Annotated in this window: 37 protein-coding genes and 1 pseudogene (1 of these 38 cut by a window edge); 17 read left to right on the forward strand and 21 right to left on the reverse strand. The window is 69.9% G+C overall.

Translation table 11 applies throughout. The features are described from left to right. Window positions 1-1,209: the 5' portion of a sensor histidine kinase gene (locus tag ACZ5U5_RS36315; RefSeq protein ID WP_469030515.1), read on the reverse strand. 177 nt of this gene lie to the left of the window's left edge; only the first 1,209 of its 1,386 coding nucleotides appear in the window; it begins with the start codon at window positions 1,207-1,209; its stop codon lies off the left edge, out of view. Continuing rightward, on the reverse strand, window positions 1,206-1,946 hold the full coding sequence (locus tag ACZ5U5_RS36320) for a response regulator transcription factor (RefSeq protein WP_469030518.1): 741 nt from the start codon (window positions 1,944-1,946) through the stop codon (window positions 1,206-1,208). Before ACZ5U5_RS36320 ends, ACZ5U5_RS36315 begins: the two co-directional genes overlap by 4 nt. Window positions 1,947-2,010: 64 nt before the next feature. Between ACZ5U5_RS36320 and ACZ5U5_RS36325 the strand changes: the two genes are divergently transcribed. Then, the gene (locus ACZ5U5_RS36325) at window positions 2,011-3,204 is read left to right on the forward strand and encodes a UDP-N-acetylglucosamine--N-acetylmuramyl-(pentapeptide) pyrophosphoryl-undecaprenol N-acetylglucosamine transferase (RefSeq protein WP_469030520.1); all 1,194 of its coding nucleotides are present in this window, start codon (window positions 2,011-2,013) and stop codon (window positions 3,202-3,204) included. Next, window positions 3,201-4,217 (forward strand): GDP-mannose 4,6-dehydratase, encoded by a 1,017-nt coding sequence (locus ACZ5U5_RS36330; protein WP_469030523.1) that lies wholly within the window; start codon window positions 3,201-3,203, stop codon window positions 4,215-4,217. The genes ACZ5U5_RS36325 and ACZ5U5_RS36330 overlap by 4 nt, the downstream gene beginning before the upstream one ends. 377 nt (window positions 4,218-4,594) lie before the next feature. On the opposite strand, the gene ACZ5U5_RS36335 is transcribed toward ACZ5U5_RS36330, so the two are convergent. Further along, on the reverse strand, window positions 4,595-5,245 hold the full coding sequence (locus ACZ5U5_RS36335; RefSeq protein ID WP_469030525.1) for a TetR/AcrR family transcriptional regulator: 651 nt from the start codon (window positions 5,243-5,245) through the stop codon (window positions 4,595-4,597). Window positions 5,246-5,607: 362 nt separating this feature from the next. On the opposite strand from ACZ5U5_RS36335, the gene ACZ5U5_RS36340 reads away from it, so the two are divergent. The 4 genes from ACZ5U5_RS36340 (at window position 5,608) to ACZ5U5_RS36355 (ending at window position 9,823) form a co-directional block, all read left to right on the forward strand. Next, window positions 5,608-6,594 carry a tetratricopeptide repeat protein gene (locus ACZ5U5_RS36340; RefSeq protein ID WP_469030528.1) on the forward strand — a complete coding sequence of 329 codons (987 nt, stop codon included), beginning with the start codon at window positions 5,608-5,610 and terminating at the stop codon, window positions 6,592-6,594. A 590-nt stretch (window positions 6,595-7,184) separates the two neighbouring features. Continuing rightward, the gene (locus tag ACZ5U5_RS36345) at window positions 7,185-7,802 is read left to right on the forward strand and encodes a DUF6230 family protein (protein WP_363209339.1); all 618 of its coding nucleotides are present in this window, start codon (window positions 7,185-7,187) and stop codon (window positions 7,800-7,802) included. Between the two features lie 139 nt (window positions 7,803-7,941). After that, complete coding sequence (locus ACZ5U5_RS36350) at window positions 7,942-8,496, forward strand: DUF6114 domain-containing protein (RefSeq protein ID WP_469030531.1); 555 nt, start codon at window positions 7,942-7,944, stop codon at window positions 8,494-8,496. Next, window positions 8,486-9,823, forward strand: coding sequence for a hypothetical protein (locus tag ACZ5U5_RS36355; protein WP_469030533.1), 1,338 nt, complete (start codon window positions 8,486-8,488; stop codon window positions 9,821-9,823). Before ACZ5U5_RS36350 ends, ACZ5U5_RS36355 begins: the two co-directional genes overlap by 11 nt. An 82-nt stretch (window positions 9,824-9,905) precedes the next feature. On the opposite strand, the gene pyk is transcribed toward ACZ5U5_RS36355, so the two are convergent. From pyk to pta, 3 genes are all read right to left on the reverse strand, one after another. Continuing rightward, window positions 9,906-11,336: a pyruvate kinase gene (gene pyk, locus ACZ5U5_RS36360; RefSeq protein ID WP_469030535.1), complete on the reverse strand. Its 1,431-nt coding sequence runs from the start codon at window positions 11,334-11,336 to the stop codon at window positions 9,906-9,908. 111 nt (window positions 11,337-11,447) lie between these two features. Next, window positions 11,448-12,668, reverse strand: a complete 1,221-nt coding sequence (locus ACZ5U5_RS36365; protein ID WP_469030538.1) for an acetate kinase — start codon at window positions 12,666-12,668, stop codon at window positions 11,448-11,450. 23 nt (window positions 12,669-12,691) lie between these two features. Then, on the reverse strand, window positions 12,692-14,779 hold the full coding sequence (gene pta / locus ACZ5U5_RS36370; RefSeq protein WP_469030540.1) for a phosphate acetyltransferase: 2,088 nt from the start codon (window positions 14,777-14,779) through the stop codon (window positions 12,692-12,694). Between the two features lie 309 nt (window positions 14,780-15,088). On the opposite strand from pta, the gene ACZ5U5_RS36375 reads away from it, so the two are divergent. Next, on the forward strand, window positions 15,089-16,114 hold the full coding sequence (locus ACZ5U5_RS36375; RefSeq protein WP_469030542.1) for an ATP-dependent 6-phosphofructokinase: 1,026 nt from the start codon (window positions 15,089-15,091) through the stop codon (window positions 16,112-16,114). Between the two features lie 21 nt (window positions 16,115-16,135). Here ACZ5U5_RS36375 and ACZ5U5_RS36380 read toward each other — a convergent pair whose 3' ends face one another. The 5 genes and pseudogenes from ACZ5U5_RS36380 to ACZ5U5_RS36400 all read right to left on the reverse strand — a co-directional run bounded on the left by ACZ5U5_RS36380 (window position 16,136) and on the right by ACZ5U5_RS36400 (window position 20,775). Then, window positions 16,136-16,852 (reverse strand): helix-turn-helix domain-containing protein, encoded by a 717-nt coding sequence (locus ACZ5U5_RS36380; protein WP_469030545.1) that lies wholly within the window; start codon window positions 16,850-16,852, stop codon window positions 16,136-16,138. A 65-nt stretch (window positions 16,853-16,917) separates the two neighbouring features. Then, window positions 16,918-17,607, reverse strand: coding sequence for a hypothetical protein (locus tag ACZ5U5_RS36385; protein WP_469030548.1), 690 nt, complete (start codon window positions 17,605-17,607; stop codon window positions 16,918-16,920). 1,129 nt (window positions 17,608-18,736) lie between these two features. Then, window positions 18,737-19,066: pseudogene (locus ACZ5U5_RS36390) on the reverse strand (putative T7SS-secreted protein); the annotation flags it as partial. Between the two features lie 30 nt (window positions 19,067-19,096). Next, window positions 19,097-20,125 carry a hypothetical protein gene (locus tag ACZ5U5_RS36395; RefSeq protein ID WP_469030550.1) on the reverse strand — a complete coding sequence of 343 codons (1,029 nt, stop codon included), beginning with the start codon at window positions 20,123-20,125 and terminating at the stop codon, window positions 19,097-19,099. Then, window positions 20,122-20,775, reverse strand: a complete 654-nt coding sequence (locus tag ACZ5U5_RS36400; protein WP_469030553.1) for a hypothetical protein — start codon at window positions 20,773-20,775, stop codon at window positions 20,122-20,124. The genes ACZ5U5_RS36395 and ACZ5U5_RS36400 overlap by 4 nt, the downstream gene beginning before the upstream one ends. Before the next feature lie 173 nt (window positions 20,776-20,948). Here ACZ5U5_RS36400 and ACZ5U5_RS36405 point away from each other — a divergent pair, with 173 nt between their 5' ends. Next, entirely contained in the window at window positions 20,949-21,437 is a 489-nt protein-coding gene (locus ACZ5U5_RS36405) for an HIT family protein (RefSeq protein WP_469030642.1), read from the forward strand. Between the two features lie 12 nt (window positions 21,438-21,449). Here ACZ5U5_RS36405 and ACZ5U5_RS36410 read toward each other — a convergent pair whose 3' ends face one another. The 6 genes from ACZ5U5_RS36410 to ACZ5U5_RS36435 all read right to left on the reverse strand — a co-directional run bounded on the left by ACZ5U5_RS36410 (window position 21,450) and on the right by ACZ5U5_RS36435 (window position 29,648). Continuing rightward, window positions 21,450-23,777 (reverse strand): protein kinase domain-containing protein, encoded by a 2,328-nt coding sequence (locus tag ACZ5U5_RS36410; RefSeq protein ID WP_469030555.1) that lies wholly within the window; start codon window positions 23,775-23,777, stop codon window positions 21,450-21,452. Between the two features lie 72 nt (window positions 23,778-23,849). After that, window positions 23,850-24,677 carry a carbohydrate ABC transporter permease gene (locus ACZ5U5_RS36415; protein ID WP_469030558.1) on the reverse strand — a complete coding sequence of 276 codons (828 nt, stop codon included), beginning with the start codon at window positions 24,675-24,677 and terminating at the stop codon, window positions 23,850-23,852. 27 nt (window positions 24,678-24,704) lie between these two features. Further along, window positions 24,705-25,565 (reverse strand): carbohydrate ABC transporter permease, encoded by an 861-nt coding sequence (locus ACZ5U5_RS36420; protein ID WP_469030645.1) that lies wholly within the window; start codon window positions 25,563-25,565, stop codon window positions 24,705-24,707. Window positions 25,566-25,698: 133 nt separating this feature from the next. Continuing rightward, window positions 25,699-27,060: an extracellular solute-binding protein gene (locus tag ACZ5U5_RS36425; protein WP_469030561.1), complete on the reverse strand. Its 1,362-nt coding sequence runs from the start codon at window positions 27,058-27,060 to the stop codon at window positions 25,699-25,701. 210 nt (window positions 27,061-27,270) lie between these two features. Continuing rightward, the gene (locus tag ACZ5U5_RS36430; protein WP_469030564.1) at window positions 27,271-27,957 is read right to left on the reverse strand and encodes a response regulator; all 687 of its coding nucleotides are present in this window, start codon (window positions 27,955-27,957) and stop codon (window positions 27,271-27,273) included. Further along, window positions 27,954-29,648, reverse strand: a complete 1,695-nt coding sequence (locus tag ACZ5U5_RS36435; RefSeq protein ID WP_469030566.1) for a sensor histidine kinase — start codon at window positions 29,646-29,648, stop codon at window positions 27,954-27,956. The genes ACZ5U5_RS36430 and ACZ5U5_RS36435 overlap by 4 nt, the downstream gene beginning before the upstream one ends. 196 nt (window positions 29,649-29,844) lie before the next feature. On the opposite strand from ACZ5U5_RS36435, the gene ACZ5U5_RS36440 reads away from it, so the two are divergent. Next, complete coding sequence (locus ACZ5U5_RS36440; protein WP_469030568.1) at window positions 29,845-31,257, forward strand: cation:dicarboxylate symporter family transporter; 1,413 nt, start codon at window positions 29,845-29,847, stop codon at window positions 31,255-31,257. On the opposite strand, the gene ACZ5U5_RS36445 is transcribed toward ACZ5U5_RS36440, so the two are convergent. Beyond that, window positions 31,254-31,409, reverse strand: coding sequence for a hypothetical protein (locus ACZ5U5_RS36445; RefSeq protein WP_469030571.1), 156 nt, complete (start codon window positions 31,407-31,409; stop codon window positions 31,254-31,256). The two genes, ACZ5U5_RS36440 and ACZ5U5_RS36445, sit on opposite strands and share 4 nt — an antisense overlap. A 528-nt stretch (window positions 31,410-31,937) precedes the next feature. On the opposite strand from ACZ5U5_RS36445, the gene ACZ5U5_RS36450 reads away from it, so the two are divergent. The 8 genes from ACZ5U5_RS36450 to ACZ5U5_RS36485 all read left to right on the forward strand — a co-directional run bounded on the left by ACZ5U5_RS36450 (window position 31,938) and on the right by ACZ5U5_RS36485 (window position 38,830). Further along, window positions 31,938-32,426, forward strand: a complete 489-nt coding sequence (locus ACZ5U5_RS36450; protein WP_469030573.1) for an HIT family protein — start codon at window positions 31,938-31,940, stop codon at window positions 32,424-32,426. Window positions 32,427-32,615: 189 nt separating this feature from the next. After that, complete coding sequence (locus ACZ5U5_RS36455; RefSeq protein WP_469030576.1) at window positions 32,616-33,500, forward strand: SGNH/GDSL hydrolase family protein; 885 nt, start codon at window positions 32,616-32,618, stop codon at window positions 33,498-33,500. A 46-nt stretch (window positions 33,501-33,546) separates the two neighbouring features. Continuing rightward, the gene (locus tag ACZ5U5_RS36460; RefSeq protein WP_469030578.1) at window positions 33,547-34,152 is read left to right on the forward strand and encodes a mycothiol-dependent nitroreductase Rv2466c family protein; all 606 of its coding nucleotides are present in this window, start codon (window positions 33,547-33,549) and stop codon (window positions 34,150-34,152) included. A gap of 163 nt (window positions 34,153-34,315) precedes the next feature. Beyond that, window positions 34,316-35,200 (forward strand): NAD(P)-dependent oxidoreductase, encoded by an 885-nt coding sequence (locus tag ACZ5U5_RS36465; RefSeq protein WP_469030581.1) that lies wholly within the window; start codon window positions 34,316-34,318, stop codon window positions 35,198-35,200. Between the two features lie 48 nt (window positions 35,201-35,248). Next, window positions 35,249-35,611, forward strand: coding sequence for a VOC family protein (locus ACZ5U5_RS36470; protein ID WP_469030583.1), 363 nt, complete (start codon window positions 35,249-35,251; stop codon window positions 35,609-35,611). Window positions 35,612-35,656: 45 nt separating this feature from the next. Beyond that, window positions 35,657-36,049: a MerR family transcriptional regulator gene (locus ACZ5U5_RS36475; RefSeq protein WP_469030586.1), complete on the forward strand. Its 393-nt coding sequence runs from the start codon at window positions 35,657-35,659 to the stop codon at window positions 36,047-36,049. Window positions 36,050-36,075: 26 nt separating this feature from the next. Further along, complete coding sequence (trxA, locus tag ACZ5U5_RS36480; RefSeq protein WP_469030648.1) at window positions 36,076-36,414, forward strand: thioredoxin; 339 nt, start codon at window positions 36,076-36,078, stop codon at window positions 36,412-36,414. Window positions 36,415-36,589: 175 nt separating this feature from the next. After that, window positions 36,590-38,830 (forward strand): HelD family protein, encoded by a 2,241-nt coding sequence (locus ACZ5U5_RS36485; RefSeq protein WP_469030588.1) that lies wholly within the window; start codon window positions 36,590-36,592, stop codon window positions 38,828-38,830. Window positions 38,831-38,846: 16 nt separating this feature from the next. Here ACZ5U5_RS36485 and glgB read toward each other — a convergent pair whose 3' ends face one another. The 3 genes from glgB to ACZ5U5_RS36500 all read right to left on the reverse strand — a co-directional run. Further along, window positions 38,847-41,195: a 1,4-alpha-glucan branching enzyme gene (gene glgB, locus ACZ5U5_RS36490; protein WP_469030591.1), complete on the reverse strand. Its 2,349-nt coding sequence runs from the start codon at window positions 41,193-41,195 to the stop codon at window positions 38,847-38,849. Between the two features lie 26 nt (window positions 41,196-41,221). Continuing rightward, the gene (locus tag ACZ5U5_RS36495) at window positions 41,222-42,634 is read right to left on the reverse strand and encodes a maltokinase N-terminal cap-like domain-containing protein (protein WP_469030593.1); all 1,413 of its coding nucleotides are present in this window, start codon (window positions 42,632-42,634) and stop codon (window positions 41,222-41,224) included. 120 nt (window positions 42,635-42,754) lie between these two features. Next, the coding region (locus ACZ5U5_RS36500) for an alpha-glucosidase C-terminal domain-containing protein (protein ID WP_469030596.1) at window positions 42,755-43,405 on the reverse strand (651 nt) is incomplete at its 5' end.

The raw sequence follows: 43,405 nt of genomic DNA on the forward strand, positions 1-43,405 counted from the left end.
CTCCGCGATGCCGGGCCCGTGGTCGCGGACCGTCAGGGCGGCGGGGGAGAGGGAGACCTCCACGGGTGTGCCCGGCGGGCTGAACTTGGCCGCGTTGTCCAGGAGGTTGGTGACGAGGCGGGCCAGGCGCGCCGGCACGCCGGGGATGCTCACGCCGTCGGCCTCCGGCGTCACGTGCAGCGTGAACGGCACCTGTGGCCAGTGGCCGCGCGCCGCGTCCACGACATGGCCGACCAGGGGAGCGAGCCGCACCTCCTCCAGGAGGGGCTGCGGCTCCTCGTCGCGTGCCAGCTCGATGAGGTCGTTGACCATGCCGGTCACTTCGCGGAGCTGCCGGGCGAGCGCGCCGGACGCCCGCTCGCGCTGCGCTTCGGTCAACCGGTCGGCGCGGGCGAGGAGTTCGGCGTTGGTGCGCAGCGCGGTCAGCGGCGTACGCAGCTCGTGCGAGGCGTCGGCGACCAGACGGCGGCGTGCGGTGACCGACTCCTCAAGTTCGGCCAGCATCGCGTTGAACGAGGCGGCGAGCCGGGTCACCTCGTCCTCGCGGCCCGGCGGTCCCGGCGGCAGCTCGATGCGGTGGCGGGCGTCACGCGTCGCCGCGATGCGCTCGGCGGTGGCGGTGAGGCGGGCGACCGGGGCGAGGCCGGTGCGCGAGACCCAGTAGCCGCCGAGCCCCGACAGGAGCACTCCGGCGCCGCCCACCGCGGAAAGGAGCCCGGCGGCCTGCCGCACGCCGCGCTCGGCGATGTCGGCGCGCAGGGCGACCTGGACGGCGCTCCCCGTGCCGTAGTTGGTCGTGTACATCCGGGTCGGTTTCCCGTACAGCGTCAGGCTCGTGTAGTACGGGGCCGCCCGGCCGCTCGCGACCTTTCTGGTGGCCTCGGTGACCGGGAGCAGATACGGCTTCGAGGGGTCCTTCGCGGGGTCGGCGGGGACGATCTGGGAGCAGGCGGGGGCGCCGGGGTAGCGGCACTCGCCCGCCACGACGCCCGGCTCGGCGTCGTACTCCCGCTGCTGGGCGATGAGGGTCGCCGACTGGGTGAGGTTCTGGTCGAGCTGCTGGTAGAGCTTGTAGCGGATGACGAGGAACGCGGCCACGCACACCCCGACCGCGACGAGGGCGACGGCCGCCGCCGCGGCGAGCGCGAGCCGGGTGCGCAGCGGGCGCCTGCGCCGCCACTGCGCGCCGAGCCTGCGCCGGGCGCTCACGGGCTGCCCAGCCGGTAGCCGACGCCGTGCACGGTGTGCACGAGCCGCGGTTCGCCGCCCGACTCCAGCTTACGGCGCAGGTAACCCACGTACACGGCAAGGGAGTTGGAGTCCGGGCCGAAGTCGCGCCCCCAGACCGACTCCTGGATGAGTTCGCGCGGAAGGATTTGCCCGGCGTTGCGCAGGAGCAGTTCGAGCAGGGCTGCCTCGGTGCGGCTGAACTCGACCGTGCGGTGGCCGCGGCGGCCGGTGCGGGTCGACGGGTCGAGAACGAGGTCGCCGTACGCCAGGTCGTCGCCTTCGGCGGCGGAGAGCTGCTCGGGGGCGGAGCGGCGCAGGAGGGCGCGGACGCGGGCGACGAGCTCGTCAAGGGCGAAGGGTTTCACCAGGTAGTCGTCGGCGCCCGCGTCGAGGCCGTCGACGCGCTCGCTCACCGAGCCGAGGGCGGTGAGGACGAGGACGGGGGTGCGGTCGCCGAGGGCGCGCATCTGACGGCAGACGGCGAGGCCGTCCATCACCGGCATCATCACGTCGAGGACCACGAGGTCCGGCTCCCAGCGGGCCACCGCCGAGAGCGCGCGCTGGCCGTCCGCCGCGCCGCGCACCAGGTGGCCCTCGACGGTGAGGCCGTCCTCGACCGCCGCGCGGACCTCGGGATCGTCGTCGACCACGAGGATCTTGGCGGGCGGCGGGCCGCCGCCGGTCACGGGTGGGCCCGGCCTGCTCGTGAAGCTCATGGACCCAAGGTGCCAAACGCGGCTCTTAAAACCCTCTTAGACCTGCTCGTGATGCTCCATTGCCATGCGAACACCCGATATGCGATCTCCCGAGGCAGGGGCCCATGCCTACGGGCGGGCCCCTCTCTCCGTCGTCATCGGCGCGGGCGGCACCGGTGGACACATCTATCCCGGGCTCGCCCTCGCCGACGCCCTGCGCCGGGCGGTGCCGGGCGCGGTCGTCTCCTTCGTCGGTACGGAACGGGGCCTGGAGACCCGGCTGATACCCGAGGCCGGGTACCGCCTGCACACCGTCGACATGATTCCGTTCGACCCCTCGCTCGGCGCCAAGCGCTTCCTCCTGCCCGCGGCCCTCGTGAAGTCCGGCGCCCAGTGCCGGGCGATCCTGCGGGAGCAGGGCGCGCAGGTGGCCGTCGGGATGGGTGGCTACCCGAGCGCTCCCGTCATCGTCGGCGCCAGGATGGCCGGCCTGCCGAGCCTCATCCACGAGTCCAACGCCGTGCCGGGCCGGGCCAACCGTTTCGCGGCCCGCCTCACCCCGAACATCGCCGTCGCCTTCGACCGCAGCCGGGAGCATCTGCCGGGCGGCGAGCGGGCGTACACCACCGGGATGCCCATCGCGGCGCCGCTCGCCACGCTCGACCGGGGCGCGCTGCGGGCCGAGGCACGGCGGGAGTACGGGGTTCCGGACGCGGCCCGGCTGCTGCTGTTCAACGGCGGCAGCCTGGGCGCCGCCCGTCTCACCGAGGCGGCCGTGGGGCTCGCGGCACGCTGGCGGCACCGCGCCGACGTACAGCTCCTGATCAAGACGGGGCCCGCCGCGCTCGACGAGACGCGGCGGCGCCTGACGGAGGCGGGCGTGGAGGCGACCGCGCGCGCCGTGCCCTACCTCGACCGGATGGACCTCGCGTATGCGGCCGCCGATCTGGTGGTCTGCCGCGCCGGTTCGGCGACCGTCGCCGAACTCGCCGCCACCGGGGTGCCCGCCGTCCTCGTCCCCTATCCGCACGCGCCCGGCGACCACCAGACCCACAACGCGCGTGTCCTGTCCGACGCGGGCGCGGGGCTGTTGCTCCCCGACGGCGAGACGACGGCCACGCGGCTCGCGGAGCTCGTCGGGCCGCTGCTCGCCGATCCCGCGCGGCTGGCCGCGATGAGCGGGGCGGCCGATCCGGGCCCGCACGCGCGGGCCGCCGACCTGCTCGCCGAGCAGGTCATCCGACTCACCCACCACACACCGCACTTGGAGTACGCATGAGCAGCAGTGACCAGAGTGACCACACCTTCAGCTGGGCGGGCCGCACGGTCCTCGTCACCGGGGCGGAGGGCTTCATCGGCTCGACGCTCGTCGACCTGCTCCTGGAACAGGGCGCGCGGGTCCGCGCCTTCGTGCACTACAAGCCGTACGCGGAGAAGGGCCACCTCGCGCACCTGCTCGGGGACCCGCGGGTCGAGATGCTCGCGGGCGACGTGCGGGACGCGGGGCGGGTGATGGACGCGGTCGAGGGCTGCGACACGGTCTTCCACCTGGCCGCGCTGATCGGCATCCCGTACTCGTACGACTCGCCGGGGGCGTACGTCCAGACGAACGTCGTCGGCACGGAGAACGTGGCGGAGGCGTGCAGGCGGCACGACGTGCGGCGGCTCGTCCACACCTCCACGAGCGAGGTGTACGGGACGGCGCTGACGGCGCCCATCAGCGAGGCCCACCCCCTCCAGCCCCAGTCCCCGTACTCCGCGTCGAAGATCGGCGCCGACATGATGGCGCTCTCGCACTGGCACGCCTTCGAGCTGCCGGTGACGGTCGTGCGCCCCTTCAACACCTACGGCCCGCGGCAGTCGGCCCGCGCGGTGATCCCCACGATCCTCGCCCAACTGCACTCGGGAGCCCGGGAGATCAAGCTCGGCTCGCTCACGCCCACCCGGGACTTCACGTACGTGACGGACACCGCGCGGGGCTTCATGGACCTGGCGCGGTGCGATGCGGCCCTGGGCCACGCGGTGAACCTCGGCGTGGGCCGGGAGATCTCGATCGGGGACCTGGCGCAGGCGCTGATCGAGGCGTCCGGGCGCGAGGCGGAGGTGGTCGTGGACCCGTCCCGCCTCCGCCCTTCGGGCAGCGAGGTCCAGCGGCTGCTTTCGGACAACTCGCGGGCGAGGGAGTGGGCGGGGTGGACTCCGTCGGTGTCCTTGACGGAGGGCTTGAAGCGGACGTCGGAGTGGGTGGCCGAGAACCTCCACCTCTTCGCGGTGGACCGCTACCAGGTCTGAGTCGTCGCCTGGGGCGGCCTTGACGATGCCCGAGCCGGCCGCTTCGCGGCGGATGGTTCCCGCCCACCCGCCCGATTGCCCCGGATCGTGCGCTGGGTGTCTCTGGCCGACCGTTTCGCTGTGAGTTTCAATTCGCCGCTTCGCGGCGGTTTTTCCCCACCCACCCACCCGATTGCCCGGCGGTTGTACTGCGGGGTGAACGGGTGGGTGGGAGGAGATATCCGCCGCGAAGCGGCGGGCTTGGGCGGCACCACAGGTGCCGTGATCGTCGCGGAGGTACTGCGGGGTGCACGGGTGGGTGGGAGGGGGCGTCCGCCGCGCAGCGGCGGTTCTGCTCTCACCGCAGCCGTAGCCGCAGCCGCAGGGCCGGGGCCCGGTCAGGGACTGGTTGAGGCCCCGGGGCCAGTTGCCGCCGCCGCCAACCCGCCCAGCAAGAGCAACGTAAAGCGGTGGGCCCAGTCCTCGTCCACCGGTTCCGCGCTCACCAGGGCGCGGTGCACCACCGCTCCGGCGATCACGTCGAAGATGAGGTCGGCGGTCCGGCCCGCCGCGGCGGGGTCGGGTTCCGCGGGGAGCTCACCGCGCTCCTGCGCCCGCTTGCGCCCCGCGAGGACAAGACGCTTCTGGCGGTCCACGATCGACGTACGGATGCGCTCCCGCAGCGGCTCGTCCGACGTCGACTCGGCCACCACCGCCATCAGCGCGGTCTTCGTCTCGGGACGGCCGAGCAGCGCCGCGAACTGGAGCACCACGCCCTCGATGTCCGCGGCCAGGCTGCCGCGGTCCGGCAGCTCCAACTCGTCGAACAGCTCCGCCACCGCGTCCACGACCAGCTCGCTCTTGCCCGCCCAGCGCCGGTACAGGGTCGTCTTGGCGACGCCCGCACGCGTGGCGACGTCTCCCAGGGTCAGCTTGGACCAGCCGAGCTCGACCAGGGCCTGGCGGGTCGACTCCAGGATCGCGGTGTCCGCCGCGGCGTTGCGGGGGCGGCCACCGGTGCGGGCTGGTGGGGGGATGCGGCTCTGCATCCCGCGACCATACCGGCCAGTACGGAGTCGGTCGGAGCGCGGGCGAGTGAGCCAGATCACCGAAGTTCTCGCAGGTCCGCCGTCCACACGACGCCGCACGGCAGTTACGCTACGAGGCGTAGCGAAAGAGAAGTGGGCGAGACGAACGGCAACTCCTCGGCGCCCACTTTCTTTCGCCGCGAATGAACGGCGACAACCACAGCGACAACCAGAGCGGCACGCACCGGCACAGGGTGGGGACCCTGCGCCACAACCATCGGTCCTCCTCGGGACCTTGGCGCCACGGCCGTCCGCGGCCCCGCAATCCGGCGGGGGGTCTCGGACGGGCGCGGTTCCCGCACGGCTTGGGGGAGGATGTACTCATGCAGCCACGGAACATGTCCATGAGCGGAGTCGTCGACCTCGCCGCCGTGAAGGCGGCCCAGGAGGCCAAGGCGAAGGCGGAGCAGGCGCGCGCCGAAGCCGCCAGGCAGGGTGGGGGCGCCGTATCGGGCGTCTCGCCGTCCAGCCTCGTCATCGACGTAGACGAGGCCGGTTTTGAGCGCGAGGTCCTGCAGCGCTCCACCGAAGTGCCCGTCGTCATCGACTTCTGGGCCGAGTGGTGCGAGCCGTGCAAGCAGCTGAGCCCGCTGCTCGAAGGCCTCGCGCGGGAGTACAACGGCCGTTTCGTCCTCGCCAAGATCGACGTCGACGCCAATCAGATGCTGATGCAGCAGTTCGGGGTCCAGGGGATCCCGGCCGTCTTCGCGGTGGTGGCCGGACAGGCCCTGCCGCTCTTCCAGGGCGCGGCCCCGGTGGAGCAGATCCGGCAGACCCTGGACCAGCTGATCCAGGTCGGCGAGGAGCGCTTCGGTCTGACCGGCCTCACCGTCGACCCGGACGCCCAGGGCGGGGAGCAGCAGGAAGCCCCCGTCGCCGAGGTGCCCGCGGGACCGCACGACGCCCTGCTCGAAGCCGCCGTACAGGCGCTGGATGCGGGCGACTTGGGCGGCGCGGTGCAGGCGTACCGCAACGTACTGAACGACGACCCGGGCAACACCGAGGCGAAGCTCGGCCTGGCGCAGGCCGAACTGCTGCAGCGTGTCGAGGGCCTTGACCCGCAGCAGGTCCGCAAGGACGCCGCCGACCGGCCCGCGGACGTGGCCGCGCAGATCGCCGCCGCCGACCTGGATCTGGTGGGCGGCCATGTGGAGGACGCCTTCGGCCGGCTCATCGACGCGGTGCGGCGCACGGCGGGCGACGACCGGGACGCCGCGCGCGTGCGGCTGCTCGAACTCCTCGAGGTGGTCGGCGCGGACGACCCGCGGGTGACCGCGGCGCGCACGCAGCTCGCGCGGGTCCTCTTCTGATCCGTTTCCCGGGCCGATCGCTGACCAGTCCCTAAACGCCGGGGCTTGTGATGCCCGAGTGAAAATTCGCCGTCAAGGCGTCACAGTGGCCGCGCTTTACCAAAACTTGGTAAACGCGGCCACTGTTACTTGGAGTAAGTCCAGGTCGGACTTCTGTCCTGGTGTGCCCTTCAACATCCCGTTCTGTTCCTGCCCATGGGTGCACCGTCCGTGGCCGACCGATACCGGGCGGTCGTGGTTCGGTTATCGCGCCGTTACTAGCCAGTAACGAACCCCCTTGTGCGGCGACCGAGAATGCACCACGATCGGCGACGCTCGGTCCATTGACCCGCAGCCCGAAAGCCAGTCGGGAGCGGGCTTTCTGGGTCCCCACCGAGCAGGCCGGAGACACCCCGTCGCCGGTCTAGGACAGGGGGGTCTCTGCCGTCCGGCAGAGCCTGTCCGGCAGGTTGTGCGTGTCGCGTGCGACCAGTGGTTGTCGCTCGGGGGTGATCTCCCGAGGACGTAGCGCTTCTCCCATCCCTGCCCGGCTGAGCCGTCGAACGGCAGCAGCCAGGGCCGGAGATGTACGTCCGAGAAGGAGGAAAGTCATGGAGTCCGTGGCTCGTGGCGGAACCAGATGGAAGCGGTTCGCCGTAGTCATGGTGCCGAGCGTCGCGGCGACTGCCGCGATAGGCGTGGCCCTCTCGCAGGGTGCACTCGCGGCATCGTTCAGTGTGTCCGGTCAGCAGTTCAAGGTGACTGCCGACCAGCTCGACGGTACGGGTTTCGTCCAGTACGGGGCGCTTGACAGCGGCAAGTCGGGTAACCACCCGGTCGCCGTCGTCGGCCTCGACTCGGCCAAGATCACCAACCTGTGTCAGTCCGTCGTCGTTCCGGTCCCCGTCTTCGGCGATGTGTCGATGACCCTCAAGGCCGGCGGCAAGGGCGGCCCCAGGGTCGAGGCGAAGAAGCTCTACATCGACGCCGATGACCTGAAGGCCGACGCCACGTTCACCAACGTGGACATCGGTGTCTCGATCGACCGGACCACCAAGGGCCCGGGTCCGTCGAAGGGCGACAAGTACGTCCCTGACTCGTTCGCGCAGCAGGCCGACAAGGTGCGGTTCACCGACGTCAAGCAGCGCGCGTGGGCGACCACGGCCGGCACCTTCAAGCTCTCCGGTCTTGCCATGTCGGTCAAGAAGGGCAAGCACGAGTGCTACTGAGGCGACTGACGCCTTAGCAGCGGCACTTGTCGCGAAGAAACGGCCGGGCGCGGGGGCGCACGGATCTTGACCTCGACCGTCCCCGTGCCCGAATCCGCAGGACACAGAACCAACGCCATTCCCCGAGGAGCTGTACGACATGAGCGCCGAAGCGCAAGTGGGACTGGGCGACAAGCTCGGCCGGATGCGCCGATCGTTCCGAGGGTGGCGCGGTCAGCGCCCGTTCTGGGGTGGTCTGCTGACGTTGCTCGGTGGCATCCCGATCATGTACTTCCCGTACGCGAACCTCACGATCGGCACCATGACGATCCGGATGGCGACGACCGCCGGTGCCGGCTCGCTGATCATCGGTGTCCTGCTTGTCGTGCTCGGCCTGACCATGTGGTTCCAGCCGCATTCCCGGATCTTCGCGGGTGTCGCGGCGATTCTGCTCGCCCTGGTCTCTCTGGTGGTCTCCAACTTCGGCGGCTTCGTCGTCGGCTTCCTGCTCGCGATGCTCGGCGGTGCCCTCGGCATCTCCTGGGCGGCGGACAAGCCGGTGAAGCAATCCGCGAGGAAGCGGGCCGAAGGCTCCGACAACGGGGCGCCGGAGCCCGCGGCCGCGGGGGCCGCGAACGGGGTGAGCGGCACTACGGACGATCTGTCAGGAACGAGCCCGGACAACGGGACGAACGGGAGGCACCGTGCCGGCTGACGAGGTGCACCATGAGGACTCCGCGGGTCAGCCCCGCGCGAGATCCGGGCCGCGCCACGCGGCACCCAGAAAGCCGCTCCTGACCCGCCTGCACGTCCCGGCGGGCAAGGCGATAGCCATCGCGGCCATGCCGACCGCCGTCCTCATGGGCATGGGTCTGACCCCCCAGCTCGCGCAGGCCAAGCCGCTGCCGAAGAACCCCTTCCAGGACGGCCCGTGTGTCACGGCGCCGGACGACGCCTCGAAGGACACCGAGAAGGAAGCCGACGAGGCTGCCGAGGAGAAGGCGGCGAAGGAGCAGGCGGAGAAGGACGCCGCCAAGAAGGACGAGGCCAAGAAGGACGAGGCCGCCGAGCCGACTCCCTCGCCCTCCGCCGGTGACAAGGCGGGCTCGGACTCCGACGGCTCAGGAAGCTCCGACAAGGCCGAGCCGACCCCGGCGCCGTCCGCCTCCGAGGACAAGGACGACAAGGCCGAGGAGCCCGCTCCGGAGCCCTCCGAGACCAAGAACCCGCTGGACCCGCTGGGTGTCGGCCCCGCGCTCAAGGATCTCTTCACGCCTGACGAGAAGGAGTCCGAGAGCCCCACGCCGACCCCCTCGGCCTCGGAGGAGAGCAAGTCGCCCGAGTCCCCCGAGGACAAGGCGAAGAACACGGTCGACGACGTCACCAAGCCCGTCGACGACACCCTCGACGGGGTCAAGGACGGCGTCGAGGACGGTGCCGACAAGGCCGGGGACGCGGTCGACAAGGCCAAGGAAGACGCCGAGAAGGCGGCCCAGGAGGCTGCCGACAAGGCGAAGGCCGAGGAGTCCGCGGACCCGATGGCACCGGACGAGAACGGCAAGAAGCCGTTCCCGTGCGTGGTCGAGAAGAAGGTCGACGGAAAGGCCGAGCAGACGCCCGCGCCGATCCCGAACCAGCCGTGGAACCTGGAGGCCAGCTCGCTCACCCTCAAGGGCGCGGACTACCAGGGCGTCGTGAACCTGACGATGCCCAACGGCAAGAGCAAGCAGGCACTGAAGTACGTCGTCCAGAACACGGACATCGGCGACCTGCACCAGATCGTCGAGGGCCCGGCCGGGAAGAAGTACCACGTCCAGGCCGAGAAGGGCTCCACGTCCACGATCCGTGGCGGCGAGACGACGATGTACACCGAGTCGATCTCCGGCAAGCTCTTCGGCCTGATCCCGATCACGTTCGACCCGGAGCACCCGCCGCCCCTGAACATCCCGCTGATCTACTTCACGGACGTGAAGGTGCAGCAGGCGGGCCAGTTCGGCGGCAACCTGCACGTCCCCGGCCTGAGCCAGACGATCACCGACTGATCTTCACCGGGAGCCGCAAAAGCGCTGAGGGCGCCCCCTGCATCAGGGGGCGCCCTCAGTGTCGTACGGCTCGGGTGGTGCGTCAGTCGCGGCCGACGCCGCCCAGGTGGTGCACCCGGACCATGTTGGTGGTGCCGGGGACACCGGGGGGCGAACCGGCCGTGATGATCACGGTGTCGCCGTCGTTGAAGCGGTTCAGCTTGATCAGCTCGGCGTCGACGAGGTCGACCATCGCGTCGGTGTTGTCGACGTGCGGCACGACGTACGAGTCGACGCCCCAGCTCAGGGAGAGCTGGTTGCGGGTGGCCTCGTCGGTGGTGAAGGCCAGGATCGGCTGGGCCGCGCGGTAGCGGGACAGACGGCGGGCCGTGTCACCGGACTGCGTGAAGGCGATCAACGCCTCGCCGCCGAGGAAGTCGGCGATCTCGCACGCGGCACGGGCCACCGAACCACCCTGCGTACGCGGCTTCTTGCCGGGCACGAGCGGCTGCAGACCCTTGGCGAGCAGCTCCTCCTCGGCCGCCGCGACGATCTTCGACATCGTCTTGACGGTCTCGATCGGGTAGGCGCCCACGGACGACTCGGCGGACAGCATGACCGCGTCCGCGCCGTCCAGGATCGCGTTGGCGACGTCGGACGCCTCGGCGCGCGTGGGGCGCGAGTTGGTGATCATCGACTCCATCATCTGGGTCGCGACGATCACCGGCTTGGCGTTGCGGCGGCACATCTCCACCAGGCGCTTCTGCACCATCGGGACCTTCTCGAGCGGGTACTCGACGGCCAGGTCGCCACGGGCGACCATGACGGCGTCGAAGGCCGCGACGACGCCCTCCATGTTGGCGACGGCCTGCGGCTTCTCCACCTTGGCGATGACGGGGACCCGGCGGCCCTCCTCGTCCATCACCTTGTGGACGTCCTTGACGTCGCTCGCGTCGCGCACGAAGGAGAGGGCGACCATGTCGCAGCCCATCTTCAGCGCGAAGCGCAGGTCCTCGATGTCCTTCTCGGAGAGCGCGGGCACGTTCACGGCCGCGCCGGGCAGGTTGATGCCCTTGTGGTCGGAGATGACGCCGCCCTCGACGACGATCGTCTTCACCTGCGGCCCGCTCACCTCGACGACCCGCAGCTCGACGTTGCCGTCGTTGATCAGGACCTGGTCGCCCTTGGAGACGTCACCGGGCAGGCCCTTGTAGGTGGTGCCACAGATCGACTTGTCGCCGGGGACGTCCTCGGTGGTGATGGTGAACTCGTCACCGCGCACCAGCTCGACGGGTCCCTCGGCGAAGGTCTCCAGACGGATCTTCGGGCCCTGCAGGTCGGCGAGGACGCCGACGGCACGGCCGGTCTTGTCGGCAGCCGCACGGACGCGGTCGTACCGCCCCTGGTGCTCGGCGTGCGTGCCGTGGCTGAAGTTGAAGCGGGCCACATTCATGCCGGCCTCGATCAGCGAGACGAGCTGCTCTTCGGAGTCGACGGCGGGGCCCAGCGTGCAGACGATTTTGGAACGGCGCATAGGGGCGATCCTATCGGTTTGTTTCGCTTCGGAATATTCCGTCTGGTGGAATCTACAAATGGGCGGAACTGCGCTCAGGCGTTGCGGTGAAGAAATGCTGATGAATTGCGGTTATGACGGGTTCTGCGGGTTCCCCACCAATGCATATGTCTGCTGAGCGATCTCCAGCTCCTCGTCGGTGGGGACGACGGCGACCGCGACCCGCGCGTACTCCGGTGAGATCAGCCGGGCCTCGTCGGAACGTACGGCGTTGAGTTCTCCGTCGACCGCGAGCCCCAGTTCCTCCAGGCCCGCGACGGCAGCCTCCCGCACCGGCGCCGCGTTCTCACCGACCCCCGCCGTGAACGCGATGGCGTCCACCCGGCCGAGCACCGCGTAATAGGCGCCGATGTACTTCTTCAGACGGTGGATGTAGATGTCGAAGGCGAGCGAGGCGGCCTCGTCGCCCCCGTCGATCCGGCGCCGGATCTCCCGCATGTCGTTGTCGCCGCAGAGACCGACCAGACCGCTCTTCTTGTTGAGCAGGGTGTCGACCTCGTCGATCGACATCCCGCCGACGCGGGCCAGGTGGAAGACGACCGCCGGGTCCACGTCACCGGAACGGGTACCCATCACGAGCCCCTCAAGCGGTGTGAGCCCCATCGATGTCTCCACGCACCTGCCGCCCCGCACGGCGCTCGCGGAGGCGCCGTTGCCCAGGTGCAACACGATGACGTTCACGTCCTCGGGCGTCTTGCCGAGCAGCTTGGCGGTCTCCCGGGACACGTATGCGTGCGACGTCCCGTGGAAGCCGTAGCGCCGCACGCGGTGCTGGTCGGCGGTGGCCACGTCGATCGCGTAGCGCGCCGCCGACTCCGGCATCGTCGTGTGGAACGCCGTGTCGAAGACGGCGACCTGCGGGAGGTCGGGACGCAGCGCCTGGGCCGTGCGGATGCCGGTGATGTTGGCCGGGTTGTGCAGCGGCGCCACCGGCACCAGCCGCTGGATCTCCGCGAGCACCTCGTCCGTGATGACCGTCGGCTCGGTGAACTTCAGGCCGCCGTGCACCACGCGGTGGCCGATCGCGGCCAGCTCGGGGGAGTCGAGGCCGAGCCCGTCGGCGGCCAGCTCGGCGGCGACCGCCTTCAGCGCGGCCTCGTGATCGGCGATCGGCTCCTCGCGCTCCCGCTCCTCGCCGCCGCCGGCCAGCGGGGTGTGCTTGAGCCGCGAGGTCTCCTCGCCGATGCGCTCGACCAGGCCGACCGCGAGGCGTGAGCTGTCGCTCATGTCGAGGAGCTGGTACTTCACCGACGACGAGCCGGAGTTGAGGACGAGGACACGGGTGGCGCTCACAGGAGGAATGCTTTCTGTAGACGTCATACGGAGGGGGCGACGGCCGGGCCCTGGGCCTGGATCGCGGTGATCACGACGGTGTTGACGATGTCCTGCACGAGGGCGCCGCGGGACAGGTCGTTGACCGGCTTGCGCAGGCCCTGGAGGACCGGGCCCACGGCGATCGCGCCGGCCGAGCGCTGCACGGCCTTGTACGTGTTGTTGCCGGTGTTCAGGTCCGGGAAGATCAGCACGCTCGCCTGCCCCGCGACCTCCGAGTCCGGCAGCTTCGTCGCCGCGACCGAGGGCTCCACGGCCGCGTCGTACTGGATCGGACCCTCGATCTTCAGGTCGCCCCGGCTCTCCCGCACCAGCTCCGTCGCCTCGCGCACCTTGTCGACGTCGGCGCCCGAACCCGACGTACCCGTCGAGTACGACAGCATCGCGATCCGCGGCTCCACGCCGAACTGCTCGGCGGTGGCCGCCGCCTGGACGGCGATGTCGGCGAGCTGCACGGCGTTCGGGTCCGGATTGACCGCGCAGTCGCCGTAGACGAGCACCTTGTCGGCGAGGCACATGAAGAAGACCGAGCTGACGATCGAGGCGTCCGGCTTCGTCTTGATGATCTCGAACGCGGGCCGGATGGTGGCGGCCGTGGAGTGAACAGAACCCGAAACCATGCCGTCGGCGAACCCCTCCTGCACCATCAGGGTGCCGAAGTAGTTCACGTCCGCGACGACGTCGTACGCCAGCTCGACGGTGACGCCCTTGTGGGCGCGCAGCTCGGCGTACTTGGCGGCGAACGCGTCCCGCAGCTCGGAGGTCTGCGGGTCGATGAGCTGCGACGCGGCGAGGTCGACGCCGAGGTCCGCGGCCTTCTTGCGGATCTGCTCGACCGGGCCGAGCAGCGTCAGGTCGCAGACACCGCGGCGCAGGAGCACGTCGGCGGCGCGCAGGACACGCTCCTCGGTGCCCTCGGGCAGCACGACGCGGCGCTTGTCGGAGCGGGCCTGCTCCAGGAGCTTGTGCTCGAACATCATCGGCGTGACGCGGTCGCTGCTGGGGGCCTGTACGCGGCCGAGCAGCCCCGCCGTGTCGACGTACCGCTCGAAGAGCCCGAGGGCCGTCTCCGCCTTGCGGGGCGTGGCGGCGTTCAACTTCCCCTCCAGGGCGAAGAGTTCACCCGCGGTGGGGAACGAGCCGCCGGACACCGCGATGACCGGGGTGCCGGGCGCGAGGCGGTCGGCGAGCTTCAGGATCGCCTCGCCGGGCTGTTCGTTGAGGGTCAGCAGGACGCCCGCGATGGGCGGCGTACCGGCGCTGTGCGCGGCGAGCGAGCCCACCACGAGGTCGGCGCGGTCCCCGGGGGTGACCACGAGGCAGCCCGGGGTCAGGGCGTTCAGGAAGTTCGGCAGCATCGCGCCGCCGAAGACGAAGTCGAGAGCGTCTCGCGCCAGGCCCGCGTCGTCGCCGAGCACGACGCGCCCGCCGAGCGCGTGGGTGATCTGGGCGACCGTGGGGGCGGCGAGCGCGGGCTCGTCCGGCAGGACATAGCTGGGTACGGGAAGGCCGGCCGCGAGGCCCTCGTAGATCTCGTCGCGGTCGGCGGGCGCCACCCGGTTGGTGACCATCGCCAGGACGTCGCAGCCCAGGCTCTCGTAGGCACGGTAGGCGTTGCGCGTCTCGGCGCGGACGGATTCGGCGGTCTGGTTCTTGCCGCCGACTACGGCTATCACCGAGGCGCCGAACTCGTTGGCGAGCCGGGCGTTGAGGGACAGCTCGTCCGGGAGCTGCGTGTCGGCGAAGTCCGTGCCGAGCACCAGGACGATCTCGTAGTCCCGGGCGACCCGGTGAAAACGGTCGACGAGCTGGCTGACCAGCTCGTCGGTGCCCTGCTCGGCCTGGATCGCGGAGGCCTCGTGGTAGTCCATGCCGTACCCGGATGCCGCGTCCTGAGCGAGCCGGTAGCGGGCCCGCAGAAGATCGAAGAGGCGATCGGGTCCGTCGTGGACCAGCGGCCGGAAGACCCCCACCCGGTCGACCTGGCGGGTCAGGAGTTCCATGACTCCCAGCTCGATGACCTGGCGGCCGTCGCCGCGGTCGATCCCGGTCACGTACACGCTGCGCGTCACGCGTGCTCTCTCCTTCTCCGCTGCTCCGCCGCGGGTTTCCCTGGGCGCCCGGCGTGACCGGGCGACTTCCGTCAGGGCCGGACAAATGACCCGATATGGCTGCCGTGCCCTCTTGACAATACCTCTGCGGCTGGCTAGGTCGCCCGCCGGACGAAAGGCCTCGTGGAGCGGGCCCAAGGGCCTTCTCCCCAGGATCGGCCGGGGCAGCCGTGAACGGGGTCGCTCCGTGGGTGAGCGGCACCGGGTGCGCGGTCGTGGAACAATCGGACCGGCTCACACGCATCAACAGCGAGCAGGAGACACAGCACGATGCGCATCGGAATTCTCACCGCAGGCGGCGACTGCCCTGGCCTCAACGCAGTGATCCGGTCGGTCGTGCACCGAGCCGTCACGCACTACGGCGACGAGGTCATCGGCTTCGAGGACGGCTACGCGGGCCTGCTCGACGGCCGCTACCGCTCCCTCGGCCTCAACGAGGTCAGCGGCATCCTGGCCCGCGGCGGAACGATCCTCGGCTCCTCGCGCCTGGAGCGCGACCGCTTCCGCGCGGCCTGCGAGGACGCGCAGGCGCTTGCCAAGGAGATCGGCTTCGACGCCCTGATCCCGATCGGCGGCGAGGGCACCCTCACTGCCGCGAAGATGCTGTCGGACGCGGGCCTGCCGGTGGTGGGCGTCCCGAAGACGATCGACAACGACATCTCCTCCACGGACCGCACCTTCGGCTTCGACACGGCGGTGGGGGTCGCCACGGAGGCGATGGACCGCCTCAAGACGACCGCCGAGTCCCACCAGCGCGTGATGGTGGTCGAGGTCATGGGCCGGCACGCGGGCTGGATCGCCCTGGAGTCCGGCATGGCGGGCGGTGCCCACGGCATCTGCCTCCCGGAGCGCGCCTTCGACCCCGCTGACCTGGTCAAACTGGTCGAGGAGCGGTTCTCGCGCGGCAAGAAGTTCGCGGTGATCTGCGTGGCGGAGGGCGCGCACCCCGCCGAGGGCACCATGAACTACGGCAAGGGCGCGATCGACCAGTTCGGCCACGAGCGCTTCCAGGGCATCGGCACGGCGCTCGCGTACGAACTGGAGACCCGCCTCGGCAAGGAGGCCAAGCCGGTCATCCTCGGCCACGTCCAGCGCGGCGGCACCCCGACGGCGTACGACCGTGTCCTCGCGACCCGCTTCGGCTGGCACGCGGTGGAGGCGGTGCACCGCGACGACTACGGCCGGATGACGGCCCTGCGGGGCACCGACATCACGATGGTGCCGCTCGCGGAAGCGGTCACCGAGCTGAAGACGGTGCCGAAGGACCGGATGGACGAGGCGGAGTCGGTCTTCTAGGGGGCGCTGTCCTGCCTGGTGTCAGCTCCCGGCGGCGCCGCGCACCTGGGTCCAGAAGTGCTCCAGGATCTTGTCCAGGAAGTCCTGCCCGGCGCTCCCCGAGGCGTCGGCCCCGGCCCCGCCGCCCCAGCTGAGCGTCCGCACCATGCGCGCCTGATAGTCGGCGTGCAACTGCTGAAGCACATCCTCGACGTGCCTCTTCTGCACGGGCAGCATCTTGCTGACGGGCCGCACGTACCCCTGCCAGCGGGTCGTGACGGCCCTGCGCAGCAGGTCGGCGAGGTCGTCGGCGCGTCCGATGACGCTGATGAAGTCGGGCAACGGAAGCTGCAGCACGTCGGCGAGGGCGGCGGACTGCCGCTCGTTGCCGCGCCAGGCGTTGGTCTCCTCCATGTGCAGATAGGCCTGGATCTCGACGCCGGACCCGCGCGCCACGTCCTCGGGCGCGAGCCCACGGGCGAGCCGGTGCTCGCGCAGGGTGGTGGCGGCGCCCATGAGCTCACCGGGGGAGCACCACAGGGTCCCCGCGAGGGCGGTGAGCTCGGCGGCGGTCGGCGCGGCAAGCCCGCGCTCCCAGGCGGCGATGGTCTCGGGGGTGATGTAGGTGAGCCCGTAACTCGCCCGCATCCCGTAGGCGACATGCCCGTGCGCCATCCCCAGCGCCTCACGTAGACGCCGGGCGGCGGGAAAGTTGAACGGGGGCGTCGGCTGATTGGGCTGGCTCGATTGCACGGGCACACGGTATGGGCGCCGGGGGCTGGCGACTACGGTGCGTTCATACGAGGTTGCGGATTGGTGTGATGCTACGGAGTGGTGGGTGCGTGGGGGGCGTGGGGCCCGCAGAGCGCCTCCTCCAGCGCGTGTCCGTACGCGCGGAAGAGGGGCCGGGCCTCGGGATGTGCGGGGGAGTCCGGGAGCAGCAGGTCGGCGAGGTGGGCGACGCGCCACATCCGGAGGACGGCCGTGGCTGTGGCTTCCGGCGCGGGGCCGCCGGGTTCCTCGTCCAGCGCACTGCCGACGAGCCCCGCCGCGATACGCAGCGCCTCGGCGAGGAGTACAGCCCCGTGTGGGACCTCGGGTCCGCGGGCGATCGCCGCGGTGATCAGGGCCTGGAGGAAGCGGGTCAGCTGCAGGTCCGCGCCGAGTCGGCTCATGCGCCGTACGGCGCCTGGCTGATCGAACCGCCCCCGCACGTCCTCGTACCCGGAGGACCAGAGCAGGAGGCTCGGCGCCTCCACGGGGTGCTCCCGCAGATAGCCGAGTTCATCGAAGATCCCCATGACCGGCTCCCCGAAGTCCCCGACCCGCCGGACCACTTCGAGCAGCCGCCCCACATCACCCTGCCGGCCCGCCACGAACCCGCCCACGGAGACATCCGCCAGCTCCCAGGTCCCGGCCGAGGCCACCGCGCCGATCTCGATGAGGCCGCCGAGGGGGCCGAAGACGGAGCGGGCGAGGGTCTCCTCCGGGACGTCCCACTTCGGGACGCTCAACTTGCTCCTGCCCGCCGCACTCACTGCGGCAGCTCTTCGCGCGATAGGTCGCCATCGCAGAACACACAGACGAAGTGGCAATCTTTCACGGTGTTCCATTCATGGCAGGCGGAGCAGTGGCGAAAGGTGATGGGGTGCGTGAAGCCGGTACCGCAGTAGATGCCCACATGTCTCAGGCACCTCTCGACCGTGGGCCACGACGCATTCCCCGGGCAGTAGCCGGTCGATTGATTACTGATGTACGTGGCCGACCATCGCCCTGACGAGCGGGTAAATCCCATCTCTCCGGCGGCCAGGACCGTGTTCCCGCCTGCGCACGCCACGTGCTCCGAGCGTCTTGGTGCGAGCAGCAGAGTGTGCGACATGTCGATGACGAACGTGAATGGCTGACTCAATTCGTCTTGGTCGCGAGCAGCAAGGAAGGCCTCCAAGTCCTGAGTGGACTGAACTCGATGCCCTCCGCGAAGTGGAATGCCTTCCCTGATGTCGGGAGGTCCTACATACTCGTACACCGGCACTCGTGCTCTCTACCCTTCCGTGTCGAGGCGTAGATCTTGGATGCGGAGAGGAGCGTCGACGGCCGGCGACGGTTTTCCAGCGGAGTCGATAAGTGGCCCGGGAACTCCGGGCCCCCAGGATTGCCACCCCTCATGGAAGTAGTGATCGGTCAGTACGGGACCGTTAGGTCCCCTCGATACGTGGTCAGTCAGATGCTCGCCCAAGGCTGTCAAAAAGTCACTGATCTTGGCTTCTGCCGGGTTTGCTTGCTCGCTGCTCCAGCAGCCCAGCCAGCCCCTCCCTGCTGTCCGGCTTCCGGATCTCACACACACCCACGCGAGGCCGGCTCCCGGGGGCGTGTCGCGAATGATGTCGGCAATCAGTCGATCAGTGTCGTTAAGTAGCACTGAGGTCATGGCGTTTACTCCCGTAGTGCAAACTCTATGAGGAGGTTCGGGTCCATTTCGCCGGTTCCGATTCTTCGGACAACTTCTGCCGTCCGATGATGCCCTCCGGTTATGTGTACCCGAGACCCCGGGAAACGTGGGGAGTCGCCCGGGCCCCAGTCGCGATATCCGCTGATGGGGTCGTTTCCTTGAGGGCCTCCGAATCTGGTCAGGTCCTCGCTAGGTAGATTCCTGTCCGCCAGGGCCTGGGAGCGTTCCAGTTCGGGCCAGTAAGCCGATAGGGCGTCGCCCGCCATCTCGTAGCTCTTCTTGAGCTTCTTCAGCTTGCCCGGCGCGTCCTCGAACTCTCGCGTGAACGACTCGGCCGTCTTGCCCGCCCAGGTGAGGATCGCGTCCTCGCCCGCCATCCCCTTGATGTCCCGCAGCACCTTGGACACGTCGTCGGCGAAGTCGTGCAGGTTCTTCGCCAGGTTCCGGACCCGGTCCGGATCACCGGGTGTCGGGTCCTTGTCCAGGTCCAGGACATGCCAATCCGCCGGACGATTGCCCCCCATTTCGCTCCCCCGTCCTGCGTGTGTCGTCGTCTAGCGGTTGATCGACTGGATCTCCTCGACCACGACCTCCTGATCCGCGCCGAACTCACCGTTGGGAAGTCCCACCGGGTTGTCGACGCCCGTGCCCGTCCAGCTGATCTTCCAGGTGACGGTTGCCTTGAGCGGGTAAGAGCCGTCGCCGGACGAGCGGAGGTACTTCACGCCGCAGGGCGGGTCCTGCTCGGACTTGCCCTTGGCGTAGGGCTCACCGATCTTGCCGTCCTTGATGGGGCAGGCGCCGGATGCGGGGTAGGTCTCGGCGTCCTTGGTGCCGGGGTCGATCTTGAGGGAGATCGGTTCGGCCGTCGTCGTCGCCTCGATGCCGATGTCGGGGACGGAGGCCGTCACCGACACCGGCTTGAACTCCGCGCCGTCCAACCAGGCCCAGGTCGGCAGGTTGACCTTCGTCGGGCCCTCCGGCGCGAGGGTCACCTCGGTGCCGGGTACGCGGATTTCGGCGTACGCGAGCTTCGAGAGGATCTCGGGCGTGATGGCCTCGGGGATGTCCGCCGGGGGTGGATCGCCCTTGTCGACCCAGAAGGTGGGCTTCTTGCAGGCGTCCCAGCCGGGCGGGTAGCTGTCGTTGGAGAAGGACGTCCACCAGTAGCCCTCGCCGGCCTTGTCCATGTTGAAGTCCTTGTACGGCTCGCCGTCCACGTACCGCTTCTTCTGCTCCAAGTCCCACTGGTGCCCCGTCGACTCGGCCTGCCAGATCGGCTCGACGTACTTCTTGAACTGGGCGGGGGAGTACTTGGGGGCGTACCAGCAGGCGGGCGGGGTCCAGTTCGTGGCCGGGGTCACGGAGCCGGTCTTGGGGCCCGAGCCGTTCTTGGAGCGGTCGTAGACGATGCCGGACGCGGTGGCGGACAGCTGATCTCCGTCCGCGTTGCCCGATGCGTCGCTGTCGGAGCCTGGATTCTGGGCGCCGCCGCCGATTTCGTTGTCAGCGGCCGCCGGGATGGCTGTAAGGATGACGCTGCCAAGGGCAGCGACGGTCACTAGTTTCAAGCGGTGTCTCATGGCTGGCACTTTTCGCTCCCCCGAGTCGAATGCATCTCCGTGGTCACCCAGACGCCCGCGTCGTTCAACCGCAGCTTGGCCGCGTAGAGGACGTAGCTGTTCTTGGTCACGGGCGTCTTGTTGACCTTGTCCTTCTTGAGGTACTTGTCGTACGCCTTGCTCTGGTCCTCGCAGTAGATGAGTGACGCCGAGCCGCCTTCGCCTGAGATGACCGGGTCGTAATAGCGGTAGGCGCCGGTGGTGCGCGCGTTCGCGTCTACGTAGGCCTTGATGAACTTCTGCGTCTGGGCGGCCGCTTCGCCTTCGTAGTAGAAGCGGTACGCCTTGTTCGTCGGGTCCTGCTCGGCGATGGCCATGTCGACCGCCTGGATGGACTGCTTGCTGTCCTCCAGGATCGCGTCATCGGCCTTCTTGCCCGTCTTCGGCCAGTCGAAGGTGTACTTCAAGTCCGAGGGCAGGTTGACCTTCGGGCGCTCAGCTCCCGCCGGTTCCGAAGCAGTGGGCGAAGCCGACTCCTTCTCGCCCCCCTTGTCCGCCCCAGCGATCTTGTCGTTGTCCTTGGACTCGTCGTCGCCGCTGCCGCAAGCTGTCAGCAGCAGAGCCGCGGTCGCGGTGAGGGCGACCGTCGCGAGACGGAGAGGGCGGTTCACTGAAGGCTCCTGGTGAGGGTGAGAGTTGGCGCGAGCTAAGCACGCTAGTGGGAGCTGATCGACGGCACCAGAGAGATATCTGCTGAGCAATGGGGCGTGAGGGGTTCATCCCGGTGAATCGGGCAGCGAAATAGTCCCAGGACCGGTGGGGAGAAGGAGGAGTTCACGTGGGGATGGAGCGGAAGGCCATGGATCTTGCGGGGTACATGGAGCGTGCTCGTAGTGGGCCCTGCTTTGTCTGTGCGTTTCTTGGCGGGGAGGCGGGCTATGACCATCACCTCGTCCACGAGGACGACGAGCACGTTGCCTTTCTCGACCGGTGGCCCACCCTCCCCGGGAAGGTCCTCGTCGCGCCCAAGGCCCACGTCGAGCACGTCGTGCGTGACCTGGACGAGGCCGCGTACGTGCGGATCATGCTCTTCGTGCGCCAGGTAACCCGTGCCGTCGAGCGTGTCTTCGACTCCGAGCGCACCTATCTCTATTCCCTCGGGAGTCAGGAAGGGAACAGCCACCTCCATTGGCACATCGCCGCCCTGCCGCCCGGAATCCCTTACGAAGAGCAGCAGTTCCACGTCCTGATGACCGAGAACGGGGTGTGGGACGTGCCGCCGGAGGAGATGGCCGACCTCGCCGCGCGGCTTCGCGCCGCCGTCGGACCCTAGCCACCGCTACCGCTACTGCTTCGTCGGCTCGTACTTACTGTCCACCTTGCCGATCTCCGCCCACGTGTCCTCCTCCCGGCGGTCGAACCACACCGGGCGTTGCCGCGCCGAGCGACCCTTTTCGAAGGAGACCTCGTCGAGGAGGCCGTTGACCGAGACGTTCTGGATCTCGCGGTCCAGGGTGTGGCGGAGCGAAGTCGGCGAGGCGTCCGCGGGGAGTTCCTTGAGAGCCGTCGCCAGGGCCAGCGCCCCGTCGTACAGCTCGTCGTTCCCGCGTGCGGGAAGGTTGTCGCCCGGTTCGCCGGAGTAGTTGCGGGCGCGCAGGACGCCGTCCGGGATGTTTTTGTCGTTCCGTTCGGCCGTGGCCCGTTCCTCGGAGTCCTCGCAGATGCCTGCCGGATCGCCCTCGGCGATGACGGGCCCCGTAAAGCCGTCCGCCCTGAGCTTCTCGGCCCACGTGTCGACATCCGTGGCCAGGGGCAGCACGACCGCTTCAGCCTGTGCCTTGTCGACCAGCGCCGGGATCTCTGACGCCTTCACCTCGCTGGGGCTGGTCTCCAGCGTCTTGACGGTCACGCCCGCCTTGCGCAGTGCCGTGCCCATGCCGTTCGAGCGGTTCGCCCAGAGTCCGTCCTCGGCCACCAGGACCCGGCGTGCCTTCGTCTGCGTCGAGAGGTACTCGGCCATCGCCTCGCCCTGTCGTGCCTCGTCCGCGGGAATCGCGAACTGCGCACCCCGGAACGCGACTTCGGAGCAGGTGGCGATCTCGGGCAGGAACGCCTCGTCCGTGTCGTGCACCCAGGCAAAGTCGGTGGTGTCCCCGATGACGGCGAGCATGTCCGGGTGCTTGGCGAGCAGCTTGCGGGACGGGATGTCCGGGTCGGCGGTCAGCGGTACGAGACGGAAGCGGTCGCCGCTCTCGGCACCGAGCACCTCGGAGAAGGCGGACTCGACCGTGCGCAGCTGCTGCGTCGTGAACGACTTGTACTCGCCCTTTTCGTACGTGTCGGTGGCGTTTCTCGCGCCTACGTGCTCGTAGCTGTGGGCGACGCCGATCTCGTGGACGGTCGGGGCGGCGCCGTCCCTGCCGGCGGATGTGGACCCGGTGTCCGGCGCGGCGAGGGAGCGTATGCCGAGGACCGTGGGGACGCTGACAGCCAGCACGAGTGCGGTTGTGATCAGCACACGCTTGCGCGAGGCGCGCCGAGGGCGGTTCCTTTCGGGCGCGTGCTTGCTCGCGGAGGTCGTGGCCGGCTGCGTGAGGGCGTTCGCGACCTGTGCCGCCGGGGGTTGATCCTGCGGGTCCGCATCCTGCGGGCCCGCATCCCGTGGGTGAGCATCCCGCGGGCCCGCATCCCGTGGGTGAGCATCCCGCGGGTCCGCATCCCGTGGGTGAGCATCCTGCGGGCCCGCCGCCGCTTTCCCCGGGACCTGGTCCTGAAGGGCGGGGCCCGCCCCCTCCGCCCCCCGCCCCACCGCCAGAATCTGTTCGAGCACGGTCGCCGCGTCCGCCGGCCGGTCGGCGGGGTCCTTCGCGAGGAGGCCGAGGATGAGGCGCTCCACCGGCGCCGTCACCTCGACCCGCGCCCGCGATGGCCGCAGCGGTGCGTCGTTTACGTGGTTGTACATGACGCCCGCCGCTGAGCCGGTGAACGGCGGGTGACCGACGAGGAGTTCGTAGAGCACGCAGCCGAGCGCGTAGAGGTCGGTGCGTCCGTCGCCGGGCTCCTGGCGGAACCGCTCCGGCGCCAGATACGGCACGCTGCCGAACGGCAGTTGCCCCGTCTGCGTGAGGCGCGAGTCGCCCGCGGCGCGCTCCATGAACGTCGCGATGCCGAAGTCGACGACCTTGGCCGTGCCGTCCTGCGTGATCATGACGTTGCCGGGCTTGATGTCTCGGTGCACGATGCCCGCCGAGTGTGCCGCGTCCAGGGCGCGGCAGATGTCGGCAGCCCAGCGCAGCGCGTCCGCCACGGACACGCGGACGCTCTCGCGCAGCACTTGGTCGAGCGAGCGGCCCTGCACGAGGGCCATCACCAGGTACGGCGTCGGATGCTGGGCGCCGCCGTCCGTGCCGCCGTCCGTGCCGTGATCGTGGACGGCGACGATGTACGGGCTGTCCAGCGAGGCCGCCGCACGGGCCTCGAGGGCGAAGCGGGCCAGGAGCTGCTCCTGCTCGCCCTCGCCCTCGCCCTCATCCGCGAAGGCCGACGGCATGAGGAGCTTGACCGCCACCTCGCGCCCCAGGCTCCGGTCGCGGGCCCGCCACACCTCGCCCATGCCGCCGGCGCCGACCCGTTCGATCAGCTCGTAGCGGTCGTTCAGCAAACGCCCCCGCATGTGCCCTCCCTCGGCCCCGCCCGTAGACCTGGTGATCCTAGCCAGCGGGCCGGGCGGCACAGGCGGATCGGGTCACCCCTTCACCGCACCCCCCAGCGCGAACCCGCCGCCCAGCCGCCGCGAGATCAGCACGTAAAGGAGGATCACCGGCGTCGAGTAGATGATCGAGAAAGCCGCCAACTGGCCGTAGATCACTGTGCCCTTGTTGCCGAAGAAGTCGTTGATGCTGACCGAAGCCGGCATCTGTTCCGGGGTGAGCAGCAGCATGAACGGGACGAAGAAATTGCCCCACATCATGACGAAGGAGAAGACCGTCACCACCGCCACCCCCGGGCCCATCAGGGGCAGCACGATGCGCAGCAGGGACTGGAACGACGACGCGCCGTCCGTCCACGCCGCCTCCTCGAGCTCCTTCGGTACGCCGTCCATGAAGTTCTTCATCAGCCAGATGGCGAAGGGGAGTTGGGACGCGGCGAAGAAGAAGATCGTGCCCTGCATCGTGTCGATCAGGTCGACCTGAACGAACAGCGCGTACACCGGGACCATGATCGCCGTGATCGGCAGGCTCGTCGCGAAGAGGATCGTCAGCATGAAGGGGCGGTTCAGGCGGGACTTGAAGCGGGAGAGCGGGTACGCGGCGAGTGCCGCGCAGACCACCGTCAGGAGGGTGCCGCCGCCGCACAGCAGCAGGCTGTTGAGGAGGGGCGTGAAGGTGATCTCGGGGGTCAGGACCGCGTCGTAGTTGTCCAGGGTGATGCCGTCGGGGACCTTCACCTTGAGGTCGGCCTTGGTGTCGAGCGAGGACAGGATCACCCAGGCCAACGGCAGGACGAACGTCGCCGCGACCACGAGCAGCCCCGCGTCCGCCGCGAGGCGCCGGCCCGCCCTGCGCGAACTCATGCTCCGTACAGACGTGTTGGCTGACACTCAGACCTCCGTGCGGAGCAGGCGCATGTAGACGAGGGAGAAGAGTGAGCCGACGATAAGGAGCAGAAGCGCCACCGCCGTGCCGTAACCGATCATGCTCTTCTGGAAGGCCTGTTCGTACATGAACAGGGGGAGCGTCTGGCTGCGGTTTCCCGGGCCGCCTCGTGTCATCACCCAGATCAGACCGAAGACGGACAGGGTCTGGAGGGTGTTCAGCATCAGGTTCGTGCCGATGGAGCGGCGGATCATCGGGAGCGTGATGTGCCACATGCGGCGCCAGCCGCCCGCGCCGTCCACCTGGGCCGCCTCGGTGATCTCCTTGGGGATCTCGTTCAGGGCCGCCGAGTAGACCAGCATCGAGAACGCCGTCCCCCGCCATACGTTGGCGAACGACACCGCCAGGATCGGCAGCGTGTACATCCAGTTCTGGGACGGGAGGCTGAGGAAGTCCAGGACCGCGTTCAGGGTGCCCTCGCGGCGGAAGAACGCGTACAGGAGGAAGGCCGCCACCACCTCGGGCAGCACCCACGCCGTGATCACGATCGCGCCGGTGACGGTGCGGACCGGCTTGGACGCCCGCTGCATCAGGGACGCGAGCGCGAGGCCGATGGTGTTCTGCCCGAGGATCGACGACACCAGCGTGAAGACCAGGGTCAGCCACACCGCGTTGAGGAACGCCTCGTCCCCGAAGGCCTTACGGAAGTTGTCGAACCCGACGAAACTCGACTCCGCCTGGCCGGTGAGCTGGAGGTCGGTGAAGGCGATGTAGGCGCAGTAGCCGATCGGCCCCGCCAGGAACAGCAGCAGGAGGATCACGGCGGGGGAGACGGGCAGCGCGCGGGACAGGGCCCGGCCCGTCAGCTTGGAGCGGGACGGGGGCCGCGCGGCCCCCGTCCCCGGAGTCTTGACGACGCCGCCGGGTCCGGCGGTGGGTGCGGTGGTCACCTCGGGGATCTCACTTCCCTTGCTTGCCTGCCGGATCTCGGACCCCGGCCTACTTCTCGATGACCTCGCCGTCCGTGGCGGCCTTGACCTCGTCGTCGTAGCCGCTCGCCGCGTCGGCCACGGACCCGTCGCCCGTCGTGACCTTCTCCATGGCCTCCTGCACCGCGGTGGAGACCTTCGGGTACGCCGGGTACGCGGGGCGGTAGTGCGTCGATTCCACCAGGTCGGTGAAGAACTTCAGGCCGGGCTGCGCCTTCAGGTAGGCGGGGTCGGCGGCGACGTCCTCGCGGACCGCGATGCCCGAGTTGGCCACGTACCACTTCTGGGCGTTGGCCTTGGTCTGCATCTGCTCGATGAACTTGAACGCCAGGTCCGGGTTGGACGCCTTGGACGGGATCGCCCAGGTCCAGCCGCCGGACATGCTCACCTTGCCGGGCGCCTCGCCGTTCTGCGTCGGCATATGGGCCAGGCCCAGCTTCTTGGACCACTCCGGCCACTCGTGACCCGCGCCCTTGCCCCAGTCCTGCGGCAGCCAGGAGCCGTCGAGGTTGATGCCGAGCTTGTCCTCGGGGAGCAGCTCGCCGCGTACCCGGGTGGCGAAGTTCGGGTCGAGGGCGTCGGAGACGTCAGGGCCGAGCTTCTCCTTGTAGACCGTCTCGACGAACTTCAGGGAGTCCTTGAAGCCCTGGCTGCCGGTGACCCACTTCTTCGACTTCGGGTCGTACATCGGGTCCTCGCCCGTGCCGTACAGGAGCATCTCCATGCCCTGCATGGTGGCCGCTTCGCCCGCGGGCTTGCCCGTGTAGACGTTCATGGGCGTGACGCCGGGGACCTTCTTCTTGATGGTGCGCGCCGCCTCGAGGATCTCGTCCCACGACTTGGGCTGCCAGTCGGCCGGCAGCCCGGCCTTCTTGAAGATGCTCTTGCTGAACCAGAGGCCGCGGGTGTCGGTGCCGTCCGGCACGCCGTACGTCTTTCCGTCCGCCGCCTTCGCCGCGGTCTTGGACGTGTCGATGAACTGGTCCCAGTCCTTCCACTTGTCGAGGTACTTGTCGAGCGGCTTCAAGTACCCGCTGGTGATGTCCGAGTTGATGAGGAAGGTGTCCTCGTAGACCAGGTCGGGAGCGGTCTTCGGGGAGCGCATCATCTGCTGGAGCTTGGTGTAGTACTCGGAGTCCGGTGCCTTGATCGGCACCAGCTTCACCTTCTTGCCGGGGTTCTCCTTCTCGAACTGCTTCTTGATGTCCGCCAGGAAGGTGTCCATGACCTTGACCTGGTTGTCCGTGGACTGCTTGAAGGAGACCTTCACGGTGTCCGGGTCGTCGCCGGAGTCCCCGCCGCACGCGGTGAGGGTGCCGGCGGCGAGAAGGGCGGTGGCGAGGAGCAGAGGGGTGGTGGGACGCACGGGCACGACCTCCTACTGGCCGACGCGGCCGGGTTACCACGCGGGGCGCAACGCGGGGCTGCCCGGTGAACGTAAGGGCGGGTTCGGAGCAAGGTCAATGCCCGTGCGTCGCCCCTTGTCATCAACGTGACAACGTTGTTATTGGAGGCGGCGCGCGGACACTCACGGGGATGCGGAGGGGTGGCAACCAGCGCGCACGCGCGGGTACTTGATGCGTCAGGCGTTCGACGTCAGCCAGCGGTAGGCGTACTCGGGGCGCCCGACGTGGCCGTACTGCGGGGTGCGGGCGGCGCGGCCCGTGGTGACCAGGTGCTCCAGGTAGCGGCGCGCGGTGATGCGGGAGATCCCCACGGTCTCGGCGGCGGCAGCGGCGGTGACGCCCTCGGGGGGCGCGTCGCGCAGCGTGCGGGTCACCCTCTCCAGGGTGGGGCCGCTGAGTCCTTTGGGCAGGGCGGCCGGGCCGGGCGCGCGCAGGGTGGCCAGGGCGCGGTCCACCTCGTCCTGGCCGGTGGCCTCGCCCGCCGCGGTGCGGAACTCGGCGTAACGGGTGAGGCGGTCGCGGAGGGTGGCGAAGGTGAAGGGCTTCAGCACGTACTGGATGACGCCGAGGGAGACGCCCTCGCGTACGACCGCGAGATCGCGGGCCGACGTGACGGCGATGACGTCCGTGCGGTGGCCCGCGGCGCGCAGGGTGCGGGCCAGTTGGAGGCCATGGCCGTCGGGGAGGTGCAGGTCCAGGAGGAGGAGATCGACCTCCGTACGGTCCAGGGCGCGTTTCGCCTCGGCCGCGCTGTGCGCCTTGCCCACGGCGTGGAAGCCGGGGATGCGGTTCACGTACAGCACGTGGGCGTCGGCGGCCACCTCGTCGTCTTCGACGACCAAGACCCGGATCGGCTCTGTCACTTGGTGCCTCCGTCTGCCACGTCCGGTGTGCTGGACGCCTCTTCATCGGCACCCGGCTCCTCATCGGCACCCGGCCTCGTGGGCACAAGGGCGGCGGCCGCCGTCCGCAGGTGCACCTCGAACTCCGCGCCGCCCCCGGGCGCCTCCCGCACCCTAAGCGTCCCCTCGTGCTTGGTCACCGTCTGGTGGACCAGGGCGAGGCCCAGACCGCGGCCCGCCGTGGCCTTCGTGGACCAGCCGCGCCGGAAGACCGCCTCCGTGTGCGCCGGGTCGACGCCGGGCCCCGTGTCGGACACCCGCAGCGTGAGTCCCGCCTCGTCCGCGCGTGCCGTCACCGTGACGCGGGCCGCGGGCGAGCCCTGGGCCGCGTCCACCGCGTTGTCGATCAGGTTGCCGAGGACCGTCACCAGATCGCGCGCGGGCAGATTCGCGGGCAGCATCCCGTCGTCGATGCTGCTGTCGGGAGACACGACGAGCTCCACGCCGTGTTCGTTCGCCTGGGCCGCCTTGCCCAGGAGCAGGGCCGCGAGCACCGGCTCGCTCACGGCCGCGACCACCTCGTCCGTCAGCGTCTGGGCCAGCTCCAGCTCGGCCGTGGCGAAGTCGACGGCCTCGTCCGCGCGGCCCAGCTCGATGAGCGAGACCACCGTGTGGAGGCGGTTCGCGGCCTCGTGGGCCTGCGAGCGCAGCGCCCGCGTGAAGCCGCGCTCCGAGTCGAGCTCGCCGGTCAGCGCCTGCAGCTCGGTGTGGTCACGCAACGTCACCACCGTGCCCCGGCGCTCGCCGCTCGACACGGGCGAGGTGTTCACCACGACCACCCGGTCCGCCGTCAGGTGCAGCTCGTCGACCCGCGGCTCGGCCGCGAGCAGCGCGCCCGTCAGCGGCGCGGGCAGGCCGAGCTCGGCGACGTTGCGGCCGACCAGGTCGCCCGACACGCCGAGCAGCTCGCGCCCCCCGTCGTTGATGAGCGCGATGCGCCGCTGGCCGTCCAGCATCAGGAGACCCTCGCGCACGGCGTGCAGCGCGGCCTCGTGGTAGTCGTGCATGCGGCTCAGCTCGGTGGCGTTCATGCCGTGGGTGTGGCGGCGCAGGCGGGCGTTGATCACGTACGTCCCGAGTCCGCCGAGCGCGAGCGCGCCGGCCGCGACGCCGAGCAGGGCGAGCAGCTGGCCGCGCGCCTTCTGGCTGATCTCCTCGATGGTGATGCCCGCGCTGACCAGGCCGGTGATCCGCCCGCTGCCGTCGTCGGCCAGGATCGGCGTGACCACGCGGACCGAGGGGCCGAGCGTCCCCGTGTAGGTCTCGGTGAAGGTCCTGCCCTTCAGCGCGTCGGCCCGGTGGCCGAGGAAGCGCTCGCCGATCTGCGCCTCGTCGGGGTGCGTCCAGCGGATGCCGTCCGGGTCCATGATCGTGACGAAGTCGACGCCGGTGTGCAGGCGTACGGCGGTGGCGTACGGCTGGAGGGTCCTCGTCGGGTCCTCGGCGAGCGCGGCCTCACGTACCGAAGGGGAGTCCGCAACCGCACGGGCCGCGGCCGTCGCCTGGCGGCGCGCGCCCTCCTCGGCCTGCTGCCGGTCGCTCAGGAACGTGAAGAGCGCGCATCCGGCCACCACGACGGTGACGAGCACGATCTGCATCGCGAAGAGCTGTCCGGCGAGGCTGCGTGGCCGGGGCGGACGGGCGAGGGACATGTGGCCAGTCTGCCTCTCCCCATAAGTGCGAACTAAATGAACGTAAGGGTGACCGCCCTCACAGGGCGAGAGATAGTCACCCGAGATTCGCCTGCCCAGGACGTGAGCCGCACGAGCCGCACGTACGGGCCGATCCAGGACGTGAGCCGCACGCACTGGCCGAAAACGCCGACGTAGTCGTTCAAGGAGGGCCCTCGTGGCCGACACCACCGACAGCCAGGTGGCCAAGGCTCCCGCAGCCAAGCGGGACCGCACCCACTATCTGTACATAGCCGTCATCATCGCCGTGGTCCTCGGTATCGGTGTCGGCCTGCTCTTCCCCGACTTCGCCACGGAGCTCAAGCCGATCGGCACCGGCTTCGTGAACCTGATCAAGATGATGATCTCGCCGATCATCTTCTGCACGATCGTCCTCGGCGTCGGCTCGGTCCGTAAGGCCGCCAAGGTCGGCAAGGTCGGTGGCCTCGCGCTCGCCTACTTCGTCGCGATGTCGGTCGTCGCGCTCGCCATCGGCCTGCTCGTCGGCAACATCCTGCACCCGGGCTCGGGCATGGACATCAGCGATTCCGACAAGGGCGCGGGCCACACCGCGGCCGACGAGGCGAACAAGGGTCTCGTCGACTTCGCGCTCGGCATCATCCCGAAGACGCTCGTCTCCGCCTTCACCGAGGGCGAGGTGCTGCAGACGCTGCTCGTCGCGCTCCTCGTGGGCTTCGCCCTGCAGGCCATGGGACGCTCCGGGGCGCCGGTCCTGCGGGGCATCGAGCACATTCAGAAGCTGGTCTTCCGGGTCCTCGGCATGATCATGTGGGCCGCTCCGGTCGGCGCGTTCGGCGCGATGGCGGCGGTGGTCGGCGAGACCGGCACGGACGCCCTGAAGGCCCTTGCCACGATCATGATCGGCTTCTACGTCACCTGCGCGCTGTTCATCCTGATCGTGCTCGGCGCGCTGCTGCGCCTGGTGACCGGGGTCAACCTCTTCAAGCTCCTGAAGTACCTGGGCCGCGAGTTCCTGCTGATCCTCTCCACCTCGTCCTCCGAGTCCGCGCTTCCGCGGCTCATCGCCAAGATGGAGCACCTGGGCGTCAGCCGCCCGGTCGTCGGCATCACCGTCCCGACGGGCTACTCGTTCAACCTCGACGGCACGATGATCTACCTGACGATGTCGTCGCTCTTCATCGCCGAGGCGATGGACCAGCCGCTCGGCGTGGGGGAGCAGATCTCCCTGCTCCTGTTCATGATGATCGCGTCCAAGGGCGCCGCGGGTGTCTCCGGTTCCGGCATCGCGGTCCTGGCCAGCGGCCTGCAGTCGCACAAGCCGGCCCTGGTGGACGGCGTCGGCCTGATCATCGGCGTCGACCGCTTCATGAGCGAGGCCCGCGCCCTGACCAACTTCGCGGGCAACGCGGTGGCCACGCTCCTGATCGGTACGTGGACCAAGGAGGTCGACCGGCAGCGGGTGGACGACGTCCTCGCCGGACGCCTGCCGTTCGACGAGAAGACGCTGCTCGACGACGGTGCTCCCGAGCGGGAGGACGCGGACCCGGACACGGTGGACGCCGTCCCGACACAGCCCGCCGGCAGCGAGAAGAAGTCCCTGACGGCCTAGCCGTCGACGGTCGCCGCTCTCCTGTCGGCGACCCTCGTCACCAGCTCGGTGGCTTGTGAGGCGGGCAGGCCCGCCGCGGTCAGAAACGTGATCGCGGTGGACCTGCCCGCCTTTTTCGCCGGTACGACACCGTCGTTGACGGCGTCCATCACGGCGAACAGGATCCCTTCGAGTGCCGCAGAGGTTCCGGAGGCTGCGGAGATCCCCGAGGCTGCGGAGGCCGCGGGGCGGCGGTAGGCATGGGGCGGCGCCCCGGATCCGGGGGCGGGTGCGGCGCCGTTCTGGCCTGAGCCGCCGCTTCGCGGCGGATGCTTACCCGCCCACCCACCCGATTGCCCCGTGGCGACGGTTGTTGCCCTACGTTCGGCACGAGCTGCGGGGTAATCGGGTGGGTGGGTGGGATAGATCCGCCGTGAAGCGGCGGGACGGTGAAGGCGGCGTCTCGCCCGGGGTGAGCTGCGGGGTAATCGGGTGGGTGGGTGGGATAGATCCGCCGTGAAGCGGCGGGACGGTGGAGGCGGCGTCCCGCCCGGGGCGAGCTGCGGGGTAAATGGGTCGGTGGGCGGGAAAGATCCGCCCGTGGAGCGGCGAACGGGTGGAGGCGGCGTGCCACCTGGTGCGCAAACGGGTGGGCGGGACGGTGAAGCCGGCGTCCCGTCCTGAGATGCGGGGAGGGCAACTTGCCGGAGAAGAATCGTGACTGCCTCGCCTGCGGGCTAGCCGACGGCACGGCACCGCTACCCGGCGGCACCCTGCTCCGCACCGCGCACTGGACCGTCGAGCACTGCACAGGACCCCTCGGCGTCGGCACCCTCATCGTCAAACCGCTGCGGCACATCACGGGCCTGCACGAGCTCGGCGTCGAGGAGGGCGCCGAGCTCGGTCCGTTGCTCACACGGGTAACCGCCTCCGTGCGCCAGGAAGTTGGCGACGAGTGCGAGCAGGTGTACGTCTGCCTCTGGTCCCACGCCGGGCGCGTACCCGGCCATGTGCACTTCGTCGTGCAGCCCGCCCGTACGCGTGACATCGACCGCCACGGCCATGTCTACGGCCCCGCCCTCCAGATGGCGATGTTCGCCGAGGGCGCCGAGCCGGAGCCGGAGCCGGGGGCGGTGGAGGAATTCTGCGGGCGGGTGCGGCGCGTGCTGGGTGAGGGTTCCGCCATCTAGGTGGGCGCGTGCGCAAACTGTTGACTCTTGTTCAAACCTGCCAGTAACTTCAGCGTTGCACCACTGAGAACCGCCGAAAGCCGCTGAAGCCTGCTCAAAACACCCCCACGGTACGGCTGTTGGCGCCCGCGGCTTGCTTGCTGCTCCTCTCCGGGAATGACCCCCCATCGGATTCAAAGGAGACTCCAGATGGTGATCCGCGCACGCGCCCTGCGCCTGGCAGCCGCCACTCTCGCCGCCGCAGGTACCGCCACCCTCGGCCTGGCCGCCGCTCCCGCCCAGGCGACCGGCGCCGACCCGCTCGACTATGTCGCCCTCGGCGACAGCTTCAGCGCCGGTTCCGGCGTCCTGCCCCTCGACGTGACCGCGCCCCTTCTCTGCGCTCGCTCGACGGCCAACTACCCGCACGTGACGGCCAAGCGGACCGGCGCCAGACTCACCGACGTGACCTGCGGCGGAGCCCAGACCAAGGACTTCGCGGGATCGCAGTACCCCGGTGTCGCGCCGCAGCTCGACGCCGTCAAGGCCGACACCGACGTCGTGACGCTGACCATCGGCGGCAATGACAACAACACCTTCATCAGCGCGATCCTCGCCTGCGGCTCCGCCGGAGTGCTCTCCGGCGGCAAGGGCAGCCCCTGCAAGGACGCCAACGGCGACAAGTTCACCAAGCAGATCGACGCGAGCACGTACCCGGCGCTGAAGACCGCCCTGCGAGCGGTCAAGGCCAAGGCCCCCAACGCGCGCGTCGGTGTGCTCGGCTACCCGTGGATCGTGCCGGAGAAGTCCGACCCCAGCTGCTTCGCCAAGATGCCGATCGCCACCGGTGACGTCCCTTACCTGCGGGACCTCCAGGCCCACCTGAACAAGGCCGTGCAGCGCGCCGCGTCCGAGACGGGGGCCACCTTCGTCGACATGGCCGCCGCCTCGGACGGCCACGACGCCTGCAAGCCGCTGGGCACGCGCTGGATCGAGCCGGTGCTGTTCGGCACCAACTTCGTGCCGGTGCACCCGAACGCCCTCGGCGAGTCCAGGATGGCCGACCAGGCCATCGGCGTACTGAAGCTGGGCTGACCAGCGAGTCGAGCGTCACAACTCGCCGCAGTCGTACGGTAGTTGCATGAGCGCCCCACGACACGTCGACTTCTGGTTCGACCCCGTCTGCCCCTACACCTGGCTGACCTCGCGGTGGCTCCGCGAGGTCGAGCGGGTGCGGGACGTCCGCGTGCGGTGGCGGGTGATGAGCCTCTCGGTGCTGAACGAACACCTCGACGTCGACCCCGAGGACCCCGACGGGCGATGGGGCGACTCCATGCGGGGTCCGGGCCGGGTCTGCGCGGCGGTGGCCGCGCGGCACGGGAGCGACGCGCTGGGCAGGTATCTCGACGCGCTCGGGGTGCGGCTGCACGAGCGGGGTGAGTGGGACGGTGCCGCGCGCGCACTCGCCGACGCCGGTCTGCCCACGGAGCTCGCGGCGGTGGCCTGGACGCAGGAGTACGACGAAGCCGTGCGGGCCTCGCACGAGGAGGGCATCGCGCTGGCCGGCCCCGACGTCGGGACGCCGGTCCTGTCCGTCCAGGGCGTGGGCGCCCTCTTCGGCCCGGTCGTCTCGCCTGCGCCGAAGGGTGAGGCGGCGGGGCGGCTGTGGGACGGGGTGGTGCTGATGGCGGGCGTCCAGAGCTTCTGCGAGCTGAAGCGGGCGTACGGCGATCTCGACTTCGGCTGATTCCGGGGCCGGCTGGCCGCGGAGCTCAAGTCCCCCCGCGTTACCGGGCTCATGTCCCCCGCGCTTCGGGGCCCAAGTCGCCCCCCACGCTTACCTTTTCGTAAGTACCTGACTATTTAGTCCGTACTTGTGAGGAGGCGGGCGCTCGCCAAGCATGGTCGACATGACGAACAAGCAGCACAAGACCTCAGTGACCGTTCTCGGCCTCGGCGCCATGGGCCAGGCCCTCGCCGGTGCTTTCCTCAAGGCCGGCCACCCCACCACCGTCTGGAACCGCACGCCCGGCAAGGGCGATGACCTCGTTTCCGCAGGGGCCACACTCACCTCCACCGCGGCCGAGGCCGTGCGCGCCTCGGACGTGGTGGTCGTCTGCCTCTACGACTACACCGTCTCGCAGGCCGTGCTCGACCCGCTCGCCGCGGAACTGCGGGGGCGCGCCCTGGTCAACCTCACCTCGGACACCCCGGAGCGCTCACGCGAGGCGGCGGCCTGGGCCGCCGGGCACGGCATCGACTACCTGGACGGCGCCATCCTCGTGCCGGTCACGGTCATCGGCACCGCTGACGCGCTGCTCTTCCACAGCGGCCCGAAGTCGGTGTACGAGCGGCACGAGAGCACGCTCGGGGTGCTCGGCGGCAACACCGTGTACCTCGGCGAGGACCACGGCCTCGCGGCCGTCTACGACAACGCCCTGCTCGACTTCTTCTGGACCAGCATGTCCGGCCTCGTGCACGCCTTCGCGCTGGCCGGGGCGGACGGCGTGAAGGGCGCGGAGCTGGCTCCGTACCTGAGCGCGCTGCTCTCCATCTTCCCGGAGGCCGTCGAGTCGACGGCGGTCGAGGTCGACTCCGGCGCGTACCCGGGCGACCAGGCCCCGCTGGTCACGGAGGCCGCCAACGTCGACCACATCATCCACGCCTCCGAGCACCGGGGCCTGGACGTGGGCGCCCTGAACGGCATGAAGGCCGTCCTTGACCGGGCCATCGCCAAGGGGTACGGCGCCGACGGCTGGACAGCCACGATTGAGGCCGTACGCGGCGCACGCTGAAGCGGCGTACGGTGAAAGTGACTGCCGTCACAGACCAGGAGCGGTGCGATGACCGGTGAACCGAGCTTCTTCGAGATCGGCGTCGAGGACCCGGAGCGGGGGCGGGCCTTCTACGGGGGGCTGCTCGGCTGGTCCTTCGAGCCGGGTCCCTCGGGCCAGGGGTACGTGATCGGGACCCCGGGTGTTTCCGGCGGCATGCACGGCGGTGACGCGGGGGCCGCGCCCTATCTCTTCTTCCAGGTGGACGACCTGGAGACGGCCCTGGCCAGGGTGATCCAACTGGGCGGCACGGTAGAGGCGCCCATCGGCGGCGAGAGTGACGAGTCCGACGCCGCCTTCGGCCGTTTCCGGCTCTGCAAGGACGACCAGGGCTCAACCTTCGGCCTGCACCAGCCGCCGAGGAGTCCCTGAGCCGGGCTGGCCTTGACGCCTGCGTCAAGGATTACCGTCGTACGCATGCGCATCGGCGAACTTGCGGAGCGGGTCGGCACCACCACGCGGACGCTTCGGTACTACGAGTCACGGGGGCTGCTGCCCGCTCGTCGCAGTGGCAACGGCTACCGCACCTACGACGAGGACGACGTGCGTCTCCTCGAGCAGATCAGGACCCTGCAGGACTTCGGGTTCGATCTGGAGGAGACGCGGCCGTTCGTGGAGTGTCTGCGTTCGGGGCATCCGGCGGGCGACTCCTGTCCTGCCTCACTCGACGTGTACCGCCGCAAGCTCGGTGAACTCGACGCTCTCATCAGCGAGTTGACGGAGGTGCGCGAACAGGTCGGGGCGCAGCTGGTGCGCGCCGAGGCGGCGGTCCCCGGGGGTCCGGAGCCCCGGTGCGGACTGACGGACTGACGGAGAGGGAGGGGCACGGTATGGCGATGGTCAAGGCGGACGGCGTGGCCGAGGTGACGGACGCGGACTTCGAGCGGGAGGTGCTCAAGGCGGAACTGCCGGTGCTCGTGGAGTTCGGGGCGGAGTGGTGCGGCCCGTGCCGGCAGCTCGCGCCGGTGCTGAGCGAGATCTCGCGCGAGGAGGCGGACCGGCTGAAGATCGTGCAGCTGGACGTGGACCACAACCCGGAGACGGCGATGGCGTACGGGATTCTCTCGGTACCGTCCCTCCTGGTGTTCCGGGGCGGAGAGCCGGTGAAGTCCATGGTGGGCGCGCGCCCCAAGCGCAAGCTCCTCGCCGAGCTCACGGAGGCCGAGGTGCTCTGAGCGCACCCGCCTCCGCCCCACGCGGAACACACGTGGAAAGAGAAATACCCCGGACGAATTGACGTCCGGGGTATTTCTTGGCGTATATTAGATCCTTTCGCGACCTCATACCCATCTGGGCATACCGGTATCGCGAGAATCTGTATAAGAGCACTGTAACTGGCGAGGGGCTGAATTGTCAACCGAGGAATTGCGGGAAGAGCAGCAATTCGTCTCCGGGCTGTACGCGCGCCTCGACGCGCTGCGCGAGGAGGCACAAGCCGCCGTGCAGGCGTCGTTGACGCAGGTCGGCAACGGTCTGCAGGCCAGGCTTGAGCGTGACGTCCTGGTGGCCGAGCGGTCCGGACTGCTGGCCGCCTTCGACGCGGGAGAGAACGGTCTTTGCTTCGGCAGGCTCGAATTCCGCGACGGCCGTGATCACCACATCGGACGCATCGGAATCCGCGCGTCCGACATCGAACGCACCCCGCTCGTGATCGATTGGCGAGCGGACGTCGCGCGTCCTTTCTATCTCGCCACCGGGCATACGCCGATGGGACTGCGCAGGCGCAGGCACATCACCACCGAGGGCCGCGACGTCACGGCCCTGCACGACGAGATCCTCGATCTCGGCGACACCACCCGCACCGGACACGAGGGTGCGGACGCCGACGAGGTGCTGCTCGCCGCGCTCGACTCGGCCCGCACCGGGCGCATGCACGACATCGTGCAGACCATCCAGGCCGAGCAGGACCGCATCATCCGGGCCCCGCACCACGGCGTACTCGTCGTCGAGGGCGGCCCCGGCACCGGCAAGACGGTCGTGGCGCTGCACCGTGCCGCCTTCCTCCTCTACGCCCACCGCCAGCTGCTCGCCAAGCGCGCGGTCCTGATCGTCGGCCCGAACCCCGCCTTCCTCGGCTACATCAGCGAGGTGCTGCCCGCGCTCGGCGAGACGGGCGTCCTCCTCTCGACGGTCGGCGAGCTGTTCCCCGGCGTGAGCGCCACCGGTACCGACACCCCCGAGGCGACCGAGATCAAGGGCCGCGCGGAGATGGCGGACGTGCTCGCCGCCGCCGTACGCGACCGGCAGCAGACCCCTGAGCCCGGCTCCCCGGTGATCATCGAGCACGACGACGGCGACCTCGTCCTGGACTGGACGATCGCGCAGGAAGCCCGGGAGGCGGCCCGCGAGGCGGACGTCCCGCACAACCTCGGCCGGCCGCACTTCGCCTTCCGCGTCATCGACATGCTCACCGAGCAGCTCGCCGAGCGGCTCGGCGCGGACCCGTACGGCGGCCCCAACTTCCTCGGCCCCGACGACATCGCCCAGCTCGGCAAGGCGATCGCCGCGAGCCCCGAAGTGCACGCGGCCATCGACGCGTTGTGGCCCCAGCTCACCCCGGAAGGCTTCCTCGCGGACTTCCTGGAGGAGCCGACGCCGCATCTGTCGGAGGAGGACGCCCTGCTGGTCCGGCGCCCGCGCGGTGCCGCCTGGACGGCCGCCGACGTCCCGCTGCTCGACGAGGCGGCCGAGCTGCTCGGCAACGACGACAGTGCGGCGAAGGCGATGGCGGAGGCCGAGCGCGCCAAGCAGATCGCCTACGCGCAGGGCGTGCTCGACGTGTCGTACGCGTCCCGGACCTACGAGTTCGAGGACAAGGACGACGACGAGTCCGAGGTCCTGCTGGCGCACGACATCATCGACGCCGAGCGGATGGCCGAGCGCCAGGAGGAGGCCGACCACCGCAGCGCCGCCGAGCGCGCGGCAGCCGACCGGACGTGGGCCTTCGGGCACATCATCGTCGACGAGGCGCAGGAACTGTCCGCGATGGCCTGGCGGTTGCTGATGCGGCGCTGCCCGACCCGCTCGATGACGCTGGTCGGCGACCCCGCGCAGACGGCCGAGGCCGGCGGCTGCGGCTCCTGGGAGTCGATCCTTTCGCCGTACGTCGACGACCGCTGGGAGTACACGCGGCTCGGCGTCAACTACCGCACGCCGGTGGAGATCATGGACGTGGCCGCCGAGGTGCCCCGCGTCGAGTACCCCGACTTCGCGCCGCCGAGTTCCGTGCGGTCCACCGGGGTGCACCCGTGGGCGCAGCGCACGGACGACCTCGCCGCGGCCGTGGCCGACGCGGTGACGGCCGAGGCACGGGACGAGGGCCGCCTCGCGGTGATCGCCCCGCGCGAGCTGCATGCCCAGCTCGCCGTAAAGCTCCCCGGTGTGACGGCCGGGGAGGCCCCGGACCTGACGCGGCCGGTCGTGCTTATCGACCCGCGTCAGGCGAAGGGCCTGGAGTTCGACACGGTCCTGGTGGTGGAGCCGGGCCGCTACGGCACGAGCGATCTGTACGTGGCCCTGACCCGGGCCACGCAGCGCCTCGGCATCCTGCACGCCGAGGCGTTGCCGGTGGCGCTCAAGCAGTTCGACTAGCTCACAGCCGACTGCTTCACGCAGGTCGCAGCCACACCGTGGCCAGCGGCGGCAGGGTGAGGCGCAGGGACGCCGGGCGGCCGTGCGACGCCACCGGCTCGGTCTTGACCGGGTCCGGGTTGGTGACGTCGCCGCCGCCGTAGCGTCCCGCGTCCGTGTTCAGGACCTCGTGCCAGGCGGTGAACTCGCCGGGTACGCCCAGGCGGTACTCGTGCCGCACCACCGGTGAGAAGTTCGAGACGGCCAGGAGAGGCGCCTCGTCCGTCTCCTCGGCGGCGTAACGCAGGAACGCGAAGACGTTGTCCTCGGCGGCGTCGCCCTCGACCCAGGCGAAGCCGCCCGGGTCCGTGTCGCGCTGCCAGAGCGACGGCTGGCCGCGGTAGACGGTGTTGAGGTCGCGCACGAGATCGCGTACGCCCCGGTGCTCGGCCTCCGCCCCGTACGCGGGATCGAGCAGCCACCAGTCGGGGCCGTGGCCCTCCGCCCACTCGGCGCCCTGCGCGAACTCCTGCCCCATGAAAAGGAGTTGCTTGCCGGGGTGGGCCCACATGAAGCCGAGGTAGGCCCGGTGGTTGGCGCGCTGCTGCCACCAGTCGCCGGGCATCTTCGACACCAGGGACTTCTTGCCGTGCACGACCTCGTCGTGCGAGATCGGCAGGACGTAGTTCTCGCTGTAGGCGTACACCATCGAGAACGTCATCTCGTTGTGGTGGAACTTGCGGTGCACGGGCTCCTTCGACACGTAGTCGAGGGAGTCGTGCATCCACCCCATGTTCCACTTCAGGCCGAAGCCGAGCCCGCCGAAGCCGCCGGGGCCCTGGTGGTGCGTCGAGCGGGTCACGCCGTCCCAGGCCGTGGACTCCTCGGCGATGGTGACGACGCCGGGGGCGCGACGGTAGACGGTGGCGTTCATCTCCTGGAGGAAGGCCACGGCGTCCAGGTTCTCGCGTCCGCCGTGCGCGTTCGGCGTCCACTCGCCGTCCTCGCGCGAGTAGTCCAGGTACAGCATGGAGGCGACGGCGTCGACGCGCAGGCCGTCGATGTGGAACTCCTCGCACCAGTAACTGGCGTTGGCGACAAGGAAGTTGCGCACTTCCTTGCGGCCGTAGTCGAACTCCAGGGTGCCCCAGTCGGGGTGCGCCGCCCGGCTCGGGTCCTCGTGCTCGTACAGCGTGCGGCCGTCGAACTCGGCGAGAGCCCAGTCGTCGCGCGGGAAGTGCGCGGGCACCCAGTCCATCAGGACGCCGATGCCCGCCCTGTGCAGCGCGTCGACGAGGTACTTGAAGTCGTCCGGCGTGCCGAGGCGGGCCGTGGGCGCGTAGAAGCCGGTGACCTGATATCCCCACGAGCCGCCGAAGGGATGCTCGGCGACCGGCATCAGCTCGACGTGCGTGAACCCCAGGTCGGTGACGTACGCGGGCAGCTGCTCGGCGAGTTGGCGGTACGTCAGACCCGGTCGCCAGGACGCCAGATGGACCTCGTACACGGAGAAGGGAGCCTGGTGGACGGGCACCTCCGCCCGCCGGACCAGCCACTCCGCGTCACGCCACTCGTGATGCGACTCGTGCACGACCGAGGAGTTCGCGGGCGGCGCCTCCGTGCGGCGCGCGAGCGGGTCGGCGCGGTGCGTCTTCGTGCCGTCGGGCCGGGTGATCTCGTACTTGTAGAGCTCGCCCTCGCCCACGGACGGCACGAACAGCTCCCAGACGCCGCTGCCGCCGAGCGAGCGCATCGGGAAACCCGTCCCGTCCCAGAAGTTGAAGCTCCCCACCACGCGCACGCCCAGGGCGTTGGGCGCCCACACCGTGAAGCGGGTCCCGGTCGCTCCCTCGTGCACCATCGGGTGTGACCCCAGCGCGTGCCACAGCTGCTCGTGCCTGCCCTCGCCGATCAGATGCAGGTCGAACTCGCCGAGTGCGGGCAGGAAGCGGTACGCGTCGTGGATCTCCAGTTCGGCGTCCTCGTACGTGACGTGGAGCCGGTAGTCCTCGGGGACCTCGCGCAGCGGGAGCACCCCGGAGAAGAACCCGTCCCCGTCGTCCCGGAGCTCCGCCCGCAGATCCTTGGCGACGACGGTGACGGAACGGGCGTACGGCCGCAGCGCGCGGAAGGCGATGCCCTCGCGCACGACGTGGGCGCCGAGCACCCCGTGCGGGTCGTGGTGGGTGCCGGCCAGGAGGCGGGCACGGTCCTCCTGCGAGACGGGCGACTCGGGGCGGACGGCCGGTGGCTCCGCTGCCTGCTTCGGCGTCTTCGGCTGCTTCTGCCGGGGCGGCTCGGGTTTCCGGCCTCCGGCCTCCGGCTTCCGCTTGCCCTTCTTGCTGGCCTCGTCGGACGGTTTGCGCGGCTGCGGGCGGGGGGTCACGGGGGAGCCTCCTCGGCGATGGCAGGTCAGTGGGGTTCGGTGGCGGGGCCGTTCGTGGCGAGGCGTTTGATCGCGGCAAGGGGGACGGGGAGCCAGTCGGGGCGGTGGCGGGCCTCGTACAGCACCTCGTAGACCGCCTTGTCCGTTTCGTAGGCGCGCAGCAGAACCGGGTCCATGCGCGGATCGCGGCCGGCGACCTCCGCGTACCCCGCGCAGTACGCCGCCCGGCAGTCGCCCGCCCAGTCGGGGGCCCACGGCTCGTGGGAGCGCGCCGCGTAGTCGAAGGACCGGAGCATGCCCGCCACGTCGCGTATGGGAGGCTGCGGCATCCTGCGTTCGGCGAGCGGGCGCGACGGCTCACCCTCGAAGTCGATCAGTGACCACTCCCCGGCGGGCGAGCGCAGGCACTGCCCCAGGTGCAGGTCCCCGTGGATGCGCTGGGCCGTCCAGGTCTCCTCGCCCCGCCCCAGGTCGGCGAGCGCCTCGTAGGTGGTGTGCAGCGCGGGGGCGTACGGCTGCAGGGCGGGCACCGCCCCGGCCGCCGTGGCCAGGCGGTCGGCCATGCCCTCGGCGATCAGCTCCATCTGGACGCGGCCCAGCGTGACGGTGGGCAGGGCGCGGGCCAGCGCCTTGTGTACCTCGGCGGTCGCCCGGCCGAGCTCCCGCGCCTCGCCGCTGAAGTCCCGCCCCGCGGCCAGCTCTTCGAGGGCCAGCTCCCAGCCGTCCACCGTGCCCTTCAGGTAGGGCTGGAGCACGCCGAGGACGCTCACGTCGTCCCCCGTGTCCGCGAGGAACCAGGCGGCGGGCGGGGGGACCTGCGCACAGCCTTCGCGGGACAGCACCAGGGGCAGCTCCAGGTCCGGGTTGGACCCGGGCACGATGCGGCGGAACAGCTTCAGGATGTACGTGTCGCCGTACACCAGTGAGGAGTTGGACTGTTCGGCGGCGAGGACGCGCGGTGCGAGATCCGCGCCTATGTCCTTGCGCCGGTCGCGCTCGAAACGCAGCTTGCCGACGCGTGCCTGGATGCGCAGCGCCTCAAGGAGGAAACCGGACATCCGGGAGTCGTGCAGCGCCTCGTAGACCGTGAACCCGTTGAGCGGCCCGCGCGTCACATGGCCGATCAGCGCGCGAGCGAGCCGGGGCGGCAGCTCGCGCCGCACACCGAGCAGGAGTTGGTAGCAGTCGGCGGGCGGCGGGGGCGCGCCGCCCGCCTGTCCCGGCACCTGGGGCTGCCGGACCTCCACGATCAGGTGCAGGAGCCCCGACTCGGAGGTGGGTGGCAGCAGTTCGGTCGCCGTGACAACGGTGAAGTCGGTGATGGGGCGGCCTTTGCCCGCGAACCAGCGCTGTCGTGGCAGCCACGCGCGCAACAGCGGATCGAGCGAGGCGAGCAGTGCGTCCGCGGTGATGCCCGGGCGGGTGACGGCTTCCGACATGGCGTCGCGTCCTTTCCGCGGTGCGGACAAGGGAGGAGTGCGGGAGTGCCGGTTGTGCGGGGAGAGTTCCCAGGGCGGGGCGGTGGAAACCGCCCCGCCCAGGAATGACGGGGGTGGAGCCTACGCCTGGTCCTTGCGCAGCCGGAACCAGTAGAAGCCATGTCCGGCCAGAGTCAACAGATAGGGCAGTTCACCGATGGCCGGGAAACGCACCCCGCCGATCAGCTCCACCGGGTGCCGGCCGTTGAAGGTCTGCAGATCCAACTCCGTGGGCTGCGCGAACCGCGAGAAGTTGTGCACGCAGAGCACCAGGTCGTCTTTGTACTCGCGCAGGAAAGCGATCACCGCCGGATTCGACGACGGAAGCTCCGTGTACGAGCCGAGTCCGAAGGCGGGGTTCTGTTTGCGGATCTCGATCATCCTGCGGGTCCAGTGCAGGAGGGAGGAGGGGGACGACATGGAGGCTTCGACGTTGGTGACCTGGTAGCCGTAGACGGGGTCCATGATCGCGGGGAGGTAGAGCCGCCCCGGGTCGCAGGAGGAGAAGCCGCCGTTGCGGTCGGGCGTCCATTGCATGGGGGTGCGGACGGCGTCGCGGTCGCCGAGCCAGATGTTGTCGCCCATGCCGATCTCGTCGCCGTAGTAGAGGATCGGCGATCCGGGCAGCGAGAGGAGCAGTGCGGTGAAGAGTTCGATCTGGTTGCGGTCGTTGTCCAGGAGGGTGGCCAGGCGGCGGCGGATGCCGATGTTGGCGCGCATGCGCGGGTCTTT

The organism is Streptomyces sp. NPDC033177, assembly GCF_055577715.1.

What these genes read in the sequence shown, in the direction of transcription:
- ACZ5U5_RS36320 (WP_469030518.1), bottom strand. Translation starts at nt 1,946, where the DNA reads ATGAGCTTCACGAGCAGGCCGGGCCCACCCGTGACCGGCGGCGGCCCG.
- ACZ5U5_RS36325 (WP_469030520.1), top strand. Translation starts at nt 2,011, where the DNA reads ATGCGAACACCCGATATGCGATCTCCCGAGGCAGGGGCCCATGCCTAC.
- ACZ5U5_RS36330 (WP_469030523.1), top strand. Translation starts at nt 3,201, where the DNA reads ATGAGCAGCAGTGACCAGAGTGACCACACCTTCAGCTGGGCGGGCCGC.
- ACZ5U5_RS36335 (WP_469030525.1), bottom strand. Translation starts at nt 5,245, where the DNA reads ATGCAGAGCCGCATCCCCCCACCAGCCCGCACCGGTGGCCGCCCCCGC.
- ACZ5U5_RS36340 (WP_469030528.1), top strand. Translation starts at nt 5,608, where the DNA reads ATGCAGCCACGGAACATGTCCATGAGCGGAGTCGTCGACCTCGCCGCC.
- ACZ5U5_RS36345 (WP_363209339.1), top strand. Translation starts at nt 7,185, where the DNA reads ATGGAGTCCGTGGCTCGTGGCGGAACCAGATGGAAGCGGTTCGCCGTA.
- ACZ5U5_RS36350 (WP_469030531.1), top strand. Translation starts at nt 7,942, where the DNA reads ATGAGCGCCGAAGCGCAAGTGGGACTGGGCGACAAGCTCGGCCGGATG.
- pyk (WP_469030535.1), bottom strand. Translation starts at nt 11,336, where the DNA reads ATGCGCCGTTCCAAAATCGTCTGCACGCTGGGCCCCGCCGTCGACTCC.
- ACZ5U5_RS36375 (WP_469030542.1), top strand. Translation starts at nt 15,089, where the DNA reads ATGCGCATCGGAATTCTCACCGCAGGCGGCGACTGCCCTGGCCTCAAC.
- ACZ5U5_RS36395 (WP_469030550.1), bottom strand. Translation starts at nt 20,125, where the DNA reads ATGAGACACCGCTTGAAACTAGTGACCGTCGCTGCCCTTGGCAGCGTC.
- ACZ5U5_RS36405 (WP_469030642.1), top strand. Translation starts at nt 20,949, where the DNA reads ATGGAGCGGAAGGCCATGGATCTTGCGGGGTACATGGAGCGTGCTCGT.
- ACZ5U5_RS36410 (WP_469030555.1), bottom strand. Translation starts at nt 23,777, where the DNA reads ATGCGGGGGCGTTTGCTGAACGACCGCTACGAGCTGATCGAACGGGTC.
- ACZ5U5_RS36415 (WP_469030558.1), bottom strand. Translation starts at nt 24,677, where the DNA reads ATGAGTTCGCGCAGGGCGGGCCGGCGCCTCGCGGCGGACGCGGGGCTG.
- ACZ5U5_RS36435 (WP_469030566.1), bottom strand. Translation starts at nt 29,648, where the DNA reads ATGTCCCTCGCCCGTCCGCCCCGGCCACGCAGCCTCGCCGGACAGCTC.
- ACZ5U5_RS36455 (WP_469030576.1), top strand. Translation starts at nt 32,616, where the DNA reads ATGGTGATCCGCGCACGCGCCCTGCGCCTGGCAGCCGCCACTCTCGCC.
- ACZ5U5_RS36460 (WP_469030578.1), top strand. Translation starts at nt 33,547, where the DNA reads ATGAGCGCCCCACGACACGTCGACTTCTGGTTCGACCCCGTCTGCCCC.
- ACZ5U5_RS36465 (WP_469030581.1), top strand. Translation starts at nt 34,316, where the DNA reads ATGACGAACAAGCAGCACAAGACCTCAGTGACCGTTCTCGGCCTCGGC.
- ACZ5U5_RS36470 (WP_469030583.1), top strand. Translation starts at nt 35,249, where the DNA reads ATGACCGGTGAACCGAGCTTCTTCGAGATCGGCGTCGAGGACCCGGAG.
- ACZ5U5_RS36475 (WP_469030586.1), top strand. Translation starts at nt 35,657, where the DNA reads ATGCGCATCGGCGAACTTGCGGAGCGGGTCGGCACCACCACGCGGACG.
- trxA (WP_469030648.1), top strand. Translation starts at nt 36,076, where the DNA reads ATGGTCAAGGCGGACGGCGTGGCCGAGGTGACGGACGCGGACTTCGAG.
- ACZ5U5_RS36495 (WP_469030593.1), bottom strand. Translation starts at nt 42,634, where the DNA reads ATGTCGGAAGCCGTCACCCGCCCGGGCATCACCGCGGACGCACTGCTC.